The sequence below is a fragment of the Nocardia sp. NPDC057353 genome, from assembly GCF_042667085.1.
GTDB lineage: Bacteria > Actinomycetota > Actinomycetes > Mycobacteriales > Mycobacteriaceae > Nocardia.
In genome coordinates this window covers 56,820-110,148 of sequence record NZ_JBHVAK010000017.1, presented here as the reverse complement: position 1 = coordinate 110,148, position 53,329 = coordinate 56,820, and the positions used below count along the sequence as shown (strand labels likewise).

At 70.6% G+C, this 53,329-nt stretch carries 57 protein-coding genes and 2 pseudogenes (1 of these 59 running past the window's edge); 30 read left to right on the top strand and 29 right to left on the bottom strand.

The window, feature by feature from the left end; genetic code table 11:
• Positions 1 to 306 (top strand): annotated as a pseudogene (locus tag ACFUUZ_RS11750) (carbohydrate kinase); the annotation flags it as partial.
• Here the strand turns inward: ACFUUZ_RS11750 and ACFUUZ_RS11745 are convergent.
• Genes ACFUUZ_RS11745 through ACFUUZ_RS11730 form a run of 4 tightly spaced genes read right to left on the bottom strand, consistent with a single transcriptional unit; the run spans position 275 to position 2,796 of the window.
• Positions 275 to 1,228, bottom strand: a complete 954-nt coding sequence (locus ACFUUZ_RS11745; RefSeq protein WP_378695136.1) for a nucleotidyl transferase AbiEii/AbiGii toxin family protein — start codon at positions 1,226 to 1,228, stop codon at positions 275 to 277. The pseudogene ACFUUZ_RS11750 and the gene ACFUUZ_RS11745 overlap by 32 nt on opposite strands.
• A gap of 26 nt (positions 1,229 to 1,254) precedes the next feature.
• Entirely contained in the window at positions 1,255 to 1,947 is a 693-nt protein-coding gene (locus ACFUUZ_RS11740; RefSeq protein ID WP_378695134.1) for a type IV toxin-antitoxin system AbiEi family antitoxin domain-containing protein, read from the bottom strand.
• Positions 1,948 to 1,978: 31 nt separating this feature from the next.
• Positions 1,979 to 2,497, bottom strand: a complete 519-nt coding sequence (locus ACFUUZ_RS11735) for a DUF4254 domain-containing protein (protein ID WP_378695132.1) — start codon at positions 2,495 to 2,497, stop codon at positions 1,979 to 1,981.
• Positions 2,498 to 2,505: 8 nt separating this feature from the next.
• Positions 2,506 to 2,796, bottom strand: coding sequence for a hypothetical protein (locus ACFUUZ_RS11730; protein WP_378695130.1), 291 nt, complete (start codon positions 2,794 to 2,796; stop codon positions 2,506 to 2,508).
• Positions 2,797 to 2,959: 163 nt separating this feature from the next.
• Here ACFUUZ_RS11730 and ACFUUZ_RS11725 point away from each other — a divergent pair, with 163 nt between their 5' ends.
• The gene (locus ACFUUZ_RS11725) at positions 2,960 to 3,844 is read left to right on the top strand and encodes a helix-turn-helix domain-containing protein (protein WP_378695128.1); all 885 of its coding nucleotides are present in this window, start codon (positions 2,960 to 2,962) and stop codon (positions 3,842 to 3,844) included.
• Positions 3,841 to 4,023 (top strand): DUF397 domain-containing protein, encoded by a 183-nt coding sequence (locus tag ACFUUZ_RS11720; RefSeq protein WP_378695126.1) that lies wholly within the window; start codon positions 3,841 to 3,843, stop codon positions 4,021 to 4,023. The genes ACFUUZ_RS11725 and ACFUUZ_RS11720 overlap by 4 nt, the downstream gene beginning before the upstream one ends.
• On the opposite strand, the gene ACFUUZ_RS11715 is transcribed toward ACFUUZ_RS11720, so the two are convergent.
• On the bottom strand, positions 3,989 to 4,543 hold the full coding sequence (locus tag ACFUUZ_RS11715) for a DUF4254 domain-containing protein (protein WP_378695124.1): 555 nt from the start codon (positions 4,541 to 4,543) through the stop codon (positions 3,989 to 3,991). The genes ACFUUZ_RS11720 and ACFUUZ_RS11715 overlap by 35 nt on opposite strands.
• 51 nt (positions 4,544 to 4,594) lie before the next feature.
• Here ACFUUZ_RS11715 and ACFUUZ_RS11710 point away from each other — a divergent pair, with 51 nt between their 5' ends.
• Complete coding sequence (locus ACFUUZ_RS11710) at positions 4,595 to 5,383, top strand: GntR family transcriptional regulator (RefSeq protein ID WP_378695122.1); 789 nt, start codon at positions 4,595 to 4,597, stop codon at positions 5,381 to 5,383.
• On the top strand, positions 5,380 to 5,889 hold the full coding sequence (locus ACFUUZ_RS11705; protein ID WP_378695120.1) for a GNAT family N-acetyltransferase: 510 nt from the start codon (positions 5,380 to 5,382) through the stop codon (positions 5,887 to 5,889). The genes ACFUUZ_RS11710 and ACFUUZ_RS11705 overlap by 4 nt, the downstream gene beginning before the upstream one ends.
• An 87-nt stretch (positions 5,890 to 5,976) precedes the next feature.
• Here the strand turns inward: ACFUUZ_RS11705 and ACFUUZ_RS11700 are convergent, their stop codons facing one another.
• The 4 genes from ACFUUZ_RS11700 to ACFUUZ_RS11685 form a co-directional block, all read right to left on the bottom strand.
• Positions 5,977 to 6,354 carry a DUF3349 domain-containing protein gene (locus ACFUUZ_RS11700; RefSeq protein WP_378695118.1) on the bottom strand — a complete coding sequence of 126 codons (378 nt, stop codon included), beginning with the start codon at positions 6,352 to 6,354 and terminating at the stop codon, positions 5,977 to 5,979.
• Between the two features lie 11 nt (positions 6,355 to 6,365).
• Positions 6,366 to 6,611, bottom strand: coding sequence for a hypothetical protein (locus ACFUUZ_RS11695; protein ID WP_378695116.1), 246 nt, complete (start codon positions 6,609 to 6,611; stop codon positions 6,366 to 6,368).
• Entirely contained in the window at positions 6,608 to 7,774 is a 1,167-nt protein-coding gene (locus ACFUUZ_RS11690; RefSeq protein ID WP_378695114.1) for an anion permease, read from the bottom strand. The genes ACFUUZ_RS11695 and ACFUUZ_RS11690 overlap by 4 nt, the downstream gene beginning before the upstream one ends.
• 68 nt (positions 7,775 to 7,842) lie before the next feature.
• The gene (locus ACFUUZ_RS11685) at positions 7,843 to 9,423 is read right to left on the bottom strand and encodes an ATP-dependent DNA ligase (RefSeq protein WP_378695112.1); all 1,581 of its coding nucleotides are present in this window, start codon (positions 9,421 to 9,423) and stop codon (positions 7,843 to 7,845) included.
• Between the two features lie 105 nt (positions 9,424 to 9,528).
• Here ACFUUZ_RS11685 and ramB point away from each other — a divergent pair, with 105 nt between their 5' ends.
• The gene (gene ramB / locus ACFUUZ_RS11680) at positions 9,529 to 10,935 is read left to right on the top strand and encodes an acetate metabolism transcriptional regulator RamB (protein ID WP_378695110.1); all 1,407 of its coding nucleotides are present in this window, start codon (positions 9,529 to 9,531) and stop codon (positions 10,933 to 10,935) included.
• A gap of 3 nt (positions 10,936 to 10,938) precedes the next feature.
• On the opposite strand, the gene ACFUUZ_RS11675 is transcribed toward ramB, so the two are convergent.
• A complete protein-coding gene (locus ACFUUZ_RS11675; RefSeq protein ID WP_378695108.1) occupies positions 10,939 to 12,765 on the bottom strand; it encodes an acyl-CoA dehydrogenase in 1,827 nt (608 codons plus the stop codon).
• A gap of 271 nt (positions 12,766 to 13,036) precedes the next feature.
• On the opposite strand from ACFUUZ_RS11675, the gene urtA reads away from it, so the two are divergent.
• The 6 genes and pseudogenes from urtA (at position 13,037) to ACFUUZ_RS11645 (ending at position 18,729) form a co-directional block, all read left to right on the top strand.
• Positions 13,037 to 14,299 carry an urea ABC transporter substrate-binding protein gene (urtA, locus tag ACFUUZ_RS11670; RefSeq protein WP_378695107.1) on the top strand — a complete coding sequence of 421 codons (1,263 nt, stop codon included), beginning with the start codon at positions 13,037 to 13,039 and terminating at the stop codon, positions 14,297 to 14,299.
• A gap of 69 nt (positions 14,300 to 14,368) precedes the next feature.
• On the top strand, positions 14,369 to 15,253 hold the full coding sequence (gene urtB / locus ACFUUZ_RS11665; RefSeq protein ID WP_378695104.1) for an urea ABC transporter permease subunit UrtB: 885 nt from the start codon (positions 14,369 to 14,371) through the stop codon (positions 15,251 to 15,253).
• Complete coding sequence (gene urtC / locus ACFUUZ_RS11660; protein WP_378695103.1) at positions 15,250 to 16,377, top strand: urea ABC transporter permease subunit UrtC; 1,128 nt, start codon at positions 15,250 to 15,252, stop codon at positions 16,375 to 16,377. Before urtB ends, urtC begins: the two co-directional genes overlap by 4 nt.
• Positions 16,374 to 17,214 (top strand): annotated as a pseudogene (gene urtD / locus ACFUUZ_RS11655) (urea ABC transporter ATP-binding protein UrtD). The gene urtC and the pseudogene urtD overlap by 4 nt, the downstream one beginning before the upstream one ends.
• Positions 17,198 to 17,890, top strand: a complete 693-nt coding sequence (urtE, locus tag ACFUUZ_RS11650) for an urea ABC transporter ATP-binding subunit UrtE (RefSeq protein WP_378695101.1) — start codon at positions 17,198 to 17,200, stop codon at positions 17,888 to 17,890. The pseudogene urtD and the gene urtE overlap by 17 nt, the downstream one beginning before the upstream one ends.
• An 8-nt stretch (positions 17,891 to 17,898) precedes the next feature.
• Positions 17,899 to 18,729, top strand: a complete 831-nt coding sequence (locus tag ACFUUZ_RS11645; protein ID WP_378695099.1) for a GntR family transcriptional regulator — start codon at positions 17,899 to 17,901, stop codon at positions 18,727 to 18,729.
• Between the two features lie 3 nt (positions 18,730 to 18,732).
• Here the strand turns inward: ACFUUZ_RS11645 and ACFUUZ_RS11640 are convergent, their stop codons facing one another.
• From ACFUUZ_RS11640 to ACFUUZ_RS11630, 3 genes are read right to left on the bottom strand one after another with little or no spacing between them, the layout of a single operon-like run.
• Complete coding sequence (locus ACFUUZ_RS11640) at positions 18,733 to 19,626, bottom strand: NERD domain-containing protein (RefSeq protein WP_378695097.1); 894 nt, start codon at positions 19,624 to 19,626, stop codon at positions 18,733 to 18,735.
• A gap of 20 nt (positions 19,627 to 19,646) precedes the next feature.
• A complete protein-coding gene (locus tag ACFUUZ_RS11635) occupies positions 19,647 to 20,198 on the bottom strand; it encodes a carboxymuconolactone decarboxylase family protein (RefSeq protein ID WP_378695095.1) in 552 nt (183 codons plus the stop codon).
• A gap of 21 nt (positions 20,199 to 20,219) precedes the next feature.
• A complete protein-coding gene (locus tag ACFUUZ_RS11630; protein ID WP_378695086.1) occupies positions 20,220 to 20,972 on the bottom strand; it encodes a TetR/AcrR family transcriptional regulator in 753 nt (250 codons plus the stop codon).
• 57 nt (positions 20,973 to 21,029) lie between these two features.
• On the opposite strand from ACFUUZ_RS11630, the gene ACFUUZ_RS11625 reads away from it, so the two are divergent.
• The gene (locus tag ACFUUZ_RS11625) at positions 21,030 to 21,434 is read left to right on the top strand and encodes a VOC family protein (RefSeq protein WP_378695083.1); all 405 of its coding nucleotides are present in this window, start codon (positions 21,030 to 21,032) and stop codon (positions 21,432 to 21,434) included.
• Here ACFUUZ_RS11625 and ACFUUZ_RS11620 read toward each other — a convergent pair.
• Positions 21,361 to 22,284, bottom strand: coding sequence for an NmrA family NAD(P)-binding protein (locus ACFUUZ_RS11620; RefSeq protein WP_378695081.1), 924 nt, complete (start codon positions 22,282 to 22,284; stop codon positions 21,361 to 21,363). The two genes, ACFUUZ_RS11625 and ACFUUZ_RS11620, sit on opposite strands and share 74 nt — an antisense overlap.
• A gap of 79 nt (positions 22,285 to 22,363) precedes the next feature.
• Between ACFUUZ_RS11620 and ACFUUZ_RS11615 the strand changes: the two genes are divergently transcribed.
• From ACFUUZ_RS11615 to ACFUUZ_RS11600, 4 genes are read left to right on the top strand one after another with little or no spacing between them, the layout of a single operon-like run.
• Positions 22,364 to 22,735, top strand: coding sequence for a winged helix-turn-helix transcriptional regulator (locus tag ACFUUZ_RS11615; RefSeq protein WP_378695079.1), 372 nt, complete (start codon positions 22,364 to 22,366; stop codon positions 22,733 to 22,735).
• Between the two features lie 28 nt (positions 22,736 to 22,763).
• Positions 22,764 to 23,183, top strand: a complete 420-nt coding sequence (locus ACFUUZ_RS11610; protein ID WP_378695078.1) for a PPOX class F420-dependent oxidoreductase — start codon at positions 22,764 to 22,766, stop codon at positions 23,181 to 23,183.
• Positions 23,184 to 23,223: 40 nt separating this feature from the next.
• A complete protein-coding gene (locus ACFUUZ_RS11605) occupies positions 23,224 to 23,691 on the top strand; it encodes a hypothetical protein (RefSeq protein WP_378695076.1) in 468 nt (155 codons plus the stop codon).
• The gene (locus ACFUUZ_RS11600; protein ID WP_378695074.1) at positions 23,684 to 24,046 is read left to right on the top strand and encodes a hypothetical protein; all 363 of its coding nucleotides are present in this window, start codon (positions 23,684 to 23,686) and stop codon (positions 24,044 to 24,046) included. The genes ACFUUZ_RS11605 and ACFUUZ_RS11600 overlap by 8 nt, the downstream gene beginning before the upstream one ends.
• 3 nt (positions 24,047 to 24,049) lie before the next feature.
• On the opposite strand, the gene ACFUUZ_RS11595 is transcribed toward ACFUUZ_RS11600, so the two are convergent.
• Both ACFUUZ_RS11595 and lpdA read right to left on the bottom strand, forming a co-directional pair.
• The gene (locus ACFUUZ_RS11595; protein ID WP_378695073.1) at positions 24,050 to 24,700 is read right to left on the bottom strand and encodes a polysaccharide deacetylase family protein; all 651 of its coding nucleotides are present in this window, start codon (positions 24,698 to 24,700) and stop codon (positions 24,050 to 24,052) included.
• An 83-nt stretch (positions 24,701 to 24,783) separates the two neighbouring features.
• Positions 24,784 to 26,187 (bottom strand): dihydrolipoyl dehydrogenase, encoded by a 1,404-nt coding sequence (gene lpdA, locus ACFUUZ_RS11590; RefSeq protein WP_378695071.1) that lies wholly within the window; start codon positions 26,185 to 26,187, stop codon positions 24,784 to 24,786.
• 101 nt (positions 26,188 to 26,288) lie between these two features.
• Between lpdA and ACFUUZ_RS11585 the strand changes: the two genes are divergently transcribed.
• Positions 26,289 to 28,361 carry a prolyl oligopeptidase family protein gene (locus tag ACFUUZ_RS11585; RefSeq protein ID WP_378695070.1) on the top strand — a complete coding sequence of 691 codons (2,073 nt, stop codon included), beginning with the start codon at positions 26,289 to 26,291 and terminating at the stop codon, positions 28,359 to 28,361.
• A 1-nt stretch (position 28,362) separates the two neighbouring features.
• On the opposite strand, the gene ACFUUZ_RS11580 is transcribed toward ACFUUZ_RS11585, so the two are convergent.
• The gene (locus ACFUUZ_RS11580; protein WP_378695068.1) at positions 28,363 to 29,226 is read right to left on the bottom strand and encodes an alpha/beta fold hydrolase; all 864 of its coding nucleotides are present in this window, start codon (positions 29,224 to 29,226) and stop codon (positions 28,363 to 28,365) included.
• A 21-nt stretch (positions 29,227 to 29,247) separates the two neighbouring features.
• Complete coding sequence (locus ACFUUZ_RS11575; protein WP_378695066.1) at positions 29,248 to 29,853, bottom strand: TetR/AcrR family transcriptional regulator; 606 nt, start codon at positions 29,851 to 29,853, stop codon at positions 29,248 to 29,250.
• A gap of 329 nt (positions 29,854 to 30,182) precedes the next feature.
• Here ACFUUZ_RS11575 and ACFUUZ_RS11570 point away from each other — a divergent pair, with 329 nt between their 5' ends.
• Complete coding sequence (locus tag ACFUUZ_RS11570) at positions 30,183 to 30,872, top strand: ZIP family metal transporter (RefSeq protein ID WP_378695064.1); 690 nt, start codon at positions 30,183 to 30,185, stop codon at positions 30,870 to 30,872.
• Positions 30,873 to 30,917: 45 nt separating this feature from the next.
• Here ACFUUZ_RS11570 and ACFUUZ_RS11565 read toward each other — a convergent pair whose 3' ends face one another.
• Both ACFUUZ_RS11565 and ACFUUZ_RS11560 read right to left on the bottom strand, forming a co-directional pair.
• Positions 30,918 to 31,835: a phosphotransferase gene (locus tag ACFUUZ_RS11565; RefSeq protein ID WP_378695062.1), complete on the bottom strand. Its 918-nt coding sequence runs from the start codon at positions 31,833 to 31,835 to the stop codon at positions 30,918 to 30,920.
• A complete protein-coding gene (locus ACFUUZ_RS11560; RefSeq protein WP_378695060.1) occupies positions 31,832 to 33,145 on the bottom strand; it encodes a multiprotein-bridging factor 1 family protein in 1,314 nt (437 codons plus the stop codon). Before ACFUUZ_RS11560 ends, ACFUUZ_RS11565 begins: the two co-directional genes overlap by 4 nt.
• Positions 33,146 to 33,270: 125 nt before the next feature.
• On the opposite strand from ACFUUZ_RS11560, the gene ACFUUZ_RS11555 reads away from it, so the two are divergent.
• The 5 genes from ACFUUZ_RS11555 to galE are packed head-to-tail and all read left to right on the top strand — an operon-like array spanning position 33,271 to position 37,565.
• Complete coding sequence (locus ACFUUZ_RS11555) at positions 33,271 to 33,738, top strand: DNA-directed RNA polymerase subunit beta (protein ID WP_378695058.1); 468 nt, start codon at positions 33,271 to 33,273, stop codon at positions 33,736 to 33,738.
• Between the two features lie 7 nt (positions 33,739 to 33,745).
• A complete protein-coding gene (locus tag ACFUUZ_RS11550; RefSeq protein ID WP_378695056.1) occupies positions 33,746 to 34,180 on the top strand; it encodes a DUF4254 domain-containing protein in 435 nt (144 codons plus the stop codon).
• 49 nt (positions 34,181 to 34,229) lie between these two features.
• Complete coding sequence (locus ACFUUZ_RS11545; protein ID WP_378695054.1) at positions 34,230 to 35,540, top strand: phosphomethylpyrimidine synthase ThiC; 1,311 nt, start codon at positions 34,230 to 34,232, stop codon at positions 35,538 to 35,540.
• 4 nt (positions 35,541 to 35,544) lie between these two features.
• On the top strand, positions 35,545 to 36,588 hold the full coding sequence (locus ACFUUZ_RS11540) for a hypothetical protein (protein WP_378695052.1): 1,044 nt from the start codon (positions 35,545 to 35,547) through the stop codon (positions 36,586 to 36,588).
• Positions 36,585 to 37,565, top strand: a complete 981-nt coding sequence (gene galE, locus ACFUUZ_RS11535; RefSeq protein ID WP_378695050.1) for a UDP-glucose 4-epimerase GalE — start codon at positions 36,585 to 36,587, stop codon at positions 37,563 to 37,565. Before ACFUUZ_RS11540 ends, galE begins: the two co-directional genes overlap by 4 nt.
• 87 nt (positions 37,566 to 37,652) lie before the next feature.
• Here the strand turns inward: galE and groL are convergent, their stop codons facing one another.
• Positions 37,653 to 39,278, bottom strand: coding sequence for a chaperonin GroEL (gene groL, locus ACFUUZ_RS11530; protein ID WP_378695048.1), 1,626 nt, complete (start codon positions 39,276 to 39,278; stop codon positions 37,653 to 37,655).
• A 207-nt stretch (positions 39,279 to 39,485) separates the two neighbouring features.
• A complete protein-coding gene (locus ACFUUZ_RS11525; protein ID WP_378695046.1) occupies positions 39,486 to 39,800 on the bottom strand; it encodes a hypothetical protein in 315 nt (104 codons plus the stop codon).
• 83 nt (positions 39,801 to 39,883) lie between these two features.
• Here ACFUUZ_RS11525 and ACFUUZ_RS11520 point away from each other — a divergent pair, with 83 nt between their 5' ends.
• Together ACFUUZ_RS11520 and ACFUUZ_RS11515 are read left to right on the top strand one after the other, a co-directional pair.
• Positions 39,884 to 40,516 carry a suppressor of fused domain protein gene (locus ACFUUZ_RS11520; RefSeq protein ID WP_378695044.1) on the top strand — a complete coding sequence of 211 codons (633 nt, stop codon included), beginning with the start codon at positions 39,884 to 39,886 and terminating at the stop codon, positions 40,514 to 40,516.
• Between the two features lie 23 nt (positions 40,517 to 40,539).
• On the top strand, positions 40,540 to 42,591 hold the full coding sequence (locus ACFUUZ_RS11515) for an NAD(+) synthase (RefSeq protein WP_378695042.1): 2,052 nt from the start codon (positions 40,540 to 40,542) through the stop codon (positions 42,589 to 42,591).
• On the opposite strand, the gene ACFUUZ_RS11510 is transcribed toward ACFUUZ_RS11515, so the two are convergent.
• The 6 genes from ACFUUZ_RS11510 to ACFUUZ_RS11485 all read right to left on the bottom strand — a co-directional run bounded on the left by ACFUUZ_RS11510 (position 42,588) and on the right by ACFUUZ_RS11485 (position 47,500).
• A complete protein-coding gene (locus tag ACFUUZ_RS11510) occupies positions 42,588 to 43,295 on the bottom strand; it encodes a Clp protease N-terminal domain-containing protein (protein WP_378695040.1) in 708 nt (235 codons plus the stop codon). The two genes, ACFUUZ_RS11515 and ACFUUZ_RS11510, sit on opposite strands and share 4 nt — an antisense overlap.
• A 49-nt stretch (positions 43,296 to 43,344) precedes the next feature.
• On the bottom strand, positions 43,345 to 44,442 hold the full coding sequence (locus ACFUUZ_RS11505) for an NAD(P)/FAD-dependent oxidoreductase (RefSeq protein WP_378695038.1): 1,098 nt from the start codon (positions 44,440 to 44,442) through the stop codon (positions 43,345 to 43,347).
• Positions 44,443 to 44,586: 144 nt separating this feature from the next.
• Positions 44,587 to 45,468 (bottom strand): RNA polymerase sigma-70 factor, encoded by an 882-nt coding sequence (locus ACFUUZ_RS11500; RefSeq protein ID WP_378695036.1) that lies wholly within the window; start codon positions 45,466 to 45,468, stop codon positions 44,587 to 44,589.
• 3 nt (positions 45,469 to 45,471) lie between these two features.
• Positions 45,472 to 46,299, bottom strand: coding sequence for a CDP-alcohol phosphatidyltransferase family protein (locus ACFUUZ_RS11495; RefSeq protein WP_378695142.1), 828 nt, complete (start codon positions 46,297 to 46,299; stop codon positions 45,472 to 45,474).
• Between the two features lie 59 nt (positions 46,300 to 46,358).
• Positions 46,359 to 47,072 carry a phosphatidylserine decarboxylase gene (locus ACFUUZ_RS11490; RefSeq protein WP_378695034.1) on the bottom strand — a complete coding sequence of 238 codons (714 nt, stop codon included), beginning with the start codon at positions 47,070 to 47,072 and terminating at the stop codon, positions 46,359 to 46,361.
• 155 nt (positions 47,073 to 47,227) lie between these two features.
• Complete coding sequence (locus tag ACFUUZ_RS11485) at positions 47,228 to 47,500, bottom strand: GlsB/YeaQ/YmgE family stress response membrane protein (RefSeq protein WP_378695032.1); 273 nt, start codon at positions 47,498 to 47,500, stop codon at positions 47,228 to 47,230.
• Between the two features lie 213 nt (positions 47,501 to 47,713).
• Between ACFUUZ_RS11485 and ACFUUZ_RS11480 the strand changes: the two genes are divergently transcribed.
• Positions 47,714 to 48,742 (top strand): beta-ketoacyl-ACP synthase III, encoded by a 1,029-nt coding sequence (locus ACFUUZ_RS11480; protein WP_378695030.1) that lies wholly within the window; start codon positions 47,714 to 47,716, stop codon positions 48,740 to 48,742.
• A 42-nt stretch (positions 48,743 to 48,784) separates the two neighbouring features.
• Here the strand turns inward: ACFUUZ_RS11480 and ACFUUZ_RS11475 are convergent, their stop codons facing one another.
• Positions 48,785 to 49,240, bottom strand: coding sequence for an SRPBCC family protein (locus ACFUUZ_RS11475; RefSeq protein ID WP_378695028.1), 456 nt, complete (start codon positions 49,238 to 49,240; stop codon positions 48,785 to 48,787).
• 116 nt (positions 49,241 to 49,356) lie between these two features.
• On the opposite strand from ACFUUZ_RS11475, the gene ACFUUZ_RS11470 reads away from it, so the two are divergent.
• The 3 genes in view from ACFUUZ_RS11470 to ACFUUZ_RS11460 are tightly spaced (at most 36 nt apart) and all read left to right on the top strand, a layout consistent with a single transcriptional unit that may run on beyond the window.
• Positions 49,357 to 51,024, top strand: a complete 1,668-nt coding sequence (locus ACFUUZ_RS11470; RefSeq protein ID WP_378695026.1) for an FAD-dependent oxidoreductase — start codon at positions 49,357 to 49,359, stop codon at positions 51,022 to 51,024.
• Positions 51,025 to 51,036: 12 nt separating this feature from the next.
• The gene (locus ACFUUZ_RS11465) at positions 51,037 to 52,473 is read left to right on the top strand and encodes a sensor histidine kinase (RefSeq protein WP_378695024.1); all 1,437 of its coding nucleotides are present in this window, start codon (positions 51,037 to 51,039) and stop codon (positions 52,471 to 52,473) included.
• A 36-nt stretch (positions 52,474 to 52,509) separates the two neighbouring features.
• Positions 52,510 to 53,329, top strand: partial view of a wax ester/triacylglycerol synthase family O-acyltransferase gene (locus ACFUUZ_RS11460; protein WP_378695022.1) — the 5' portion only. Its footprint extends 587 nt past the window's final position; the window shows 820 of its 1,407 coding nt (coding positions 1-820); it begins with the start codon at positions 52,510 to 52,512; its stop codon lies beyond the right edge, outside the window.

Here is a 53,329-nt window from a genome sequence, read left to right as displayed (position 1 = left end):
GCCGTCGTCGCCGTCCGCGGCCCCGCCGACCTGGTTGCCCGCACCCCCGACGGATGCTGGTGGGCCCGACTCCCCGACCCTCCCGCGGGCAACCCGACCGGTGCCGGCGACGCCGCCACCGCCGCCGTCATCGCCGCCCTCTCGCACACCCCTCCCCCCACCTGGCCCACCCTGCTCGCCGACGCCGTCGCCACGTCCGCCGCCGCGGTCGTGGTTCCGGCGGCCGGGGAGATCGATCGGGGGTTGCGGGAGCGGGTGCTCGCCGAGGTCGTCGTCACCGCGGCGGAGCCGTCGCCGCTGCCGTGAGCGCCGGGTCGGCGGGCTCCCACGCACCGCGCTCCGGATTCCAGGTGCCCGTGGTCACCGAGCCGTCGAGCAGCGGATTCAGGCACCGGCCCAGGTGCTCCAGAGCGGCGGTGAGGGTGTGCAGCTCGGGCGGGAGCATCGTGCGCCGGGCAAGGTTGCGGTAGCCCTGCTCCCACGCCGGTGCGGGCGGACGCACGGCGTCGGGCAGGTCGAGGTCTGGCCTGCGAGCGGGTTGCTGGGCCAGGACGGCCCGAGTGGTCGCGGCGTCGAAGGGAAAGCGGCGGATGAGCAGGACGAGGTCGACGAGGTCTCGCCAGCGCGTCGACGGCTCGCGGCGGATGCCGTGGTACTCGTACATGGCGGCCAATTTGTCGGCAATCTGGTCGGCGAGCGGATAGCAGGCGAAGGGCGGCGGTGCGACGACATCGGGAATCTCGATCACCGGCACCGGTTCAATGCGATCGATCACCCCGACCGGGACCGTTCCGGCGGTGAGGTCGATCGGAAAGTGCTGCAGCGGGGCCGCACCCAGGTACGGAGTCGCCCGCAGTTTCCACACTTCGGAGCTGCCCTCTCGTGCTCTGCGCTGACCGACCTCGAGCCGGAAGGTGATCCGGTCCAGCGAACTCGCGACGGAGACCACGGCACGTAGTTCCTCGAAGGCCAGCGCCAGGTCGACGCGCGGATGGAGTAGGTCGACATCCTCGCTGCTGCGTGCTCCCGGCAGCCGGACCAGCAGTCCCGCGCCGCCTTTCAAGATCCACGGCGCGGACGGATCGGCGAAGACTCGGGCCAGCATGCGCTGCATGAAGAACTCTCGGCGCAACTCCGCCGGAGTGCGGGTGACCGCACGGGCACGCGCTTGAATTCGATGGTTCAGGGCTGCGCGGAAACCGTTGTCGGACAGATATTTCCGGGTCACCGCGCATGGTCGCTTTCGTTCGATCGCTAGGGGGGATCAGGCATCTCGAGCAGGTCGCTGGCACCGGCGGGGACTCCGGCGACGCGGATGAAGGAATCGACGAGCAGGCGCCCCGCGCCCAGGGGAGCGCCGTAATGATGCGCGAAGGGGCGCAGGTGTTCTTCCAGCTCGGCGCGGGTGGTGTCGCCGCCGAGGATGGCGTCGCGCACGATCAGGGCCAGGTGCCCGCCGTCGACGCGCGCTTCGGCCAGATCGACGACCGTGCGCAGCGGCCGGGTGACCGGCAGCCCGTTCGCCAGCCGCCAGTCCTCCGGGCGCAGCTCGGCCACGTGCAACCCGACCTCGCGGCTCCTGGTCCCGCGCCTGCGCGGCACGGTGAACTCGGACAAGTCGGCGTCGAGGTCACCGAGTTCCTGCAGGCGGGCGGCGGATCGGTGGGAAACCACCCCGAGCGGTACCTCGTCCGCGATCCGGTCCCCCGCGGTCCGGGCGGGCTCGAATGCCAGCCATTCGGCGCGTAGCGGGTCGTCCGGCGATGCCGGGCTGCCCGCGATCCGGTACACGCCGTGCCGCAGCCGCTCGAGCAACCCGCCGTCGGCGAGCCGCTTCAACTGCTGGACGGACACCCCGACACCGCCCGCTTGCGCGGCGGTGAGCAGCCCCCACTGTGTGGCGGCGAGGTCCGCCAGGGCGAGAATCCATCCACGATCGATTCGCATGCACCAATAGTAAGAGTGCCGACATCGAAAATTACGCGCTAAGTGTAATTATTGATGCATTCCGGTGGCTTCCCACCACGAAAAACCGTCGGTTGTGGCGGCGGAGACCGGGACGAAAGGCGTGCTCGAAGTCGGTCGTGGCGAGGTCCGGGAGGCGGCGGGCGCCTGCGGCGAGGTCGATGGCGAGGTCTTCGTAGCCGAGGGAGAGTTCGGCGAGACGTTCCCACGCCTCGTGCACCTGCCTCTTCGGGGCCAAGAGGAGGGCGGCGTGGGCGAAGGCGGAGTGCCGGGCCAGGCGGTCGAGAACGGATCCGAGGGTTTCGGTGTGCATGTGCGCACCGCCGCGCGGGGTGGGGAACTGGGTGGCGACCCAGTGGTCGATGGTGTGCATGAGCCGCGCTCGACCGATGGCGATGTCGTCGACCGCCGGGTCGGCGCGGAGGTCCCGCTCGTGCAGCCCGGCCAGCAGGTGGATGCAGCGCAGGAGGGGGTGGTCCTCGCGCGGTTCGGCTCGGCAGGCGTGCAGCAGCAGTTCCTTGGTTGGCAGCACGGGACGGTTCACCTCGCCGCCCCCTGCAGCGAACGGGCGGCCGATGACCAGCCGAAGCGGCGCCCGGGTTCGCCGAGCCGCCCCTTCTCCCATGGCGATTCGTTGATGGCGAGCGTGACCGCCTCCAGCGTCGTGAGCCCGAGCACGGAGGTGAGTCCGTGCAGCGTCGCGAGTTCCTCGACGGCGCGCATGGCGGCCGTCGCCTGTTCGGTGGTGAGCGTGCGGCCGCGCAGGTAAGAGACGACCCAGCCGTCCTCGGCCACGCGCCTGGCCTGATGTCTGCTCCGGTCGGTCACCATCCAGTGACCATCGATGACAACTACGGACATATCCCCTGACCCCTCTGTTCCCCCGGTCGCCGACGGTGGCGAGACCGTGTGACAGCGACCACGCTACTGTCGTAAACTATACAAGTCAACCTACGATAAGAAGTCCCTCGGCAGGCGGCAGTAGGATCCCGCCATGCCCTTGTCACCCGCGGTCGCGCGTTGGGAGCTGGCACGGCGCTTGCGGCAGCGGCGCCTCGAGCTCGGTATCGGCGCCGCGGCAATCACCAGGCAGCTCGACGTTTCGGCCGCTTACTGGTCGCACATCGAGAACGAGCGGAATCTGGTGCCCGAGGACAAACTCGAACAGCTTCTCGACATCCTGGAGATCGACGAGAGCGAACAGCACGAACTACTGGCCCTGCGCGACGCCGCCCGACTGCGCGGCTGGTGGGCCGCGCACCCAGGGCTCTTCGACGAGGAGCTGACCCGGTACTACGGCATGGAGTGGGGCGCGCACACCATCCGCAGCTACGAGAGCGTCATGATGCCCGGGCTGCTCCAGGGCGAGGAATTCATTCGCGCGCTGATGAATTCGCGCAGCGCGACCGTGGCGCCGGTCGAGGCGGAGGAGCGGGTGCGAGCACGGCTCACCCGGCAGGGCAGGCTCACCGACCCGGACGACCCGCTGCACCTCAGCGTGGTGCTCGGCGAAGCGGTGCTGCACCAGCAGCTCGGCGGGCCCGAGGTGCTCGGCAGGCAGCTGCGACACCTGGTCGCGGTGGCGGAGCGGTACCCGGAGACGGTCGACATCCGTGTGATCCCCTTCGCCGACGCGGGTTTCGTGCCCGCGGGCTCCACCTTCCACCTGCTCGACTTCGACCGACCCCGGCTGCCCACGCTCGCCTGGTACGAGTCGGCGGTCTTCGGCGAGACCGTCGTGGACGACCCGGCGCGCAACCAGACCCGGGTCCGCGACCTCACCTACCTCTTCGAGCGCATGCACCGCGAGGCGCTCGGCCGCGCCGAATCGCTGGCCCTGATCCGGGACCGGGCCGCAGCGCTGGAGGGTGCGCGGTGAGCGAGTGGTTCGTCTCCTCGTACTCGAGTGACCGGCAGACCTGTGTCGAGGTACGGTTCCGGGCCGGGCGGGTGGATGTGCGCGACAGCAAATCGCCGTCCGGGCAGCCGATCCTGAGCTGGTCGGCAAGCGAATGGGCGGCATTCACCGCAGCCATTCGGGCAGGCGAGCTTCGCTGACCGGATCAGCGGCGTTGGGTAGTCGCACCGCTCGGCGGTCGAAGGCCGCGACGAGGTCGGTGTAGCCGTCTGCCAGCTCGGCCAGCCGATGCCAGGCCGCGTGTACCCGAGGTGCCGCGAGATCGTCGGCGGTCATGAGCAGGCGGTAGGCATGGACCTGTGTGAAGGCGATGCGGTCGATGACGGCACCGAAGGACTCGACAGCGGGACGGGCGTCCGGGCGGGGCGCGGGCAGGTGGTGTATCGCCCAACTGTCGACGGAAGCCACGAGCCGGTCCCGGCGGCAGCAGAATTCGAGCTCTTGATACAGCGAACCGAATTCGATCGCGAGCCGGGCCACCGGGTGCGCAGCCACGTGGTGCCCTCTGATCGAAGCGCACAGTTCGTCCACCGAGGGCAGGAGCTGGAACGGCCGCTCACCGCCGATTGATCGCGGCACCTGACCACCATGCTCGGCCCCATCGAAAACTCCTGGATGCACGCTGCCCCCTCCATCAACTGGCTTGAGCCAGTAGAGCATCACGTCTCCCCGCTCGTCAACAGGTGGCTTGAGCCAGTATCCTCGGATCGTATGAGCGACGTCGACCCTGCGGCGCGAGCGGTACCCGCGAGCAGGCGCCTCGCGGAAGAACTGCGCCGCGCCATCGCCACCGGCGAACTCGGCCCCGGTGCGCGACTCCCGTCCGAGCGGGCACTCGCGGAAACTCACGGGGTGGCACGCAATACCGCCCGAGAAGCAGTGCGGCTCCTTTCCGACGAAGGCCTGGTTACGGCGGTACATGGCAAGGGTGTCTTCGTGCGGGAGCCACAACGGCTCCTTCGATTCGGGAGCAGCCGGTACTCCAATCGGTTACGGGAGCGGACCGGGCTTTCGCCGTACCGCGCAGAAGTCGCGCAGCAGGGCAGAACGGCGCGCGTCGACTGCACCTCGATCACCAGGGTGGCGCCGCCGCCGCACGTAGCGAATCGGCTGGAACTCGATCCGGAGACCGAGACCGTTGTCCGCCGCGAGAACTGGTACTACGCCGATGACGAGCCCGTGCAGATCGGCGTGACCTTCATCCCGTGGGCAATTGCGGAGGGCTCGGTCCTGGCGAGTTCGGCGCAGCTGGGCACGGGAAGTCTGTACGCGCGCTTCGAGGAACGCGGCCACCGGATCACCCGGGTCAGGGAGGAGGTGTCGGCCCGGATGCCGACACCGGACGAGGTGCGCGGGCTGTCGATCCCGGACGGAGTTCCGGTTCTCGAGGTGCTGCACACCGGAATCGACGAGGCCGACCTGCCGTTCGAGGTGACGCTCTTCGTGATGCGCGCCGATCTCAACGGCCTCGACTACAGCATGCCCGTGGAGGATCGATGACCGTCACCGTGCGCCCGCGGGCAGGGTCCGATCTCGACGCCTGCGCCCGGCTGCTCACCGAGGTACATCGAACCGACGGATATCCGGTGGAAGGCGTCGCCGACCCGATCGCCTGGCTGACCCCGGCCACCGCCACCGGGGCTTGGGTCGGTGCATTCGACCGAGTCGTGGTCGGGCACGCCTTGGTCTGCACAGCCACCGATTCCGATGACGCCGCGCGGCTCTGGATAGAGCGGACTGCGGAACCGCTCACGCGGGTGCTGGTCTTCGGCCGCCTCTTCGTCGGCGCGGAGGGCCGGAAGCGCGGTGTCGGCGAGCGGCTCGTGCGTACGGCGATGACCTACGCGGCCGAGCGGAATCGACGGCTCGTCCTCGATGTCATGGACAAGGACGCGGCCGCCATCCGGCTGTACGAGCGGCTCGGCTGGCAGCACATCGGCGCCGTGACGCATCATTTCGGCGCGGGTCGGGAAACCGGTGCACAGTGTTACGCGGCTCCCAGCTGATTCACAGGGCAATGCCCGGTTTCTCGGAGTAACGCCGAGCATGATGAACATGTCGTCCTCGGACGGCGGAAACACCGCCGGAGCGGATCAACTGCCCTGATCGTCCGGCGCGACGGCCGGTGGCGCCGCCCCCTCGCAGGCGGCACCGGCCGCTTTCCGCTCCGGGGCGAAGGGCGGGGGTGCCTCGCCCGCGGCGGCGAGACGGGCGGCGACGCGCGCGATGTCGTCCGGGCCCGCCTTCTCCTTGGCCAGGTCGGCGATGGCGGCGGCGATGGCGGTGGCGGTGATGTCGGTGCGGCCGCGGCTGCGCGCCAGTTCCTCGGTGACCAGGGCGATCTCGGTTTCGGTGAGGTCGCGGTGCAGGACGGCGAAGAGCGCGACGTGGTCCGACTGCGGGACACCCTGCGGGTATCCGGCGCGCAGCCAGTCGACGATGCGGTGCAGCAATCCGGCGCGGTCGCTCATGAAAGGACTCCTCAGGCGCCGAAGAGGTGCACGCCGAGCTTCGCCGCCAGGAACGCCTTCGCGATCCACAGCACCCCGCAGAGCACGGCGACCAGGACGACGCCGAAGCAGGCGTAACCGCCCGCCCGCGCCGGGCCGCTCGCGCTCGCGTGGAGCCGCACCCCGAAGGCGAAGACGACCGGCAGCCCGGCGCCGAAGGCGATGCCGACGAGCACCACCTCGAGCAGCGCGTTCAGGTTGGTGAGGACGGTGTTCACGCGGACTCCCGGTCGGCGGCGGGCAGCCGGTCGCCCGGCCACTCGTTGACATTGGCGTCGGTGACCGGCGCACGCCGGGAACGCAGGTACATGAGCGTGGCGAGCGCGATCAGCACGGTGCAGACCACCAGCACGCCGGGCAGCCCGCCGACGAAGTGCGCCACCGCCCAGCACGCCGCGCCGACCAGCCCGGCCATCGGCAGGGTGAGCAGCCAGGCCACCACCATGTGCCCCATGACCCGCCAGCGCACCTCGGCGCCCTTGCCGAGCCCGGTGCCGAGGATCGAGCCGGTGGCGGTCTGGGTGGTGGAGAGCGGCAGCCCGAAGTGCGCGGAGGTGAGGATGATGGCGGCGGCGGAGCTCTCCGCGGCGAACCCCTGGGGCGAGTCGATCTCGACCAACCCCCTGCCCAGGGTGCGGATGATTCGCCAGCCGCCCAGGTAGGTGCCGACCGCAATGGCGACGGCACACGCGGCCATCACCCATAGCGGCATCTCATCGTTAGCTGAGAGTGTGCCGTGGGCGACCAGTGCGAGGAAGATCACGCCCATGGTCTTCTGCGCGTCATTGGTGCCGTGCGCCAGCGAGACCAGCGAGGCGGAGCCGATCTGGCCCCAGCGGAAGCCGGTCCGCACCGAGTCCGGGTCGGCGCCGCGGGTGATCCGGTAGACGGCGCGGGTGCCGAGCGCGGCGACCAGCGCGGCGACCACGGGGGCGAGCAGCGCGGGCACGACGATCTTGGCGAGCACCCCATCGGTGCCCGCCTGCCAGATCACGCCGCTCCAACCCAGCGCGGCGAGGGTTGCGCCGATCAGCCCGCCGAAGAGTGCGTGTGACGAGCTCGACGGCAGGCCGAATAGCCAGGTCAGCAGGTTCCACAGGATGCCGCCGACGAGTCCGGCGAAGACGATTATGAGCAGCTCCTGCCCGCCGACGGCGTTCAACCGGACGATGCCCTTGGCAACCGTCGCGGCCACCGCGACGGAGAGGAACGCGCCGATCAGATTCAGCACGGCGGAGAGCGCCACCGCCACCTTGGGCCGCAGCGCCCCGGTCGCGATGGAGGTCGCCATCGCGTTGGCGGTGTCGTGGAACCCGTTGGTGAAGTCGAAGGCGAGCGCCGTGATCACAACGATCACGAGAACGAGGAGTTCTGCCGACACCTCCTCAGTGTGGCGTGTTCACCTCTCATTCACCAACAGTTTGCCCTTCGTCGCGGATGGGTAACGGGTCACAGCAGCAGCGCCCGGACGGCATCGATGGTGTCGGCCTCGGCGGGCGTCTTGTCCGGCCGGTACCTGACCACCCTGGCGAAGCGCAGCGCTACCCCGCCGGGGTAGCGGGTGCTGGACTGCACCCCGTCCAGCGCGATCTCCACGACCAGCGCCGGGCGGAGCAGCACGGTGTGCTCGTCCCTGGCGCGCTCGTGCCGCGGGAACTCCGCGGTCTGCCACTGCAGCAGCGCGTCGGTGAGGCCCTTGAAGGTCTTGCCGACCATCACCGGGTCGCCGCCGTCGGGGTCGCGCGCGCCGAGGTGCAGGTTGGACAGGTACCCAGTGCGCCTGCCGTACCCCCACTCGGCGCCGAGCACCACCAGGTCGAGGGTGTGCGTCGGTTTGATCTTCTGCCAGGCGCGGCCGCGCCTGCCCGCGGCGTACGGCGCGGTCAGCGATTTGACCATGACGCCCTCGTGCCCGGCGGCGAGCGCGCCGTCGAAGTACTCGGCGGCGGTCTCGGCGTCGGGGCGCAGCAGCGCGGGGATGCAGTGCTCGGCGGCGACCTGCTCCAGCGCCTGCCTGCGCTCGGCGAGCGGGGCGTCGAGCAGGTCGCGGCCGTCCAGGTGCAGGCAGTCGAAGAAGTACGGGTGCAGCAGGAGTTCGCGGGTGGAGGCGACCGGGCGGACGGCGGGGTCGTCGCTGCCCGCGGGGACCGGCCTGGCGGCGCCGTCCACCGGTTCCAGGATGGCGAAGCGGCTCATGGTCTCCTGGAACGGGCGCGGGCGGCCCGCGTCGGTGAGCGCGAGGGTCTCGCCGTCGAGCACCACCGCGGTGCACGGCAGCTCGCGGACCAGGCGAACCAGCTCGGGCACGCCCGCGGTGATGTCGCGCAGGGTGCGGGTGTAGACGCGGACGTCGTCGCCGTCGCGGTGCACCTGGATGCGGGCGCCGTCGAGCTTGTGCTCCATGCTGACCTCGCCGTCGAACTCGCCGAGCGCCTCCTCCAGGCTGGCGCCGGGGGCGGCGAGCATGGGCTGCACCGGGCGCCCGACCTCCAGCCGGAACTCGGCCAGCGCGGCGGCGCCGCCGCGGCGCGCGGTGACGGCGGTGAGCGGGAGTTCGCCGCAGAGCATGTGCGCGCGGCGGACCGCGGCGACCGGGATGCCCTCGGCCTTGGCGACCGCCTCGGCGACCAGCGCGGTGAGCGCGCCCTGGCGGAGTTCGCCGGTGAGCAGCCGGATCAGGAACTCGCGCTCGGCGGCGGTCGCGCTGCCGAACAACGTGGTGAGCAGGTCTTTGCGCCGGGCTGCCGAGCCGGTGCCGGAGATGCCGCCCAGTTCGGTGAAGACCGCATCGACCTCGGCCACCGTGAGCCGGGGTTCCGCGGCCGTGGCCACGTCCAGCCCGGAGAGCGTGCGCCACCCGGTCCCGATCCGGCCCTGGCGCAACTCGCCGGAGAGCCAGGCGGTCACCGCCGCGAGTTCGGCATCGTCGCCCGCGGCGCGCAACACCTCGGCGAGCGCCTCGGTCTTCGTTTTCCGTGATCGGGTGGCCCGTACGCTCTCCGAGACCCGCACGACATCGGCGAACAGCACGTCTGGAATCTAGCCGCAGCCACCGACAGCAAACCCGCACCGCTGTGACCAGCATTGCTAATTCCGCCATGGTTCGGCTGCTAATCAGCTCATACACTCGATCGCATGGCCAAGACTTACGTCGGCGCGCGGCTCCGCCAGCTGCGCACCGAACGGGGGCTGAGCCAGGTCTCGCTCGCGCAGAAGCTGGAGATCTCGGCGAGCTACCTCAACCAGATCGAGCACGATGTACGCCCGCTGACCGTACCGGTGCTGCTCAAGATCAGCGAACTCTTCGGCGTCGACGCCACCTTCTTCTCCTCGCAGGACGACACCAGGCTGATCGCCGAGCTGCAGGAGGTCGTGCTCGACCAGGAGCTGGGCATCGAGGCCGACACCAAGGAGATCGCGGACATCGTCTCGGCGCACCCGAGCATGGCCCGCGCCCTGGTCGCCATGCACAACCGGTACCGCAACACCTCCGCCCAGCTGGCCGCGGCCACCGAGGACCGGTTCGCCGACGGGTCGGGCAGCGGGGCCATCAGCAAGCCGCACGAGGAGGTCCGCGACTACTTCTACCAGCGGCAGAACTACATCCACGAGCTGGACACCGCCGCCGAGGAGCTGACCACCCGGGTCCGCTTCCACGGCGGCGACGTGAATACCGAGGTCGCCAAGATGCTGCGCGGCCACGGCGTCCGGATCGCCGAGCGGATCGACCTGGGCGAGGGCGTGCTGCACCGCTACGACCCGGAGCAGAAGCTGCTGGAGATCGCGCCGCACCTCTCCGGTGGGCAGCGCAGCTTCAAGCTCGCCGCCGAGCTGGCCTACTTCGAGTGCGGCGGGCTGCTGCAGAAGCTGGTCGACGAGGGCAACTTCGCCTCCGACGACGCGCGCAGGCTGGCCCTGCTCGGGCTGGCGAACTACTACGCCGCCGCCATCGTGCTGCCGTACACGCACTTCCTCGAGGTCGCCGAGGACTTCCGGTACGACATCGAGCGGCTCTCCGCCTTCTTCACGCAGAGCTACGAGACGGTCTGTCACCGGCTCTCCACGCTGCAGCGGCCGGAGCTGCGCGGGGTTCCGTTCTCCTTCGTCCGGGTGGACCGGGCGGGCAATATGTCGAAGCGGCAGTCCGCGACCGGCTTCCACTTCTCCTCCAGCGGCGGCACCTGCCCGCTCTGGAACGTCTACGAGACCTTCGCCTACCCGGGCAAGATCATGACCCAGATCGCGCAGATGCCGGACGGCCGCAAGTACCTGTGGGTGGCGCGCACGGTGGAGCGCAGGGCGACGCGCTACGGCCAGCCCAGCAAGACCTTCGCCATCGGCCTCGGCTGCGAGCTGCGGCACGCGGCCCGGGTGGTCTACGCCGACGGCATCGACCTGCCCGAGGTGCAGCCAACCCCGATCGGGGCGGGCTGCCGGGTCTGCGAGCGGGCCAACTGCCCGCAACGCGCCTTCCCACCGCTCGGCAAGAAGCTGGACATCAGCGAGCACCGCAGCTCGGTCTCGCCGTACGTCCTGCAGTAGCCGTCAGAAGGCGGCTTCGTCCAGCTCCATGATGTCGGTGTCCAGCTCGGCGATGACCGTGCGGACGGCGGTCAGCTGAGGCAGCACATTGCGCGCGAAGAACTGGGCCGCGGCGACCTTGCCGGTGTAGAAGTCGCGGTCCGCGGCGGCGGGCTCGGTGGCCAGCGCGGCGGCCGCGGTCTCCGCCTGGACCAGCAGCCGCCAGGCGATGAGCAGGTCGCCGACGGCGAGCAGGAAGCGCACCGAGCCGAGCCCGATCTTGTACAGCTCGGCGGAGTCCTGCTGGGCGGCGCCGAGGTAGCCGGTGAGGATGCCCGCCATGGCCTGCACGTCGGCGAGCGCCGTCGCGAGCAGCGCGCGCTCGCGGCTCAGCCGCCCGGTCTCCACCTCCAGGAACGCCTGGATCTGCCCCGCGACGTGGCCGAGCGCGACCCCGCGGTCCCGGATGATCTTGCGGAAGAAGAAGTCCTGCGCCTGGATCGCCGTGGTCCCCTCGTACAGGGAATCGATCTTGGCGTCCCGGATGTACTGCTCGATCGGGTAGTCCTGCAGGTACCCGGAGCCGCCGAGGGTCTGCAGCGATTCGGTCAGGTACTCGTAGGCGCGCTCCGAGCCGACGCCCTTGACGATCGGCAGCAGCAGGTCGTTCACCCTGGCGGCGGTGTCGGCGTCGGCGCCGGAGACCAGCTGCGCGACGTCGTCGTTTTGGTGCGCGGCCGTGTACAGGTAGACCGCGCGCAGCCCCTCGGCGTACGCCTTCTGCATGGCCAGGCTGCGCCGGACGTCGGGGTGGTGGGTGATGGTGACCCGCGGTGCGGACTTGTCCGCCATCTTGGTCAGGTCGGCGCCCTGCACCCGCTGCTTGGCGTAGTCGAGCGCGTTCAGGTAGCCGGTGGAGAGCGTGCCGGTCGACTTGACCCCGACCATCATGCGCGCGTTCTCGATCACTTGGAACATCTGCGCGATGCCATCGTGCACCTCGCCGACCAGCCAGCCGACCGCGGGCACGGCGCCGCCGAAGGTGAGCTCGCAGGTGGGCGAGGACTTGAGCCCCATCTTGTGCTCGACGCCGGTGACGAAGACGCCGTTGCGCTCGCCGAGCTCCAGCGTCTCCGGGTCGAAGTGGAACTTGGGGACGTAGAAGAGCGACAGCCCCTTGGTGCCCGGCCGCGCGCCCTCGGGCCGGGCCAGGACCAGGTGGAAGATGTTCTCGGTGAGGTCGCCGAGATCGGCGCCGGAGATGAAGCGCTTGACGCCCTCGATGTGCCAGGTGCCGTCGGGCTGCTGCACCGCCTTGGTGCGGCCGGAGCCGACGTCGGAGCCGGCGTCCGGCTCGGTGAGCACCATGGTGCCCTGCCAGCCGCGGGCGAAGCCCTCGCGCGCCCAGTGCTGCTGCCGCTCGGTGCCGACGGTGTAGAGCACCTTGGCCATGACCGCGCCCATGGTGAAGAAGGCGGCCGAGGAGTTGGCGCAGGTGATCATCTCGTTCACCGCCCAGGCGAGCACGGCGGGCGCCGGGGTGCCGCCCATGCCCTCGGGCAGCGCGAGCGCGCCCCAGCCCGCGTCGTAGACCGCGCGCACCGAGCGGGCGAGCGGCTCCGGCACCGCCACCTCGCCGGTGGCGGGGTCGAAGCTGACCGGGTCGCGGTCGGCGGCGGCGAAGGACTCCGCCACCGGGCCCTCGGCCAGCCTGCGCACCTCGTCCAGGATCGCCCGCGCGGTCTCCGAGTCGAGGTCGCCGTAGGCGCCGGTGTCGAGCAGTTTGTCCAGTTCGAACACCTCGAACAGGTTGAACTCGATGTCCCGCAGATTCGCTCTGTAGTGGCCCACCGCTCCTCCTGACCCGACCGCGATTGATATTTTCCGCAGCCTGCCGCAGGCCGTTCGGGCTACGCAACCGTAGGCGTGCGGCCCCACCTCACCGCAGGCCGAAACCCGGCCTCGGCAAGGTTTCACACGGGTGAAACATCGGCAACGAATTCGTCACCGACAGATATTCCTCGGCAACAACAGCGGCCTACCTTTTATCGCGGATACGGCCTCTGTATACATCCTGACGTGGGCGTATTCCGTTTGTTCGATGAGGAGAAGGGTTCGCCCCATGTCAGATTCCCGCTCGCGAAAATTGCTGCGCGTAGTCGCCGTCCCGACGGCCATCGCGCTCGCCGGGCTCCTGGTCACCGCCTGCGGCGCCAAGGACGACGCAACGGGAGGCGGCTCGGACGCCGCGTCCTGCGTCGACACCTCGCAGCCCACCATCAAGGTCGGCTCGCTGCACTCGCTCTCCGGCACCATGGCGATCTCCGAGGTCACCGTGGCGAACTCGACCAAGCTGGCGGTGGACCAGATCAACGCGGCGGGCGGCGTGCTCGGCAAGCAGATCCAGCTCGTCCTGGAGGACGGCGCGTCGGACCCGAAGACCTTCGCGGAGAAGGCCGAGAAGCTGATCAGCTCGGACTGCGTGGCCGCGGTCTTCGGCGGCTGGACCTCGTCGAGCCGCAAGGCCATGAAGCCCAAGTTCGAGAGCCTGAACTCGCTGCTCTACTACCCCGTGCAGTACGAGGGGCTGGAGGACAGCAAGAACATCTTCTACACCGGCGCCACCACCAACCAGCAGATCGTGCCCGCGCTGGACTACCTGAAGCAGAAGGGCGTGAAGTCGCTCTACCTGGTCGGCTCGGACTACGTCTTCCCGCAGACCGCGAACCGCGAGATCAAGGCGTACGCGGCGGCGAACGGCATCGAGATCAAGGGTGAGGACTACACCCCGCTCGGCTCCACCGACTTCTCCACCATCGTCAACAAGGTGCGCACCGCCGACGCGGACGCCGTCTTCAACACCCTGAACGGCGACTCCAACGTCGCCTTCTTCCGCGAGTACACCAATGCCGGGCTGAAGGCCGCCGACATGCCGGTGGTCTCGGTGTCGATCGCCGAGGAGGAGGTCGCGGGCATCGGCGCGCAGAACATCGCGGGCCAGCTGACCGCCTGGAACTACTACCAGACCGTCGACTCCCCGGAGAACAAGAAGTTCGTGGCCGACTACAAGGCCGCCTTCGGCGCGGACAAGCCCACCTCGGACCCGATGGAGGCGGCCTACGCCTCGGTCTACCTGTGGAAGAACACCGTGGAGAAGGCGAACTCGTTCGCGGTCGCCGACGTCCAGGGCGCGGCCGACGGCGTCAGCTTCGCGGCGCCCGAGGGGCTGGTGACCATCGACGGCAACACCCACCACATCACCAAGACCGCCAGGATCGGCGAGATCCGCCCCGACGGCCTGATCTACACGGTCTGGGATTCGGGCAGCCCGATCAAGCCGGACCCGTACCTCGAGTCGTACCCCTGGGCCGACGGCCTGCGGTAACTCCCCGACACCGGTGCGGGGCGGCGCTGCCGCCCCGCACCGGCTCGATCCCGAAGGGGGTACTCCTCGATGGACGTCATGATCGGCCAGCTCTTCACCGGGCTGAGCCTCGGATCGATTCTCCTGCTCGCCGCGCTCGGGCTCTCGCTGACCTTCGGTCAGATGGGCGTCATCAACATGGCGCACGGCGAATTCATCATGGCAGGCTGCTACACCACCTACGTCGTGCAGACGGTGGTCTCCTCGGCCGGTGTCTCGCTGCTCATCTCGCTGGTGATCGGCTTCCTGGTCGGCGGGGCGCTCGGCGCCGCGCTGGAGATGGGGCTCATCCGCTGGATGTACGACCGCCCGCTGGACACCCTGCTGGTGACCTTCGGCGTCGGGCTCGTGCTGCAGCAGCTGGCCCGCGACATCTTCGGCGCCCCGGCCAAGAACGTGCTGGTGCCGGAGTTCCTGAGCGGCGGCGTCACGATCCTCGGCGCGGTGGTGCCGAAGACCCGCATCTTCATCCTGGTGCTGGCGATCCTCGCGGTGACGGCGCTGGCCGTCGCGCTGAAGACCACCCCGCTCGGCAGGCGGATCCGGGCCGTTGTGCAGAACCGCAGCCTCGCCGAGACCAGCGGCGTCTCCAGCCGGTTCACCGACGTCAGCACCTTCTTCATCGGGTCGGGGCTGGCCGGTGTGGCGGGCGTCGCGCTCACCCTGATCGGCTCCACCAGCCCGACCATCGGGCAGAGCTACCTGATCGACGCCTTCCTCGTGGTGGTGATCGGCGGGCTCGGGCAGATCAAGGGGACGGTGATCGCCGCCTTCGCGCTCGGGCTGCTCAACTCCTTCATCGAGTACTCCACCACGGCCTCGATCGCCAAGGTGATCGTCTTCGTGATCATCGTGATCTTCCTGCAGGTCCGGCCGCAGGGGCTCTTCACCGTCCGGACAAGGAGTCTGGCATGACCACGCTCATCCAACGGTGGCGCGCGAACTCCTCGGCCACCGCGCTCGCGGGCTTCGCGGTGGCCGCGGTGCTGCTCTTCGCGGTGGCGCCCGCGGTGCTCAGCGACTTCCGGCTGAACCTGCTCGCCAAGTTCCTCTGCTTCGCCATCGTGGCGGCCGGGATCGGGCTGGCCTGGGGGCGGGGCGGCATGCTCACCCTCGGCCAGGGCGTGTTCTTCGGGCTCGGCGCCTACATCATGGCCATGCACCTGCAGCTGGCCGACGCCGCGCGGCTCGGCAACGACGTGCCCGAGTTCATGGACATCGCCGGGATCAGGGAGCTGCCCGCGTTCTGGGTGCCGTTCGCCTCGGCCCCGGTGGCGCTGCTCGCGATACTGATCGTGCCCGCGCTGGTCGCGGCGGTGCTCGGCTACGGCGTGTTCAAGCGCCGGGTGAAGGGCGCGTACTTCGCGATCCTGAGCCAGGCGCTCGCCGCCGCGCTGGCGATCCTGCTCACCGGGCAGCAGGCGCTCGGCGGCTTCACCGGGCTCTCCGACTTCCGCGCCTTCTTCGGGTTCAAGCTCTCCGACCCGGCCAACCGGCAGATGCTCTTCTTCATCGCCGCCGGCACGCTGCTCGTGGTGGTGGCGATCGTGCGGCAGCTCATGCGGAGCCGCTACGGCGAGCTGCTGGTCGCGGTGCGCGACCAGGAGGAGCGGGTGCGCTTCCTCGGCTACGACCCGGCCAATATCAAGATCGTGGCGTACGTGGTCGCGGCGTTCTTCGCCGGGATCGCGGGGGCGCTGTTCACGCCGATCGTCGGGATCATCTCGCCCGCGGACATCGGCGTCGTCCCCTCCATCGCCTTCCTGATCGGGGTCGCGATCGGCGGCCGCACCACGCTGCTCGGGCCGGTGCTCGGCGCGATCGGCGTCGCCTGGGCGCAGACCTCGCTCTCCGAGCAGTTCCCGTCCGGCTGGACCTACCTGCAGGGCGTGCTGTTCATCGTGGTGGTCGGCTTCATCCCGGCCGGGCTGGCGGGGATCTGGCCGATGCTCAAGGGCCGCGTCGACTTCGGGCGCTTCCGGCGCAAACCGGAGCCGGAGCCCGCGGCCCCCGAACGAGAGAAGGTGGCGGCGCCATGAGTGCACCGGCCAAGGCGGGGATGTCCGCCGAGTACCTGGAGGTGCGCGGCCTCTCGGTGAGCTTCGACGGCTTCAAGGCCGTCACCGAGGTCGACCTCACCGTGCTGCAGGGCGACCTGCGCTTCCTGATCGGGCCGAACGGCGCGGGCAAGACCACCCTGATCGACGCCATCACCGGCCTGGTCCCCGCCACCGGGTCGGTGCAGAAGACCGGGGTCGAGCTGCTCGGCAAGAAGGTGCACCAGATCGCGCGCGCCGGGATCGGGCGGACCTTTCCAGACCGCGAGCGTCTTCGAGCAGCTCACCGTCCTGCAGAACCTGGACATCGCGGCGGGCGCGGGCCGCTCGGCGCTGACGCTGCTGCGCACCCGCAAGGGGGTGCTGCCCGCCATCGAGGAGGCGCTGGAGACCACCGGCCTCGCCGCGCTGCGGGACAAGCCGGCGGGCGTGCTCGCGCACGGGCAGAAGCAGTGGCTGGAGATCGGCATGCTGCTGGTGCAGAACGCCTCCGTGCTGCTGCTGGACGAGCCGGTCGCGGGCATGAGCGCCGAGGAGCGCGAGGAGACCGGGAACCTGCTGCGCCGGATCGGCAGCGAGCGGGTGGTCGTCGTGGTCGAGCACGACATGGACTTCATGCGCTCGTTCGCCACCTCGGTGACGGTGCTCGCGGGCGGCAAGCTGCTCAGCGAGGGCAGCGTCGAGCAGGTGCAGGCCGACCCGAAGGTGCAGGAGGTGTACCTCGGCACGGCGGCCGAGATCGACAGCACCGGCGCCGATCTCAGCGATGTCACCACTATCGCCGTGGAAGAGGAGACCGACGATGCTCGAGCTCGATGACGTGCGCTCCGGCTACGGCCGCACCGAGGTGATCCACGGCGCCACGCTGACCGTGCCGGACGACAGCGTGGTCGCGGTGATGGGGCACAACGGCGCGGGCAAGACCACCCTGCTGCGCACCGCGGTCGGGCTGATCGGGGTGAAGTCGGGGCGGATCGCCTTCGACGGCGAGACCATCACCAAGCTCGCCCCTTCCAAGCGGGTGCGCCGCGGCATCGCCTACGTGCCGCAGGGGCAGCAGAGCTTCGGCCAGCTCAGCACCATGGAGAACCTGCAGGTGGTGGCGGACGGGCGCAAGCGCGGCAAGGCACTGATCGACGAGGCGCTCGACCTCTTCCCCGCGCTGCGCGAGCTGCTGCCGCGCAAGGCCGGGCTGCTCTCCGGCGGCCAGCGCCAGCAGCTGGCCATCGCGCGGGCGCTGATCACCGAGCCCAAGCTGCTCATCCTGGACGAGCCGACCGAGGGCATCCAGCCCTCCGTCGTCGCCGAGATCGAGCGCACCATCATCGATCTCACCCGGCGCGGCGGGCTGAGCGTGCTGTTGGTGGAGCAGCACATCGGCTTCGCGCTGCAGGCGGCGCAGCACTACTACGTGCTGCAGTCCGGGCGGATCGCCTCCAGCGGGGAGGGTGGGGCGGGCGCGGAGACCGCGGTGCGCTCCGCCATGGCGATCTGAGCCCTGCGATGGCGCGGATTCCGCTGCGCGAACAGGTCTACGACGCGCTGCGCCGTGATCTCGCGGGCGGGGCGCTGCCCGCCACCGAGCGGCTGCGCGAGGAGCGGCTGGCCGCCGGGTACGGCGTCTCCCGCACCCCCGTGCGGGAGGCGCTGGCCCGGCTGCTCGCCGACGGGTTGGTGCAGCGGCAGGCCGACGGGTTGTACCCGTTCCGGCCCCGGCTGGACGAGCTGGACAACCTCTACGAGCTGCGCTTGGTGCTCGAGGCGCGCGGGTTGCAGCGGGCGCTGCCTGCGTCCGCCGCAGCCGGTCTCGCTACGGGGCACGCGGCCTCGGCCGGGGCTGCCACCGGGCACGGGGCCGGTATCGCGGCGGGAGCCGGAGCCGCCTCCGGACCATGGACGGCCGCCGCCGGTGAGCGGCGGGGCGATGGCGCGCGGACCCTGCCGGTGCACGATCTCGAACCGGTGCGAGCGGAGCTCGCGGTGTGGCTGGCGCTGCGGGACGACCCGCCCGAGCCGGGCCCGGCGCTGGTCGCCGCGGACGAGCGGTTCCACTCGACCCTGCTGCGCGCCGCGGGCAACCCGGCGCTGGCCGACGCGCTGCACGCGGTCTACGAGCGGGTGCGGCCGGTGCGCACCATGGATCTCCCCGGCCCCGAGCGGATCGCGGTGATGACCGCCGAGCACATCGCGGTTGCCGAGCACGTGCTCGCCGGCGAGCTGGACGCCGCGCTGCGTGCGCTCGTCATCCACATCGATACCTCGCGGGCACACGTCCGGCTGCGTGCCGAGCAGGCGCTGGAGTTCACGAAACTGGCCCGCGCCGTTCGTGATTGAGGCTCAGCAGTCGGGCTGCAGCGGGAAGCAGGCGGGCGGCCTGGTACTGGAGGCGGGCGCCGGGGTGCTGGTCGCGCTGGGCGCGGCGGGCTCCCCGGTATCACCGTCGTCGCGGATCAGCGCGGTCGCGACCACGCCGAACACCACGAAGAGCCCGAGCAGCGCCACCAGCACGATCGCCCAGGTCGCGCCGCGGTGGTGCCGGTGCGGCTCGCGCGGGGTCGGCGCCACCCGCGGCACCACCGGCGGCGGGATCACCGAGGGCCGCTGCTGCTCCGGCGCCTGGTCGAACCCGGCGGCGAGCAGCTCGGCGCGCGGCGGCACCGCATCGCCCGCGCCGAGTTCCCGGCACGCCCCGAGGACGCCGTCGGCGGTCCAGGTCCGCGGCCCCTTGGCGAAGTTCTCCAGGTAGATGCGGAGTTCGGTGGCGTCGGCGGCATTGCCGACCACCACGTCCAGCCCCGGCCGCAGCGTGGTGCGGGCCGGGCGCACCACCACCCCGCGGAACGGGACGAGCACCGCCGCCCCGCAGACGTGGCCGGGGTCGCGCAGCCCGCGCTCCAGCGCCGTCCGCACCGCGTAGACGCCGTGCTCCACCCGGTCCGCGAGGTCGCCCGCGCCCTCCTCCTCCAGGTCGAGCGGGGAATCGCTGATCGCCCACGGCTTTCCGGGCGTCGCGGTGAGGATTCCGCTCTGCCTGCGCCGGAAGCCGAAGACCTCGAGCACGGTGAGCCCGGTCGGGGTGAAGAGCACCGCGCCGACCCGGCGCGTGCCGCCGCTCTCCGCGATCGGCACGTCGAGCAGCGCCAGCCCGGTACTCGGCATGGTGCCGAGGCATTCCGCGAATTCCCGTTCGGCGCCGGAGAGTTCCGCCCCGGGCCGTACCCGCACCAGCATGAGGTTGTCCCCCCGACGATCTAGTTCTTCAGTGCAGGCAAAGTATCCCGCCGAATGCGGAGGGTCGTGATGGTTGCGGCCAAACCGTCGTACTGATTGATCAGCAGGACGATCTCGATGAGCTCGCGCTCGTCGTAGTGCGCGGCCAGCGCCTGCCAGGTGGCGTCGTCCAGGTCGCGCTCGGTGACCTGCTGCTCCACCGCGGCGAGCAGCGCGCGCTGCCGCTCCGACCAGCCGTCGGCGCCCGACCCGGCGCGCAGCCGCTCCACGATCTCGGCGGTGACCCCGGCGCGGCGGCCCAGCCGCACGTGGTGGTCGTATTCGTAGTCGCACCCGCGCAATTGGGCCACCCGCAGGATCACCAGCTCGGCCTCGTGCCTGGAGAGCCGCCCGCCCGGCATGAGCTTGCCCGAGTAGTGCAGCCAGCCGCGGAACAGCCCGCGGGTGCGGCCGAGCGTGCTGAACAGCTGCGCGTCCCGCGTGCCCGCGGCACGGGAGAGCGCCTGCCAGACGAGCCAGTTGATCGGGCCGAGTTCGCTCAACCGTCCGGGGGCGATCCGCGGTGTGCTCATGAGTGCGGAGTTTAGTGCGGGTCAGCCCTCGATGAGATCGGCCAATCCCGCCAACACCAGGGTCAGCCCGAACTCGTAGGCGTGCACGGCGCTGTAGGCGGCGTCGTGCGCCTGGCCGGCGGCGGCGCCGACCCTGGTGCCGAGGGGGTAGCGCGCCGGGTCGACGACCCGCTCCAGGACCGGGCCGACCCGGGCCCACCACTGCGCGTCGTCCATGCCGGTCGCGGCGGCGTTGCGGGCCAGGTCGATGCCGATCCTGGCGGTGGCGGCGACGAAGCCGAGCAGGTGGGTGAGGGCGGCGTCCATGGTGACGTCGTCCAGGCCGAGGCCGTCGAAGGCGCCGAGTTCGTGCTCGTACTTGGCGAGCTGCCCGGGGCCGAGCGGGGGGCGGGTGGCGGGCAGGTCGGTGACCCAGGGGTGGCGGGCGAGCAGGGCGCGGTTGCCCGCGGCGACCGCGCGGACCCGGTCGCGCCAGGGCAGGCCGGTGAGGTCGGCGCGCTCCATCTCGGCGTAGACGGCGTCCAGCATGAGGTCGAGCAGCTCGGCCTTGCCTGGCACATAGGTGTAGGTGGCCATCGTGGTGAGGCCGAGGCGGTCGGCCACCGCGCGCATGGTCAGCGCGGTGAGCCCGTCGGCGTCGGCCAGCGCGATCGCGGCGGCCACCACCTCGTCCACGCTGCGGCGCTGCTTCGGGCCGCGGGCGCGCGGGCGCTCGCCCGGCTCGCGCCAGAGCAGCTCCAGCGTGCGGGCCGGATCGTTCTTCTCGCTTGCCATCCGCCGATCGTACATGTACAAAGTACAGAGTACTTAGTACGGAGTTTGGGAGGTCTCGTGAACATCACCGCTTCGTGCATTTCGCTCAATGTCCCCGACCCGCGCGCCTCGGCCGACTTCGCCATCAGGCACCTCGGCTTCACCGAGCACAACGCCGCTGCCGGGTTCATCGCGCTGAGCAGGGCGGACGCGGGCTTCGACCTCGTCTACCTGCAGACCGGGCTGAGCACCTTCAAGCCCGCAAGGATCGCGGGCAGCGCGGGCGAGGGGCTGCTGGTGGCGTTCGTGGTGGACGACATCGACGCCGAGTACGCCCGGCTGCGCGCGGAGGGTGCGCCGATCGAGACCCCGATCGAGACCGAGGAGTGGGGTGAGCGCTACTTCCAGCTCACCGACCCGAACGGCGTCGTGCTGCAGCTGGTGCAATGGGTCTCCGGCCCGGAGTCCGGGCCGGAGCACTGATCCACAGCGCCGCGCGGAAGACCGACTCGGCGGTGGCCGCCGGGCGGCCGATCAGCTGCACCAGGTCGCCGGAGGTCACGTCGAGCGCGCCGGATTCGATCCCGGCGTCGGAGTCGGCGAAGACCTCGGCCACCGAAGCCGGAAGCCCGGACTCGACCAGCGCCGCGGTGTAGCCTGCGCGGCCGAGGCTCTCGTATCGGACGGGGATGCCGAGCGCGGCGGCCATGGCGTCGGCCAGTTCGGCGTGCGTGAGCGGCCGGTCGCCGCCGAGCTCGTAGACCCGGCCGCCCTGGTCGTCGGCGGAGGTGAGCACGGCGGCGGCCGCCTCCGCGTAGTCGGCCCTGGCCGCGCCCGCGATCCGGCCGCCCGCCGCGGCGCCCGTGAACGCGCCGGTGGCCCTGGCCTGCTGCAGGCTGCCGAGGTAGTTCTCCCAGTACCAGCCGTTGCGCAGCAGGACGAGCGGGACCGCGCCCGCGCGCAGGACCTGCTCGGTGGCGCGGTGCTCGGCGGCCAGGACCAGCGGGGTGTGGTCGGCGTCCGGGATGCTGGTGTAGGCGAGCAGCTCGACGCCCGCCCGCTCGGCGGCGCGCAGCACGGCCGTGTGCTGGGCCACCCGCTGCCCGAACTCGGTGCCGGAGACCAGCAGCAGCCGGGTCACCCCGCGGAGCGCGGCGTCCAGGTCGTCGGGGTTGTCGTACGCCGCCCGGCGCACCTCGATACCGCGGTCGGCGAGGTCGGCGATCTTCTCCGGGGTGCGGGCGATGGCGATCGGGGCGACCCCTCTGCGCGCCAGCGCCTCGACGACGAGGCGGCCGAGGTGTCCGCTTGCTCCGGTGACGGCGACGGTCATGGGTCTCCTCCTGGATTTCGACTGGTCCAGAAGCACTAACTTTTCGTAAGCGCTAATCATTCCTGGGTACCCTCGGGGCATGGAGCACGATCCGCAGCTCGAGGCGGATGTCTTCGCCCGCGGCTGCACCTCGAGGCCGGTGCTGCAGAACGTCGCCGGGCGCTGGGGCATCCTCGCCCTAGTCGCGCTGCGCGCGGGTCCGCACCGGTTCGGCGCGCTGCGCCGCCGGGTGGACGGGGTCAGCGAGCGCATGCTCGCCCAGACCCTCCGGGCGCTCGAACGCGACGGCATGGTGCACCGCGAGGTGCTGGAGAGCATCCCGCCGCGCGTCGAGTACACCCTCACCGAGCTCGGCGCGGAACTCGCCGAGCAGCTGGAGACGCTGGTCCAGCTGGTCGAGCGGAACATGCCGCGGGTGCGCGCGGCCCAAGCCGCCTACGACCGGGACTGACCGGCGCCCCGCCGCGGTTGTTCCTGCCATGGAACTCGACCGCGCCCTCGAATTCGCCCGCTCCACCACCCGATCGGTGCTCACCACGCTGCGCCGCGACGGCCGCCCGCAGCTCTCCAACGTGCTGCACGTGACCGGTGACGACGGGCTGATCCGCATCTCCATCACCGCCGACCGCGCCAAGTACCCCAACCTGCGCAGGCAGCCGTGGGCCGCCCTGCACGTCACCGACGCCGCGTTCGGCTCCTACGCCGTCCTCGAAGCCGACGTCGAACTGACCGCCGTCGCCGCCGCCCCCGACGACCCGGCCGTCGACGCCCTCGTCGCCTACTACCGGGCCGGCTCCGGTGAGCACCCGGACTGGGACGACTACCGCCGGGTCATGGTCGCCGACCGCCGCGTCCTCGTCACCCTCACCCCGACCAGGGCGTACGGGCTGCTGCGTTGACGTTCACTGAACTAATTCAGTAAACGGCTACACTGGGCGCATGGCTACGCGCACGTTCCCGTTCTCCACGCTCATCAACAAGCAGACGAGTGTGTTCCCGGCACTGGCCGATGCCGACGTGGTGCTGGAGCGGCGGGACGCGGAGAACCTGGTGCTCATGCGCTCCGAGCGGTTCCAGGCGATGCTGGTCGGGCTGAGCATGGCGGCGCGTTCGCTGGCGATCGTGGCGCGAGCGAACCGGACCCTGGCGGAGGAGACGTTCGCCGAGGAGCTGCCCTGGCTGGTCTGGCTCCCGGCGGAGGCACGCGCCGAATGCGTCCGCGAGCTGCTCGACCACCTCTTGGCCGGTGCCGACACCGGCCTGCTGCTTCCGTTCGCGCGGGCGCTGCGCGAGTGGCAAGCGACGGCGGAGATCCACTCCGACCCGGAGCTCGCGCAGCGCCTACGCGGCCCCTTCGACACGAGCGAGTCCACCCCCGTGACCCGCCCGGGTGCGGACGGTGCCTGACAAGCTGCGGCGCGGAGACGAGGCGCCCCGGCCGACGGGGTGGACGGTCCGGCTGGTCGATCGGCAGGCTGCGCACGGGTGGACGTGCCTGCTGAATCAGGCCGCTGAGAGCTTGGACCGGGCGTGGGTCGCCATCACCGGCGACCCACGTTCCCGCACCGACCCGAGTCGGCAACATCCGCTGAAGTTCGACCTCCGCGAGGTTCAGGTCGACGGGGTGCTGCTGGAGCAGTGGCAGTACGAGGTCACCGGCGGCGGCCGGATCTGGTACGCCATCGACGACGCGCGCCGGACGCTGTGGATCACGCAGGCGGGCACCGGCCACCCGAAAGCGACGGACAAGCGGCGCCGCTGACAGCTACCCGCCCAGCTCCGACACCCGCACGAACCGATACCCCTGCCCCCGCAACTCCCCGACGATCCGCGGAATCGCGGCCAACGCCTCCCCCGACCCGTACATGACGTGCAGCAGCACGATCGACCCCGGCCGCACCTCCCGAACCGCCTCCGCCGCGATATCGGCGGCCGCCGCCGCCTTCGGCTCCACATCCCACATGACTGTGGTCCGGTCGTGCTCGGCCAGGTACCGCGGCAGCGCCAGGAACTTCTTGCCGTACGGCGGCCGGAAGGTGATCTCCCCGGTGTACCCGGTGGCGCGGATGGCGGCGTCGGTGCGCTCGACCTCGTCGCGCACGGTCCCCGGCGTCACGAAGACCATGCGGCGGTGGCTGTAGGTGTGGTTCCCGACCTCGTGCCCGGCGGCGACGATGGCGCGGCCGAGCTCGGGGCGGGCGTCGAGGTCGCGGCCGTTGAGGTAGAAGGTGGCGGGGACACCGAGGTCGGCGAGAACGCGGAGTACCTCGGGGGCGCGCTCGCTGGGTCCGTCGTCCAGGGTCAGCGCGACGACCTTCTCGGTGGTCTCGACCCGGTCGACCAGCTCCCCGCCGAGCTGGAACGAGCGTGCGTTGATCAGCCGGTAGAAGCCGAAGCCGAGCAGCAGGACACACACAAGGACACCCGCGATCCACCGCACCCGCCCATCCAAACAGCGACGCCCCGGCCGCGAAAGCCGGGGCGCCGAAGAAAAGCGGATCAGAAGTTGATCATGTGCCCCGCGAGCCCGTGGAACGCCTCCTGCAGCGCCTCGCTGAGCGTCGGGTGGGTGTGCACATTGCGGGTGAGCTCGTTGACCGTGAGGTCCCACTTCTGCGCCAGCGTCAGCTCGGGCAGCAGCTCGGAGACGTCGTGGCCGATGAGGTGCCCGCCGATGAGCTCGCCGTACTTCTTGTCCGAGATCAGCTTGACGAAGCCGGTCGGGTCGCCGAGGCCGTGCGCTTTGCCGTTCGCGGTGAGCGGGAAGGTGGCGACCTGCACGTCGTACCCCTCGTCGCGGGCCTGCGCCTCGGTGAGCCCGAAGCTGGCGACCTGCGGCTGACAGAAGGTGGCGCGCGGCATCATCCGGTAGTCGCCGAGCGGCAGGGTCGGCGCGCCCGCGATGGTCTCCGCGGCGACCACGCCCTGCGCCTCCGCGACGTGCGCCAGCTGCAGCTTGGCGGTGACGTCGCCGATGGCGTAGATGTGCGGCACGTTGGTGCGCATGACGTCGTCGATGGCGATGGCGCCGCGCTCGGTCAGCTCGACGCCGGTGTTCTCCAGGCCGTAACCCTCGACCCGGGGCGCGAAGCCGACGGCCTGCAGCACCTTGTCCACGGTGACGGTCTCCGTCGAGCCGCTCTTGTTGTCCTTGATCGTGACGGTGACCTTGGCGCCGTCGTCGTCGATGGACTGCACGGCGGCACCGGTGCTGATGGTGATGCCGAGCTTCTTGTACGCCTTGGTGATCTCCTTGGAGACGTCGGCGTCCTCGTTCGGCAGCGCGCGGTCCAGGAACTCCACGATGCGCACGTCCACGCCGTAGTTCTTGAGGACGTAGCCGAACTCCATGCCGATCGCGCCCGCACCCACGATGAGGATCGAGCCCGGCAGCTCCTTGGTGAGGATCTGCTCCTCGTAGGTCACCACGTTCTCGCTCAGCGAGGTGCCCGGCAGCAGCTTGGTGACGGTGCCGGTGGAGATGATGGCGTTGTCGAACGTGACCGTCTCGGTGCCGCCCTTCGACAGCTCCACCGAGATCGTGTTCGCGTCGGTGAAGGTGCCCTTCCCGTCGAACTCGTCGATCTTGTTCTTCTTCATCAGGAAGTGGACGCCCTTGACCCGGCCGTCCGCGACCTTGCGGCTGCGGTCGAACGCCGCGCCGAAGTCGAACGAGACATCCCCCGAGATGCCGAAGGTCTTCGCTTCCTTGGTGAAGATGTGGGCGAGTTCGGCGTTGCGCAGCAGCGCCTTCGACGGGATGCACCCGACGTTCAGGCACACACCGCCCCAGTATTTCTGCTCGACGATCGCTGTTCGCAGGCCGAGTTGAGCTGCGCGGATCGCGGCGACGTAACCGCCGGGACCAGCGCCGAGCACGACGACATCGTAGTGGGAAGTCACGGTATCGAGCCTAGTCCTGTCTGCGCGGTCCGGCCCAGCCACCCGGGAGCGAACGCCGCGCCGCCAGGCCCCGCGCCCGCCCCGTCCGCCACAATGTGGGGATGACCGGCAGCGTTGACCCCAGTGCAAGCGACCCCCACCTGTGGCTGGAGGAGGTCACCGACGAGGCCGTGCTGGACTGGGCGCGCGCCCGCAACGAGGTCACCGCCGAGCGTTTCGCCTCCTCGGACCGGTTCCACGGGCTGCAGCGCCGGATCCTGGACATGCTCGACACCGACGCCAAGATCGCCTTCCCGACCCGCCGCGGCCGCTGGCTCTACAACTTCTGGCGCGACGCCGCGCACCCGCGCGGGCTCTGGCGGCGCACCACCTTCGACGAGTACGCGGGCGGTTCGCCGGACTGGGAGGTGCTGATCGACCTGGACGCGGTCGCCGCCGCCGAGGACGAGAACTGGGTGTGGGCGGGCGCTGCAGTGCTGCGCCCGGAGCAGCACCGCGCGCTGATCAGCCTCTCCCGCGGCGGCGCCGACGCCAAGGTGGTGCGCGAGTTCGACATCACGGCCGGGCGCTTCGTCGCCCCGGCGGACGGCGGCTTCGCGCTGCCCGAGGCGAAGTCCAGGGTGAGCTGGATCGACCTGGACACCGTCTACGTCGGCACCGACTTCGGCCCCGGCTCGCTCACCGACTCCGGCTACCCGCGGGTCGTGAAGCGCTGGCACCGCGGCACGCCGCTGGACGCCGCGGTCACCGTCTTCGAGGGGGAGCCAGCCGACGTCTCGGTCGCGGCCGCGTACGACCGCACCCCCGGCTTCGAGCGGCACTACGTCGCCAGGGCCACCGACTTCTACAACGAGGAGGTGTCGCTGCTCGCGCCGGACGGCACTCGCACCCGGCTCGAGGTCCCCACCGACGCCGACGTCTCCTGGTACCGGGACTGGCTGCTGGTGCGGCTCAAGTCGCCGTGGCGGCCCGGCGCCACCGCGTTCCCGGCGGGCGCGCTGCTGGTCGCCGACTTCCCCGCCTTCCTGGCCGGCGGCCGCGAGTTCGAGGTGCTCTTCGACCCCGACCCGCACACCGCGCTGCACAACTACGGCTGGACCGAGAACCACCTGCTGCTGGTGACGCTGCACGACGTGCGCACCGAGCTGCACCTGCTCACGCCTGGCCCCGACGGCTGGCAGCGCAGCCCGCTGGCCGACACCCCGCCCATGTCGACCACCACCGTCATGAACCTGGACCGGCTGGAGTCCGGTGACGACTTCATGCTCGCCACCAGCAGCTTCACTACGCCGCCGACGCTGCTGGCCAGCTCGGTGGGGGGCGCGACCGTCGAGCTCGCCCGCGAGCCCGCGTTCTACGACGCCACCGGCATCGAGACCGAGCAGTTCTTCGCCACCTCGGAGGACGGCACCGCGGTGCCCTACTTCGTGATCCGCCACGTCGACCGGCGCGGCACCCCCGGCCCGACCGTGATGTACGGCTACGGCGGCTTCGAGAACTCCTACACCCCCGCCTACGCCGCCAGCGCGGGCGTCGGCTGGCTGGAGCGGGGCGGCACCTGGGTGGTCACCAATATCCGCGGCGGCGGCGAGTACGGCCCGGAGTGGCACACCTCGGTCCTCAAGGAGAACCGGCACCGGGTGTACGAGGACTTCGCCGCCATCGCCATGGACCTGGTCGCTCGCGGCATCACCACCGCCGACCAGCTCGGCGCGGTCGGCGGTAGCAACGGCGGGCTGCTGATGGGTGTCATGCTCACCCGCTACCCGGAGCTGTTCGGCGCCATCGTCTGCCGGGTGCCGCTGCTCGACATGAAGCGCTACCACCTGCTGCTCGCGGGCGCCTCCTGGGTGGCCGAGTACGGCGACCCGGACAAGCCGGAGGAGTGGGCGTACCTGAGCCGCTACTCGCCCTACCAGAACACCGACCCGGGGCGCGCCTACCCGCCGATCCTGCTCACCTCGTCCACCAGGGACGACCGGGTGCACCCGGGCCACGCGCGCAAGATGGCCGCGCTGCTCGAGGCGCAGGGCCACCCGGTCTGGTACCACGAGAACATCGAGGGCGGGCACGGCGGCGCGGCCGACAACAAGCAGTCGGCGTTCCAGGCGGCGCTCATGTACGAGTTCTTCGGCAGCATGCTGCGCGACGGCGAGAGCCCCGGTCGGGGCTGAGTCACCGGTCGCGCAGCCACTTCTCGACCCGGTCGACGGTGCTGCCGCACTCCTGAATCCAGCCGTTGTGGCCGAGCCGCTCCGGCTGGACCCAGGTCGTCACCTCGGCCGCGGGCAGCTTGCGCAGCAGGTGCGCGGCGGAGCCGGCCGGGGTGAGCTCGTCGCCGGTCATGGTGATGGAGAGGACCGGGAGCTTGAGCCTGCCGATCCGCTCCTCGTAGTCGATGTCCGCGCCCATCGGCACGAAGCGGCCGGTGCGGGCGAGCCGGGCCCAGTCCGAGATCAGCACCTTCGACTGCCTGCCGAACGCGGCCGCGCCGCCGAGCCGATCGCCGGGCCAGTACCCGGCGACGCCCGCGGTGAGCGCGACCGCCGCGGTGCCGAGCAGCATCCCGGGGCCGGAGAGGCCGCGGAAGCCGCGGTGGTACGGGGTGCCGGAGGCGACCAGGACCAGCCCGCCGAGCCTGCCCCTGACCCTGGCCGCGTAGAGCACCGCGAGCTGGCCGCCCATGCTGTGCCCGAGCAGGTACGGGGTGCTCTGCGGGAACCGGTTGCGGACCACCTGCAGGATCGCCGGGAAATCCACCGAGACCAGTTCGTGGTAGCCGTAGGCGCTGTCCGCGCTCGGCTCGGGGCGGCTGTCGCCGTTGCCGCGCAATTCGCCGATGGCGGTGTCGAATCCGCGCGCGGCGAGGTCGCGGGCGACGGCCGCGTAGTAGCCGCCGGGCACGCCGAGGCCGGGCACGATCACCACCACGGGGCGCGGCGCGTCCGGCGTCACCGGGTGCCGGTGCGCGCCGGAGGCGCCGAGCAGCCGCACCGGGACGGTGGACCCGTCGGGCATCTGGATCGGAACGGTCTCCATGCGCGCACGCTACCGCGCTGCTCAGGCGCGGACGGCCCCGAGGATAACCCGGCTCAGCACCGCGATGACGTCGTCCAGCGGGGGGCGCGGGTCGGCGCCGCTCCAGGCGTCGACCACGTAGTTGACCGCGCCGATCACCGCCAGCACCCGCATGTCGTAGTCCCCGGCGGGCACCTCGCCGCTGCCCGCCGCCGACTCCACCGCCTCGGCCAGCATGGCGCCCCAGACCCGGCGCAGCTCCAGCCGGAACTTCTCCACCTTCGGCCCGGCACCGACCACCTCGACCAGCGCCACCCTGGCCCGGCGCGGGTCGGTGCCGATCGACTCGATGTAGGCGCGGGTGGCGGCGTCGATGCGCACGATCGCGCCCGCATCACCGGTCACCGCAAGGGCTTTGGCGACCGCGTCCCTGCACTCGCGGTCGATTTGTTCATAAAGTTCCAACAGCAGTGACTCGCGACCGCTGAACTCCTCGTAGAACTGCCGCGAGGAGAGCCCGGCGTCCTTACAGATCGCCCCCACCGAACTGTTGGCGTACCCGTCCCTGGCGAATACCGTCAGGCCCGATTCCAGAAAACGCGCGCGCCGTTGCCGTTGCCGGTCCTCGACGGGCTGTCCGGCATACATACGCCCAGTATTCGCATCCTGTGACATCGCCGCAGACAATACAGAAGGGCCCGATCCCCTCGTCATGGATCAGGCCCTTCCCCCGAACCTCCGGCGAACCGCGCGTTAGCCGGAAGTTGGCAGTGTGACAGCTAATCCATGTGCCTCCCGAACAGCGTGGGTCCCTGCCGTTTGCTGCTCAGAGGTTACGCAACCGGGCGGAATTTCGGGGCGGATTTTGACGGAGTTTCTTAGATTTTTTTCGGAAGGATGCGGGGGTAATGCCGGTGCGGTTCTTCCGGCGCGAATGCGAGCCCGGCGAAATAGGTCCGGCTCCCTAGGCTGAGCGGATGGGAACCGCACTGCTCTTCGGACTCGGCACCGCGGTGCCGTTGGTGCTCGGCGCATTCGTCGGGCTGCGCTGGTCGCTCCCGAAACAGGTACTCGCGACGCTCATGGCGTTCGGCGCCGGAACCATGATCGCCGCGGTCTCCGAAGAACTCTTCGGGCCCGCCTTCGCCCAGGCGGGGGTCGGCGTCGCCGGGCTCGCGCTCTTCGCGGGCGCCGGGCTGTACGTCGGGGCCAACCACCTGCTGGAGACGAAACTCGGGGCGAGCGCCGTCGGCTGGGCGCTCATGCTCGGCACCGTGCTGGACGGGGTTCCGGAGAACACCGCGCTCGGCGTCACGCTCGCCGAGTCCGGCGGGCTGGTGCTGCTCGTCGCCATCGCGGTCGGCAATGTCCCCGAGGCGATCAGCGGCTCCGCCCTGCTGCGCCGGGACAAGAACTTCCCGCCCCGCCGCGCCCTCCTGCTCTGGACCGCCACCGGCCTCGTCCTGGTCGCCGTCACCGTCGCCGGAAACCTGCTCTCCGACAGCCTCTCTCCCACCAGCATCAGCACCGTCCAGGCGTTCGCGGGCGGCGCCACCATCGCCGTCCTCGCCGACTCCCTCATGCCGGAGGCGTACCGCGAGGGCGGTTGGTGGGTCGGGCTCGCCACCGCCGCGGGCTTCCTGGTCGCCTTCGTGCTCGGGGGTTAGTTGCTCCTCGCAGACGACCGAGCTCGGTTATGAACATCCTTCGAGTCAGGTGTACTGGCTCCAGGACCCGGTCTCGTCCCCGCTGAGGATGCCTTCGACCCGCTGCCGAAGTCGTGCTGCGTGGTCCGGCGAGGCCGCCGCACGGCGAAGCGGGCCGCCGAGCTGCACCAAGTCTCGCATTCGCCGCAGAGCGTGGTATCCGCGCGGGAATTTTCGCAGGTCATAGCCGTACTCATGGATGAAACTCGCGATCCATTCCGCGTCGCGACCGTAGCGGATGGCGGCGTGCCAGGTCGGGATCAGGTCGACTTCGAGCGGACCGATGCTGGTCCAGTCCCAGTCGCCGAGAATGGGCACGCACTCGCCGGCAGCTGCGCGCCAGAGCAGGTTTCCCGCCCAGGCATCACCGTGCAGCAGGCCTGCACCGAGGGGCCAATCGATAGAGGTCATGTCGTGGCGCACCTCCTCGACCAGCTCCAGCAGTCGCTGCTGCTCGTCCTCGCGCAGGTGTTCGAAATCGAGGCAAGAATCGGTCAGCGCGGTGTGCAGCGACTCGAGCGGCACCCATCGCGGAAGTTGCACACCATCGGGCACCGGGGTGGCGTGTAGTCGGCGCAGCAATGTACCGAGTTCCCGTGAGGTCGGTGCCGGTTTTCCCGGCGGCTGCGGGTAGTAGGTCCAGAAGCTGACATCGTGCCCGTCGACGACGACCGGCGGTGCGCTCGGGAGCGGTGCAGTGGCCCCGAATCCGTTCCGGACCAGCGCCTCGGTGAGCGCGCGGGTGCGCAGTGCGCGGGGAAGGTTTGCTGCGCCGGTCGAAATTCTCGCGACAGCGTGCTGGTCGGGCAGAAAGAACACGGCGTTGCTGGAGTGGTGGATGAGCTGCGCTCCGGCTGCGGACAAGCCACGGATGGCACAAGCGGTGTGGAGCGTTTCGTGGAGGCCGGTGGGAGCGGTCGTCATCCGATCGGGACCATGGCCTCGGCGAACTGATGCTCGACCTGCCGCACAAGGTCTCGCTCGGCGTGCGGGGCGAGCCGGCGGCGCACGGTGTTGATGGCATCGAGTCCGCGGCTGCTGACGACCGCACTGGCCGCGGGCAGCGCGTCGATGAGGACCCGCGCCGCCTGATCGATGTCGGCTCGAGCGGGATCTACCATGTGCGAGCCGGCAAGCGTGGAGGCGGCGAGAACGCGTCGCCGGTCCATCTCGCCGGTTGCGCCGAGCACGAGCGGAGCGTGGTGCTGTACGCCACGCGCGTCGCCGCAATCGGCAGCGACATACATGGCTTCGGCGGCGAGCTGTTCGTGGGTGAAGAACCGTATCCAGGCCGGTTCATCGTCGGGGTGTGCATGGTCGAGTTGACGCTGGGCATCGGTGAGAGCCCGCGCGGCAGCGGCTGGGTCACCGGCCAGGGCGTGTGCGCGCGCGAGTAGTGCGCTGCTGCGCGCTGTGGTTGATGGTGAGCCGGATCGTCGTGCCGTTCCGACGGCGGTTTCGGCGAGGGTGATCGCGTCGGCTCGGCGGCCGGTGTGATGCGCCTGCATGGCCATGTCGGCGAGGATATGTGCACCGAGAGCGTGGTTGCCTGCCGCCTTGGCCAGCGCGAGGGCGGCCCGGTACCACGAGAACGCGGCGGACTGCCTGGCCGTATCGAACGACATGAAGCCGGCCAGATCAGCCAGCCGCGCGCTGACGGTGTGCAGCTCGCCACCGATCGCGGCGTCGTAGGTGCCGTGCAGGGCCGGCGCGACGGTACTGGCAAGGAACTCGGTGAGGGCGTCGCGGGCGTAGCCACCCCCGAGCCTGCGGTCGGCGGCGGTGAGCGTGTCGCACATCGACCACATGATCACGATGTCGGCGCTGCCGACGCGGCGCCGGGTATTTCCGGTCTGGCTGATCGTAGGAACTTCGCCACTTCGCCACTCATGAAGCAGATCGGGCAGGGCCAGGGCGCCCCAAGGATTGTCCGGAAGCAGCACCTCGGCCTCGGCGGCGGTATCGGCGCCGGCGTTCGCCGCGGACTGCTCCATTCGCCGCCACATGCGTTCCAGCGCACCGCCGGTGTCGAGCGCGCTATCGAACCGCTGGGCAAGTTCGAGGTGGGCCGCGCGTTCGGCCTTCTCGATTTTACCGATGAGCGAGCCGCTATCGGAGGTGAGCGCACCCAACGCGGCCTGGGACAGGCCGCGAAGGAGGCGCCAGTGCCGCAACTCGGCACCGAAGACCTGCTGCGGTGTCTCGACAGAAAGCTCACGCATTTGTTGCGGCATCTCCTGTCCCCCTTGTGATTCAGAGTCTGATGCGGACAGATTTCTGTCCGCATCCAAGCTCTTCGTCAAGCGTAAGCCGCCGCGCAGACTCAACCGTAGTGAGTCGACAGAAGTAGGGGGCTGCGATGGAACGGGCAAAGGTCGAGGCGGCACTGCAAAGCACCCGGTTTTACCGGATGACCTGCGGTTTGCCCGCCTTGGTTCAGGCGATGTCCATCGACAGAATCGTGGTGAAGGCCGGGTCGATTATGGGGATCACGATGCCCGGTTCATTGGGCGAGGCGGTCGCACTCGATATGACTGCGGAGGCGCGCGCGGTCGGCGCGATCGTGGGCCACCACCGCTCCGGCCGGTGGACGTTCATCGTTCGCTCGGATCTGCCGACCGATGAATATGAGCGCCTGTTCCCGGAGCTTTTCCGGATGGATGTATGGCTGGTGCGCGACGGTGCCGAGATCGCCCTTCCGGTCTCGCCCACCGACGTATTCCGGTTCTGGGTCGGTACCGAGCCGCCACGCGACACCTTCCGTCCCGCCGCCTCGGTCGTTCTGGAGTCCGTTCATCGAGTTCGGAAGTCGAACCATGCGCGGTGATTCCACCGTGGACGTCCTTCCGACAGGGCACGAGCTCAGCGCCGCGATACTCGGCGGTCACCGTGTCGAACATCCGCTCATCAGCTTTGCCTGTGCATTGGCGAAGCTGCACCGGAAGCGCTGGCGCGGCACCGAACAGGTGGTGGCGGCACATCGCCGCCAGGCCGTGCTCGATGCGATCGACTTGTGGATGGCGACCAACGTCGGCAGCACCACTGCCCTTCAGGCGGGCTCGCTCATCGACGAGATGACTCGCGCCGGAGCGCGCGCTCGCTACCTGCTGGCCACCGCTGATCCTGCCAGCGAGACGGTGCACGCCGCGTGGACCGCGGCAGCAGCCCTGGCTGACCAGTGGTCGGAGCTTGCAGTGCACGTGACCGTCCCTTACGCCTGTTCGACGCGATGGCGCTCGGTCCAGCCGACGCACACCGGACCTCGATGATGTTCAGCCCCTCTCCCCGCATTCCCTCTCGATCGAAAGGTGTCTCATCATGCTCGATTCGGCCAACGACCAACAATTCATCGCTACCTGCAACCGCGAGGGAATCGGAGTCGACTTCGCCGCTGCCGCGGTCGCCAACGGCACGATGGTGTTCTTGCGGTCCAACGACTCGCGCGTCCAGGACGGCTACGTCCCCATCCTGGTCGGCGCGGGGACGCGCCGGAAGGTCACCGCGCTGATCGGCCTCGGCCCGCGCGAGACCAACCGAGCCGCCATCGTCGACAGCATGGCGGTGATCACCGCGGCGGGTCCCGACGCGGTGATCGACCTGACCACGAATCCCGAGGGGATCGCGCTGCGGCGTGAACTCAAGGAAGTCGTCGGCGTTCCACTTGGATGCTGCTTGACCTACGACCTCTTCGCCCAGCCCCGCAGAAGGCTCGGCCGGGCGGAGTTCCTGGAGCGCTTCGAACTCGGCTTGGACTCAGGGGTCGACTTCGTGCTGATCCACGCCGGAATCAACCCTGAGTTGGCGCGGCTGAGCGAACAGTCGAACCGCATCATGCCCACGACCTCGCGTGGGGGTGGCCTGATTGCCCGCTATATGCGATTGCACAACACGGAATCACCTCTGCACGAATACTTCGACGGCATCCTCGAGATCTGCCGCCGCCGCGGCGTCGTGCTCGACCTGGGTGACATCTTCCGGCCCGGCGCCACCGCCGACGCCGGAGACGACCTGAAATGGCGCGAGATCGAGCTGCTCGCCGTCCTGCGCCGTCAGGCCCTCGACGCCGGTGTTCAGGTGTTGTGCGAGGCGGGCGGCCACATTCCGCTGCACCGTATCGCTGAGCTCATCCCCGCCTACAAGGAAGCGCTGGGAGGTGCTCCGCTGTGGCTGGCCGGCCCCATGGTCGTGGACAACGCGGTCACCTTGGATTCGATCGTCAACACCATCGGCGTGGCGACCGCCGGTGCCCATGGCGGCGACATGTTCGCCAGCATCACCCAGGTGGAGCACTACCTGATGCCCACCGGCGTCGACACTGCCGAAGCGATCCGGAACGTGAAGGTAGCGATAACCGCGCTGGAACTGGGGCGAGGGAACGCCGACGAGGCCGCGCGCCAGCGCGCCATCTCGGTGGCTCGGCGGGCCAACGACTGGGAGGTCCAGGCCACCCACGCGATGTATCCCGGTTTGGCGAGTAACGCGTTCATCGCTGCGGGCCTGAAACCCGGCGCCCCGTGCACGATCTGCGGATCGTTGTGCCCGCACCTGACCGCGAAGAAGGACCGGGAGGAAGCCCCGGTCCCAGCGGCTGAAACCGTTTCGCTGCCGCTCACCATTTCGGATCGCTGAGCCCATGACCACCGACAGCGTCGCAGCCCTTACGGACACGATCACCCGCCGACTTCCCGACGCCGCCTGCCTCTCCGCCACCGCGAGCGAGGTCGCTGGCAACCTGCTCGCCATCGGGCGCTGTATTCCCGAGAGCGATTGGCTGATCCTGGGCGGATCCATGGCCCGCGGCGAGCCGACCTGGATCCACCACCACGGCAGCCGACTTCTCATCAGCGACCTCGACCTGCTCTACGTCCACTCCGGTCCCGCGCCCAGCTTGCCGATCGGACAGCTGCGGATCATGGCCGAAAGGCGCTTCTCCACCGTCGACATCATGGTGCTGTCGCTGGACCAGTACCGGATTCTGGGCACCTCCCTCGGCTACGATTTCAAGAACCTCGGTATCGACCTTTCGGGCAGCGGGCTGCCCAGCCACGCCCCCGTCCGACTCGACGATCGCGACGCCTACGAGATCCTGCTGTACTACGTACAGGCCTACTACTGGCATGGGCTCAACGAGAAGTGGCAGGCCGGGCTCGACACCACCCAATTTCATCTTCTGGTCAACCGCATGTGCATGAAGGTCTTGCGTGCTACCGGAATGCTCGACGGCGCCTACGCCCACCACGACCTCGCCACCATGGCCCCGCACCTCGCCGAGCAGATGCGCGATGAATTGCACTGGCGCGCCGTCCCCGCTCGGATGCCGATGAACCCCGGTCGGTTCTGGCACTACGTCCACCAAGCCTTCCGGCGCTTCGACTACGCCTTCGGTGGTTCCAGGCCCGACGCAGTGCGGCTGAGCCGGTACGCGGTGACCAGCAGCGGACAGGTGATCGCTCGCCATCACCGAGTCGCCAACGACCTCGCGCGAGAAGCCGCCGCGGCGTGGGTGTCCAATCCCTGTGTCGACGATCTCGCTACGGTGGAGCGAGCGATCTGGTCGCGCGTCACAGGCTGGACCGGGAGCAGTCTTTCACCCGGACCCGCCGCCTACTTTGCGAAGCACCGAAGCGACATCCATGACCACCTCCTCGCGATGAAAGTGCAGGCGACAGCCATATGAAAATCCTCGTCACCGGTGGCGCAGGCTATGTCGGCGCCACCGTGACCCGGCTTCTGCTCGACGCCGGGCACCACGTCGAGATCGTCGACGATCTCTCCCGCAACGACCACCGCCAGATTCCCACTGGTGCGACCTTCCACGAGTTGCGCGTTCAGGATGTCGCCCGGGTGCTCACCCCGGGATCGGGGTTCGACGCCGTCCTCCATTTCGCGGGGCTCATCGCGGCCGGTGAGTCCATGGCGCACCCCCACTGGCACTGGGACAACAACACTGCCGCCTCCCTCGTCCTGCTCGACGCCATTCGCGAGGCGGAGGTGCCACGCCTGGTGTTTTCTTCCACAGCCGCGGTGTATGGCGAGCCCGACGAAGTCCCTATCACCGAGACCGCTGCGACGAACCCGGTCAACACTTACGGCGACACCAAGTTGGCCGTCGACCGGGCAATCGCCTCGATCACCCGCGCCGGCGACACGCTGGGCGCGATCAGCCTGCGCTACTTCAACGTCGCGGGGGCGCATCGCTGCCTCGACGGGTCGATGATCGGCGAGCGACACTCCCCCGAGACCCACCTCATCCCGCTCGCGCTCCAGGCGGCCGCCGGGGAGCGGGAGAAATTCTCGCTGTTCGGCACGGACTACCCGACTCAGGACGGCACCTGCGTTCGCGACTACATTCACGTCACCGACCTGGCGCAAGCCCATCTCCTGGCCCTCGCTGCAATCGAGTTGGGCGAGCACCGAATCTACAATCTTGGCAACGGCCGCGGTTTCTCCAATCGGCAGGTCGTCGACGCTGTCCGCGAGGTCACCGGTCTCGACTTCGAGATCGAGGTGGCTCCCCGACGCCCCGGCGACCCCGCCGTCCTCTTCGCCTCATCCGAACTCGCACAACGCGAACTCGGGTGGAAGCCCGAGCACGTCGATATCGCCGAGATCGTCGCCGACGCATGGGCGTTTCTGCAACAGCAGCCCTGCTGACAACTGGTCCGCGTTCGACCGGCCACGAAAATGCCGGAAGCCGGCCCACCCGAGGGTGGACCGGCTTCCGGTGTGAGACAGGCGGACTCAGAAGTCCATGCCGCCCATGCCACCGGTCGGGTCGCCAGCGGGAGCCGCGGCCTTCTCCGGCTTGTCGGCGACGACGGCCTCGGTGGTGAGGAACAGCGCCGCGATGGACGCCGCGTTCTGCAGCGCCGAGCGGGTGACCTTGACCGGGTCGGCGACGCCTGCGGCCAGCAGGTCCTCGTACTCGCCCGAGTCGGCGTTCAGGCCGTGGCCCGCGGAGAGGTTCGAGACCTTCTCCGCGACGACGCCGGGCTCGAGGCCCGCGTTGAAGGCGATCTGCTTCAGCGGGGCCGAGAGCGCGACGCGGACGATGTTCGCGCCGGTGGCCTCGTCACCGGTCAGGGACAGCGCCTCCAGCGCGGGGGCGGCCTGCAGCAGGGCGACGCCGCCACCGGCGACGATGCCCTCCTCGACGGCGGCCTTCGCGTTGCGGACGGCATCCTCGATGCGGTGCTTGCGCTCCTTGAGCTCGACCTCGGTGGCCGCGCCCGCCTTGATCACCGCGACGCCACCGGCCAGCTTGGCCAGCCGCTCCTGCAGCTTCTCGCGGTCGTAGTCGGAGTCCGAGTTCTCGATCTCGGTGCGGATCTGCGCGACCCGGCCCTTGATCGCCTCGGCGTCACCGGCGCCCTCGACGATGGTGGTCTCGTCCTTGGTCACCACGACCTTGCGGGCCTGGCCGAGCAGCTCGATGCCGGCGGTCTCCAGGGAGAGCCCGACCTCTTCGCTGATGACCTCGCCACCGGTCAGGATGGCGATGTCGGCGAGCTGCGCCTTGCGGCGGTCGCCGAAGCCGGGGGCCTTCACGGCGACCGACTTGAAGGTGCCGCGGATCTTGTTCACGACCAGGGTCGACAGGGCCTCGCCCTCGACGTCCTCGGCGATGATCAGCAGCGGCTTGCCGGCCTGGATGACCTTCTCCAGCAGCGGAAGCAGATCCTTCACGGTGGAGATCTTGGAGCCGACCAGCAGCAGGTACGGGTCCTCGAGGACCGCTTCCTGACGCTCCGGGTCGGTCACGAAGTAACCGGAGATGTAGCCCTTGTCGAAGCGCATGCCCTCGGTCAGCTCCAGCTGGAGCCCGAAGGTGTTGCTCTCCTCGACGGTGATGACGCCTTCCTTGCCGACCTTGTCCATGGCCTCGGCGATCAGCTCACCGATGGACGCGTCGCCCGCCGAGATACCGGCGGTGGCGGCGATCTGCTCCTTGGTCTCGACCTCCTTGGCGGTGTCGAGCAGCTTGGCGGTGACGGCCTCGACGGCCTTCTCGATGCCGCGCTTCAGGCCCAGCGGGTTCGCGCCGGCCGCGACGTTGCGCAGGCCCTCGCGCACCAGCGCCTGAGCCAGGACGGTGGCGGTGGTGGTGCCGTCGCCCGCGACGTCGTCCGTCTTCTTGGCGACTTCCTTGACCAGCTCGGCGCCGATCTTCTCGTACGGGTCCTCGAGCTCGATCTCCTTGGCGATGGAGACACCATCGTTGGTGATCGTGGGGGCGCCCCACTTCTTCTCCAGGACGACGTTGCGGCCCTTGGGGCCCAGCGTCACCTTGACCGCGTCGGCGAGGCTGTTGAGGCCACGCTCGAGACCGCGACGGGCCTCTTCGTCGTACGCAATTGTCTTGGCCATTGCGTTGAGATCCTCCATGTGGATGGCTGACACACAGGACGATCCCATGTCGGGTCGCCCCATTTACGCTGGCCAGGTTCGGTGCCCGCGACGGACGACCGAGGGTGTCGAGGTACCCGGTCTCACCGTCCCGACCTGGCACTCGCCTGTGGTGAGTGCCAACGCCATTTCTAGCACTCGAGCATGCCGAGTGCAAGGTTACCGGGTTCAGCCGGGGTAGCCGGGGATCCACTGCCGGTCGTCGATACGCAGCAGCAGCGCCACGAAGGCGTCCACCCGGCGCTGCTCCGGGTCGCGCGGCTCCTCGTTCTCCGTGGTGACCAGCTCGGCGTCGTGCAGCAGCAGCTCGGCCTCCACCCGCATGATCGCCCGGATGAAGGGCGGGGCGACCTCCGGCGGCAGGTCACCGTTGACGATGTACTCGCCGTCGGGGCCGGATTCGGTCGACACATAGGTCAGCGCGCGGACCAGATCCGCTCGCCGCTCCCCCGCCACCAGGTCGGAATCCGGTTCATCCGCCATTGCTATATCTTATCCGGACCCGACCGGAATGCCCGTTCGCCCGCGCGGCGGCCGGTACCCGGCGTCCCGCCTACAGTGGCGAGGTGAGTGAAACACCCGGCCGCGCCGATGTCACCGGGGCACTGACGCGGCTCTACGCGGACGCCGTTCCGGTGTACTGGGCGGGCGATAACCCCTGGTCAGCAGGGGGTACCGAGCCGCTGGACGGCATCTCCGCGTACCGCCGCAGCGCCCCGATGCCGCACTGGCACTACGTGACGCACGGCCTCTCCGGGCTCTTCGAGCACGGGCAGCGCTTCGAGTTCACCATGCGGACGCTGAGTAGCCCGGAGGCGACCGAGCCGCCGCAGTGGCCGGTGGACTTCCTGCAGAACCTGAGCCATTTCGTATTCCAGTCCGGGGAGTGGTTCGAGCCGGGCGACGCGGTGAAGTCGGCGGTGCCGCTCGGCGGGGCGGGGTCCGCGCTGCGCGCCGCTGGCTTCGTGAACGACCCCGAGCTCGGCACCGTCGGCGGGCTGATGTTCCTGCAGATCGTCGGGTTGACCACCGCCGAGTACCGCACCGCGCGCGGCCGCGACCTGCTCGACCTGCTGGCGAAGCTGGAGCCGCGGCTGCCGCTCTACGTCACCGACGTGGCCAGGGATTCGCTGGTGCCGGAGCCGCCGCCCGCGGCGCGCTGGCCGCGCTGGGGCGGGGGCCTGGCGGGCAGGCCGTGACGGCGCCGGGAAAGATGATCTCCATGACGCTGCCGTTCGACTCGCTGTACCGGCACGGTTTCGCGCGGGTGGCCGTCGCGGTGCCGACCCTGCGGGTGGCCGACCCCGCCTTCAATGCCGCACGCACGATCGAGCTGGCCCGCGCCGCCGCGGCCGACGGCACGGTGCTCACCGTCTTCCCCGAGCTCGGCCTCTCCAGCTACACCGCCGACGACCTGTTCCACCAGGACGCGCTCGACCTGGCGGTGCGGCAGGCGCTGGCCGACATCGTCGAGGCCAGCCGCGAGATCGCCACGGTGCTGGTGGTCGGCGCCCCGGTGCGCGCCCAGGGCAGGCTGTTCAACTGCGGGATCGTGATCGCGGACGGCGCGGTGCTCGGCGCGGTGCCGAAGAGCTACCTGCCGAACTACCGCGAGTTCTACGAGAAGCGGCAGTTCGCGGCGGCCCGCGAGGTGCTCGCCGACACCGTCGAGATCGCCGGGCAGGAGGTCCCCTTCGGCGCCGACCTGCTCTTCCCGACGAACGTCGACGGCTTCACCTTCCACCTGGAGATCTGCGAGGACGGCTGGGTGCCGCTGCCGCCGAGCGGCTTCGCCGCGCTGGCCGGTGCCACCGTGCTGGTCAACCTCTCGGCCAGCAATATCGTCGTCGGCAAGGCCGACTACCGGCGCGCGCTCTGCACCGGGCACTCGGCCCGCTACCTCGCCGCCTACCTGTACTCGGCGGCGGGCACCGGCGAGTCCACCACCGACATGGCCTGGGACGGGCAGGCGCTGGTCTGCGAGAACGGCGACCTGCTCGCCGAGGGCGAGCGCTTCGCCGACCACCCCCGGCTGGTCACCGCCGACCTGGACCTGCAGCGGCTGGCCGCGGACCGGGTGCGCACGACCAGCTTCGCGGACAATGTGCACGACCACCGGGAGCGGCTGAGCCGGTTCCGGAAGGTGCCGGTCGCCCTACCGGTTCCCGAGGCGGCCGTGCAGCTGCGCCGGGAGATCCCGCGCTTCCCGTACGTCCCCGCCGACCCGGCGGCGCGCAACGAGCGCTGCGCCGAGGTGCACCACATCCAGGTCGAGGGGTTGAGCACCCGGCTGCGCGCGGCGGGCGCGCAGCGGCTGGTGATCGGCGTCTCCGGCGGGCTCGACTCCACCCAGGCGCTGATCGTCGCGGCCAAGACCATGGACCGACTCGGGCTGCCGCGCACCAATGTGCTGGCCTACACCATGCCCGGCTTCGCCACCAGCACCAGGACCAAGACCGACGCGCACCGGCTGATGGCCGCGCTCGGCGTCACCGCGCACGAGATCGATATCCGGCCGTCGGCCGAGCAGATGCTGCGCGACCTGGGCCACCCCGCCGCGGACGGGGCGCCGCAGTACGACGTCACCTACGAGAACGTGCAGGCGGGCGAGCGCACCTCGCACCTGTTCCGGCTGGCGAACATGCACGACGCGCTGGTGGTCGGCACCGGCGACCTGAGCGAGCTGGCCCAGGGCTGGTGCACGTTCGGCGTCGGCGACCACATGGCGCACTACAGCGTGAACGCCTCGGTGCCCAAGACGCTGATCCGCTACCTCATCGCCTGGGCCGCCGAGACCGGGCAGTTCGGGGCCGAGGCGAACGCGGCGCTGATCTCCATCCTGGCCACCGAGATCTCCCCCGAGCTGGTGCCGTCGGCCGACGGGGACGAGGCGCCCGGCCAGAGCTCCGAGGCCACCGTCGGTCCCTACGAACTCCAGGATCTGCACCTCTACCAGCTACTCCGGTTCGGCTACCGGCCCAGCCGGATCGCCTATCTCGCGCACGCGGCCTGGTCGGACCGGGCCAGGGGGCGCTGGCCCGACCTCATCCCGGAGGACCAGCGCAACGAGTACGACCTGGCCACGATCAAGCACTGGCTCCGGCTCTTCCTGCGCCGCTTCGTGCAGACCAGCCAGTTCAAGCGCTCCACGCTGCCGAACGCGCCGAAGGTCGGCTCCGGCGGCTCGCTCTCGCCGCGCGGCGACTGGCGGGCGCCGAGCGACGCGGTGGCGACGGCCTGGCTGGACGAGCTGGAGCGCAACGTCCCGGATTAGCCGCCGAGCCCGGCCAGGATCTCGACCAGGTGCGCCTCCACCCGCGCCTTCTCCAACCCGAGCCCGCTGAGCACGCCGGTGCCGTTCTCCTGCTCCAGCAGCGCGAGCAGCAGGTGCTCGGTGCCGACGTAGTTGTGGCCGAGCCGGACCGCCTCGCGGAAGGTCAGCTCCAGCGCCTTCTTGGCGTCGGGGTCGAAGGGGATGAGCGGCGGAACCTCCGCGCCGGAGGGTGCGGGGAGCGCGGCCGCCGCGGCGGCGGCGACGGCGTCCAGGGTGACGCCCTGGGTCTCGATCTCCTTCGCGGCGAGCGCGTCCGGCTCGGTGAGCAGCCCGAGCACCAGGTGCGGCGGGCCGATCAGGGTGTGGCCGGAGTTGCGCGCCGCCTCCTGCGAGGCGGCGACGGCGCTGCGGGCGCGCGGGGTGAAGCGGGCGAAGCCCGCGGCCGGGTCGAGCCCCGCGTCCTCCGGGCCCTTGGGCACGAACCGCTTCTGCGCGGCCTGCTTGCTGACGCCCATGCTGGCGCCGATATCGGTCCACGAGGCACCGGAGCGCCTGGCCTGGTCGACGAAGTGGCCGATCAGGTGATCGGCCACCTCGCCGAGCGTCCCCGCAGTGACCACCGCGTCGGAGAGCTGGTCGAGGACATTGTCGGGACGGGCCTTCTTGATGCCGTCGATCAGGTCGTCGAGTCGTACGTTCGTCATGCGTCAACCATAGGTTGACGCAGCGCGCACGTCAACCGTCGGTTGACGATCAGAGCCCGGCGGGCAGCCCCGCCTGCCTGGCGGCGAACCGCACGATCCGCTCCTTGAGCCAGGCCCCCGGCCTGCCGGTGACCACGATCCGGGCGGGCGAGTCATCGGCGTGCACCCGGTGCAGCAGGCCGTCGCCGCGGCCCAGGCTGTAGCACTGCACCTGGTAGCGGAAGCGGAACTCGCGCGGCTCGGCGCCGCGGGCCCGCGCGCCGATGGCGGTGGCGGCGTAGGCGCCCTGCGGCAGCGCGGTGGCGCAGGCCATGCGGAGCTGCCTGCCGTCCGGGCCCGCGGTGGCGGCGGCGTCGCCGATGGCGTAGACGTCGGGGTGCGAGAGCGAGCGCAGGGTGGCGTCGGTGCGCACCCGGCCGAAGCCGTCCACCGCGAGCCCGGCCGCCGCGGCCAGCGGCGGCACCCGGAAACCGGTGGTCCAGAGCACGGCGTCGCCCGCGACCTCGGTGCCGTCGGCCAGCCGGACCCCGGCGGCGGTCACCGCGGTGACCTTGGCATCGGTGCGCACCTCGACACCGAGCCGGTCCAGCACCTTGCGCACGTGCGCGCGGGCCTTCGGCGAGAGCGGGGCCAGCGGCTCGTCCGCGCCGAGCAGCAGCACCCGCAGGTCGGGGCGGGTCTCGGCGAGCTCGGTGGCCAGCTCGACGCCGGTCGCGCCCGCGCCGATCACCAGGGCCAGGCCGGTCGGCGGGGCGGCGTCGGCGAGATCCTCCGGGGTGGCGACGGCCAGCGCGTGCTCGGCCGCGCCCGGCACGTCCGCGGTGCCCGCCGCCGAGCCGAGCGCGTAGACGAGGGTGTCGTAGGGCAGCGCGGTGCCGTCGGTCAGCCGGACCTCGTGCGCCTCGAGATCGATGGCGGCGGCGGTCCCGTGCACGAAGCGGATCTTCCTGCGGCCGAGCACCTCGGCGAGGTCCCACTCCGGGATGGCCTGCCCGGCGGCGCGCTGGTGCAGCCGGACCCGCTCGACGAAGCGGGCGCGGGCGTCGAGCACGGTGATCTCCGCGCCGGGGACGGTGCGGACCAGCTTGTTGGCGGCGACGAGTCCGGCGTAGCCCGCGCCGAGCACGAGGATGCGGCGAGTGGTCATGATGTGGCTCCTTCGGCAGAGCTGCGGGATACCCCGCACCCCGGGCCGGTCGCGCGGTGCGGCACCGCGGCGGCCGCTCCGGGCCTGACACCCTTCAGACCGGGTAGCCGCCGCCGAGCTGACAGTTCCCGGCTGTGAAGCCGGTCACCGGAAGCGGGTGAGCTTCGCCGGGTTCAGCACGAAGGAGAGCGCGACCAGCCGCGGGCCGTCCGGGAAGTCGCCGAACTCCGGCACGACGACCACGTAGACCGCGCCGTCCACCCTGGCCAGCAGCCCGGCCGAGCCATTGACCTCCGCGGCCTCCAGGGAGAAGCCCGCGGGAGCGCGCCGGACCAGCCCGAGCAGGAACGCCGAGACCTTGTCCACGCCGGTGACCGGGCGTCGGGCCGCGCTGACCACGCCGCCGCCGTCCGAGGTGGCGACCACGTCGGCGGCGAGCAGCGCGCGCAAGCCCGCCACGTCACCATCGCCCGCCGCGGCCAGGAAACGCTCCAGCAGCTCCCTGGCGCGCTCCACCGAGACCTCGAAGCGGCCGCGGCCCTCGCGCACCCGGACGCTCGCGCGCGAGTAGATCTGCTGCGAGTTCGCCTCGGAGAGCTCGAGCATGGCGGCGATCTCGCGGTGCGGGTAGCCGAAGGCCTCGCGCAGCACGAAGACCGCGCGCTCCACCGGGTTCAGCCGCTCCAGCGCGGCGAGCAGGGCCAGCGAGACCAGCTCGCGCTGCTGCGCCGTCTCCAGCGGGCCGAGGTCGGTGTCCGGGGTCGGGACCGGCTCGGGGAGCCACGGGCCGACGTAGCTCTCCCGCCTGGCCCGCGCCGAGACCAACCAGGAGCGGCAGAGGTTCACCGTGACCGTGGTGAGCCAGGCCTCGGCGTTGCGGATCTCGGCGGTCTCGGCCGCGGCCCAGCGCAGGTAGGTCTCCTGCACCGCGTCCTCGGCCTCGCTCACGCTGCCGAGCATCCGGTAGGCGAGCGCGAAGAGCCGCGGCCGCTGTCGCAGGAAATCGTCCAGCGCCGGCTCCGGCACGGGTCAGCGCTGCCGCTGGTCGTTGCCGCCGGGCCTGCGCAGCCGCAGCCTGGCGCTGGAGATGCCGGGGCGCGGCAGGCTCGGCCTGCGCCGGGCCGCGCGGCGCTGCGCCCTGCGCTCGGCGGGCTTGTCCTGCCAGGTCTCCGGCCGCGCCGCGACCCAGCGCTGCGAGCGCCAGGCGAACGGGATGTGCACCAGGTAGAGCCCGATCAGCACCAGCAGCAGCACGATCGGGAAGGTGACCAGGGCGGCCGCCGCGATCGCCACCAGCACCAGCAGCGCCGCCGCGGCCTGCGGCGCCACCCGCACCGACTTCATGGCCAGCGTCGGGATGGTGCTCACGCAGAGCAGCGCGGAGAACACGGTCCAGGCCGCGACCTCGTAGAACCCGACCCACCAGCCGTCACCGAACTGCTCGAGCAGCGCGATCGGGGTGAGCGCGATGAGCGCGCCCGCGGGCGCGGGAACGCCGACGAAGTACTCCCGCGACCACTCCGGCCTGGTGTCGTCGTCCATCAGGGTGTTGAACCGGGCCAGCCGCAGCACGATGCTCACCGCGAAGAGCAGCGCCACGATCCAGCCCGCGCTGTACTCGTCGAGCAGCGCCACGTAGAGCACCAGCGCGGGGGCGACGCCGAAGGAGATGGCGTCGGAGAGCGAGTCCAGCTCGGCGCCGATCTTGGTGGTGGCGTCGAGCATCCGCGCCAGCCTGCCGTCCAGGGTGTCGAAGACCGCGGCGGCGCCGACCATGGCCAGCGCCGTCGACAGCTCGCCGTCCAGCCCGAACTTGACCGCCGAGAGCCCGGAGCAGAGCGCCAGGATGGTGACCATGCTCGGCAGCAGCCGGACGCTGCGCCTGCGGCGGCCCTCGGTGGGGTGCGCCTGCGCGATCACGACAGGACGGCGAGGACGGTCTCGCCGCCGATGGTGCGCTGGCCGGGCAGCACCAGCAGGTCGGTGCCCGCGGGGAAGTAGGTGTCGACCCGGGAGCCGAAGCGGATCAGGCCGTAGGTGTCGCCGATGGTCAGCACGTCGCCCGCGCGGGCCTCGTTGACGATCCGGCGGGCGATCAGCCCGGCGATCTGCACCACGACGACGGTCCTGCCGTCGGTGGTCTCCAGCACCATGCCGGTGCGCTCGTTCACCGAGCTGGCCTCGGGCAGGTCGGCGGAGCGGAACTGGCCCGGCTGGTGCACGACGGTGCGAACGGTGCCGGAGACCGGAACGCGCTGCACGTGCACGTCGAGCACCGAGAGGAAGATGCTGACCCGGGGCAGCGGGGCGTCGCCGAGGCCGAGCTCCGGCGGCGGGACGGCGGAGTCGACCAGCGCGACCTCGCCGTCGGCGGCGGCGACGACCGCGCCCCTGATGTTCGGCGGCACCCGGTACGGGTGCCGGAAGAAGCCCGCGCAGGCCGCGGCCGTCAGCAGCCCGGCCCGGCGCACCCAGCGCCGCTTGCGGCCGAGCGCCGCCACCGCGAGCGGGGCCGCGACGAAGGGCAGCCCGGCGGGGTGTAGCGGGGGGATCGAGGACCGGATCAGGTCGGCGATGTGGCCGGGTCCGGTGGTCTCGGGGGTGCCGGACGGGGTCGGGCGGCGTGCCACGGGCTCCTCTTTCGGTTTCGGGTACGGGCACCACACCTTACGCCGACGCGACCCCGCGATCGTGGCCGGTGCCGGGCATATCCCCGGCAAACGGGCGGGCAGGCGAGATCGGCGCCGCCCCGAGCGCGGGCGGCGCCGATCGGTTCGGGCCTCGATCAGCCGACGCGGCGGCGACCGGTGACCGTGGTGACCAGGAACAGCAGGATGACCGCGCCGCCGAGGCAGGTCAGGAAGCTGAAGATGAGGCCGCCGCCCTCGACGTCGACCCCGAACAGCTTCAGCAGGAAGCCGCCGATGAGGCCGCCGATGACACCGACGACGATATTGAGCAGGATCCCCTGCTGCGCGTCCGTCTTCATGAACTTGCTGGCGATCCAGCCGGCCAGGCCGCCGATGATGATCCAGCCGATGATCCCGAGACCGAGCATTGTGTCCTCGCTTGCTAGTGGGGGGCGCGCCGCTCCGAGCCATCGACGCGCTGCTCATCGGATACCCCCGGTCGAGGGGAATACGCACGCGTGTCACAGGGGCGGGATAATATGAGGAAGCCTCATGTCCACCGTGCCGGACAACACCCGGCAACGCTGGACGGCAACCACCGACGCCACCCGCCGGCTCGGCCGTGGGGACAGGAGACGCACATGGTCGCTCGAATCGCACAGACGACCGGAGTGGAGCACACCGCCATCCTCGGGCTCGGGGTGTACCGGCCCGCGCGCATCGTCACGAACGACGAGGTCGCGGGGCCGATCGACTCCAGCGACGAATGGATCCGCACCCGCTCCGGCATCCGCACCCGCCGCTTCGCCGACGCCTCGGAGACCGTGCAGAGCATGAGCGTCGCGGCCGCGAAGGGCGCGCTGGAATCGGCGGGGGTCGCCGTCGACCAGGTGGACACCGTCATCGTGGCGACCTCGACGCACCTGCTGCTCACCCCGGCCGCGGCCCCGCAGATAGCCACCGAGCTGGGGATGAACGGCGCCGCGGCCTTCGACATCTCGGCGGGCTGCGCCGGCTTCTGTCACGCGCTCGCGCTCGCCTCGGACCTGGTGCGGGCGGGCACCGCGGGGCACGTGCTCGTGGTCGGGGTGGAGAAGCTGACCGACACCATCAACATGAAGGACCGCTCCACCGCGTTCCTCTTCGCCGACGGTGCGGGCGCGGTGGTGGTCGGCCCGGCCGAGGAGCAGGGCATCGGCCCGACCGTGTGGGGCTCGGACGGCACCCAGAGCCACGCCATCCGGCAGGACAAGGACTGGCTGGAGTTCTTCGCCGAGATCGAGGAGAAGGGGCTCGACGCGGTACGCCCCTACCTGACCATGGAGGGGACGGCGGTCTTCCGCTGGGCCGCGCACTCGCTGGAGAAGGTCTGCCGGGACGCCATCGACCGCGCCGGGCTCGCCACCGACGACCTCGACGCCATGATCCCGCACCAGGCCAACGGCCGGATCATCGAGATCATGGCGCGGGTGCTCAAGCTGCCGGAGAACTGCGCGCTGGCCAACGACATCGAGGAGACCGGGAACACCTCGGCCGCCTCGATCCCGCTCGCCATGGAGCAGCTGCTGCGCACCGGGCAGTCGAAGCCGGGCGACACCGCGCTGCTCATCGCCTTCGGCGCCGGGCTGTCCTACGCCGCCCAGGTGGTCACGCTGCCGAACTGGGGCTGACGCGCACGCGGCCCGAGCCGAGCGCCCGGGCCGCGGTGCGGGTCAGGCCAGGGTCTCGACGGCCGCTTTGATCCCGGCCAGCGTGTGCTTCATCCCCTCTTCCAGCTTGACCTCGAACGACTCCTCGCCGCCGAGCACCGCCTTGATGGCGTTGCGGGAGAAGGCCGTGGTGCCGTCGGACATGTCCCTGGTCTGCGTGAGCCGGGTGCCGGTGGCGGTGGGCTCCAGGGTGAAACGCCAGGTGCTGCGGTTCTCGGTGACCTTGAAGGCGAACTCGCGGTTCGGCTCGAAGGCCACGATGCGCGAGGTGGTCGGCCAGTACTTCCAGCCGTCCCGGTTCAGGTTGACGGTCCAGGTGCCCGGCTTCAGCGCGCCGAGCGGCTGCATCCGCACGCACTGCGGGCTGAACTCCGGGATCCGCTTGGGATCGGCCACGACGGCCCAGACGCGCTCCGGCGGGGCGATGATGTCGACGGTCGCTTCCAGATTCTTCGGCAACGCTGCCTCCTGTTCGCGGTACTGACGGGTACAGCAATTCTAGTCGGGCGCCGCGGGGCTGTTCGCCCTGGGCAGAGCAATGCGACAGGTCGGTTCGCTGCGCGCATACTCGTCTGGTGACTTCCCCCGCCGCCGATAAGCCGCTCATTCTCAGCGTCGACGACGATCCCGGCGTCTCCCGCGCGGTCGTGCGCGACCTGCGCCGCCGCTACGGCGCCGACTACCGGATCCTGCGGGCCGAGTCCGGGCCGTCCGCGCTGGAGGCGCTCACCGAGGTGAAGCTGCGCGGACAGCAGGTGGCGGTGCTGATCGCCGACTTCCGGATGCCGGGCATGGACGGCATCGAGTTCCTGGAACGAGCCATGGACCTGCACCCCTTCGCCCGCCGGGTGCTGCTCACCGCCTACGCCGACACCAACGCGGCGATCGACGCCATCAACGTCGTCGACCTGGATCACTACCTGCTCAAGCCGTGGGACCCGCCGGAGGAGAAGCTCTACCCGGTGCTGGACGGCCTGCTGGAGGCCTGGCGCAGCAGCGACCAGCGCCCGGTGCACGGCACCAAGGTGATCGGCACCCGCTGGTCGCCGCGGTGCTCGCAGGTGCGCGAGTTCCTGGCCCGCAACCAGCTGCCGTACCGCTGGTACCCGGCGGACGAGCCGGAGGGGGCGAAGCTGCTCACCGCCGCGGGCATGGACCTCGCCAGCTGCCCGGTGGTGATCACCGCCGACGGCGAGCCGCTGGTGCAGCCGACCGACAGCGAGTTGGCCGAGCGGGTCGGGCTGACGGTGACGCCGACCGGCGAGTTCTACGACCTGATCGTGGTCGGCGGCGGCCCGGCCGGGCTCGGCGCCGCGGTCTACGGCGCCTCCGAGGGGCTGCGCACGGTGCTGGTCGAGCGCACCGCCACCGGCGGCCAGGCCGGGCAGAGCTCGCGGATCGAGAACTACCTCGGCTTCCCGGACGGCCTCTCCGGCGGGCAGCTCGCCGACCGGGCGCGCCGGCAGGCGGGCAAGTTCGGCGCCGAGCTGGTGACCACTCGCGAGGTGGTGGCGCTCGAGGTGAACGGCTCGGCGCGCACCGTGCGCTTCGCCGACGGCGGCAGCCTCTGCGCGCACACCGTGATCATCGCGACCGGCGTCGACTACCGCAGGCACCCGGCGCCGGGGGTGGACGAGTTCACCGGCCGCGGCGTCTACTACGGCTCGGCCATGACCGAGGCCGCGGAGTGCGCCGACCACGAGGTCTACATCGTCGGCGGCGCCAACTCGGCCGGGCAGGCGGCGGTCTTCCTCTCCCGCAATGCCGCGCGGGTACACCTGGTGGTGCGCGCCGACTCGCTGGACAAGTCCATGTCGCACTACCTGGTGCAGCAGATCGCGGGCATCGCGAACATCGAGGTGCACACCTGCACCGAGGTGATCGCGGCCGACGGCGACGACCACCTGCGCGGCATCGTGCTGCGGAACAACGAGACCGGGCGCGAGGAGAAGGCCGAGACCGAGCGGCTCTTCCTCTTCATCGGCGCCGCGCCGCAGACCGACTGGCTGGACGGCACCGTCGCCCGGGACCAGGCCGGGTACGTGCTCGCCGGGCCCGACCTCACCCCCGACGGCGGCAGGCCTGCGGGCTGGGAGCTGTCCCGCGCCCCGCACCACCTGGAGACCAACGTGCCCGGCGTCTTCGTCGCGGGCGACGTGCACGCGGAGTCGGCCAAGCGGGTGGCCTCCGCCGTCGGCGAGGGCGCCATGGCCGTCATGTTCGTGCACCGCTACCTCGCTTAGAAGGGATCAATCGTGAGCGAGCTTGTCTGCGATCCGGCGGAGCTGCGTGAGCTCTTCCTCTTCGAGAAGCTGACCGACGCGCAGCTGGCCTGGCTGTGCCGGGACGGGCGGGTCGAGCTGCTGGAGCCCGGCCTCGCCTTCCGCGAGGGCGAGCCCGCCACCTGCTTCTACGTCCTGTTCGACGGCGAGCTGCGGCTCACCAAGCTCTCCGCGGGCACCGAGATCGAGCTGACCCGCACCGACCACCGCGGCTCCTACGTCGGCGCCTGGACCGCCTACCTGGGCGACCGCGCCGACCAGCACTACACCGCGACCATGTACATCACCCGGCCGTCGCGCTTCTTCGTGTTGAACGCCGAGACCTTCGCCGCCATGATGCGCGAGTGGTTCCCGATGGCGGTGCACCTGCTGGAGGGCGCCTTCTTCGGCAACCGGGACAAGCACGAGCGGGTGGCCGAGCGGGAGCGGCTGCTCGCGCTCGGTTCGCTCTCCGCCGGGCTCACGCACGAGCTGAACAACCCCGCCGCGGCCGCCGTGCGCGCCACCTCCGGGCTGCGCGAGCGGGTCGCCGGGATGCGGCACAAGCTCGGCATGATGGCGCAGGGCAAGTTCACCCCCGAGGTGCTGGTCACCCTGGTCCGGCTGCAGGAGGACGCCGCCGAGCTGGTTGCCAAGGCCCCCGAGCTCACCCCGCTGGAGGCCGCCGACCGGGAGGACGCGATCGGCGACTGGCTGGAGGAGCACGAGATCGCGGACGGCTGGAACCTGGCGCCCAACTTCGTCCAGGCGGGCATCGACGTGGACTGGCTGGAGCGGGTGGCGGGCACCCTGGAGGGCTGCACCGAGGTGGTCTTCGAGGGCGCGATCCGGTGGCTGAACTACACCATCGAGACCGAGCTGCTGATGAACGAGATCGCCGACTCGACCACCCGCATCTCCACCCTGGTCGGCGCCGCCAAGCAGTACTCGCAGATGGACCGGGCCCCGTTCCAGGTGGTCGACGTGCACGAGTTGCTCGACAGCACGCTGGTGATGCTGAACCGCAAGCTCGGCGACGGCATCGCGCTGGTCAAGGAGTACGACCGCAGCCTGCCGCCGATCCCCTGCTACGCGGCCGAGCTGAACCAGGTGTGGACCAACCTGATCGACAACGCGGTCTACGCCATGAACGGCTCCGGCACGCTCACCGTCCGCACCTACCGGGACGGCGTCTGCCTCGCGGTCGCGATCGGCGACACCGGCCCCGGCATCCCGGCCGACGTGCGGCGCCGCATCTTCGAGCCGTTCTTCACCACCAAGCCGGTGGGCGAGGGCACCGGGCTCGGCCTCGACATCAGCTTCCGGATCGTGGTGAACAAGCACCACGGCGACATCGAGGTGGCGTCCGAGCCGGGGTCGACGGTGTTCACCGTCCGCATCCCACTGGAGCGCCCGGCCGAGGCCGAATAGCCGATCCGCTGCAATGTGTTCCACTACACTCCCGACATGGAACGCCTCACCGGACTCGATGCCAGCTTCCTGTATCTGGAGACCGGGACGCAGCACCTGCACGTGTGCGCGCTTCTCCTGCTCGACCCCGGTGCCGACGGCGGCGAGTACTCCTTCGACACCTTCAAGACCGAGCTCGGGCGCAGGCTGGCCTTCGTGCCGCAGATGCGCCGCAAGCTGCGGGCGGTGCCGCTCGACCTGGACTACCCGTACTGGGTCGAGGCGGGCGACTACGACCTGGACTACCACGTCCGGCGGTACGGGCTGCCCGCGCCGGGCGGCCGCGCGGAGCTGGCCGCGCTGGTCGGCGATATCGCGAGCACGCCGATGGACCGCAACCACCCGCTCTGGCAGGTGCGGGTGGTCGAAGGCATCGACGGTGACAAGGTCGGGGTGATCCTCAAGTACCACCACGCCGCGGTGGACGGCGTCACCGGGTCCGAGCTGCTCATGGCGCTCTGCGACACCGAGCCGGGGCAGCACCGGGACGAAGAGCCGCCCGCCGCGCTCGGCCGGGAGCCGGAGCCGAGCGACCTGCGGCTGCTGGCCGAGGCGGCGCTGCGCTTCCCGACCAAGGCCGGGGTGGTGCGCATGGTGCCGAAGACCGTCGGCAAGCTGGCCGGGATGGTGCGCAGGCGGCAGGGCAACCGCTCCGGCATGGCGCTCCCGCTGACCGCGCCGCGCACCCCGTTCAACCGGACCATCACCCCGCACCGCGCGGTCGCCTGCACCGAGGTCGAGCTGGCCGAGGTGAAGCGGATCAAGAACGCCTTCGGGGTGAAGATCAACGACGTGGTGCTCACGGTGGTCGGCGGCG

Bases quoted from the DNA above. Each gene is read 5' to 3' on its own strand.
- ACFUUZ_RS11565 (WP_378695062.1), bottom strand. From the start codon at position 31,835: ATGACGACCGCTCCCACCGGCCTCCACGAAACGCTCCACACCGCTTGT.
- urtC (WP_378695103.1), top strand. From the start codon at position 15,250: ATGACCACGCTCATCCAACGGTGGCGCGCGAACTCCTCGGCCACCGCG.
- ACFUUZ_RS11615 (WP_378695079.1), top strand. From the start codon at position 22,364: ATGGAGCACGATCCGCAGCTCGAGGCGGATGTCTTCGCCCGCGGCTGC.
- ACFUUZ_RS11555 (WP_378695058.1), top strand. From the start codon at position 33,271: ATGGAACGGGCAAAGGTCGAGGCGGCACTGCAAAGCACCCGGTTTTAC.
- ACFUUZ_RS11620 (WP_378695081.1), bottom strand. From the start codon at position 22,284: ATGACCGTCGCCGTCACCGGAGCAAGCGGACACCTCGGCCGCCTCGTC.
- ACFUUZ_RS11700 (WP_378695118.1), bottom strand. From the start codon at position 6,354: ATGAGCGACCGCGCCGGATTGCTGCACCGCATCGTCGACTGGCTGCGC.
- ACFUUZ_RS11630 (WP_378695086.1), bottom strand. From the start codon at position 20,972: ATGGCAAGCGAGAAGAACGATCCGGCCCGCACGCTGGAGCTGCTCTGG.
- ACFUUZ_RS11560 (WP_378695060.1), bottom strand. From the start codon at position 33,145: ATGCCGCAACAAATGCGTGAGCTTTCTGTCGAGACACCGCAGCAGGTC.
- ACFUUZ_RS11645 (WP_378695099.1), top strand. From the start codon at position 17,899: ATGGCGCGGATTCCGCTGCGCGAACAGGTCTACGACGCGCTGCGCCGT.
- ACFUUZ_RS11515 (WP_378695042.1), top strand. From the start codon at position 40,540: ATGACGCTGCCGTTCGACTCGCTGTACCGGCACGGTTTCGCGCGGGTG.
- ACFUUZ_RS11715 (WP_378695124.1), bottom strand. From the start codon at position 4,543: ATGCTCTACTGGCTCAAGCCAGTTGATGGAGGGGGCAGCGTGCATCCA.
- ACFUUZ_RS11525 (WP_378695046.1), bottom strand. From the start codon at position 39,800: ATGGCGGATGAACCGGATTCCGACCTGGTGGCGGGGGAGCGGCGAGCG.
- ACFUUZ_RS11725 (WP_378695128.1), top strand. From the start codon at position 2,960: ATGCCCTTGTCACCCGCGGTCGCGCGTTGGGAGCTGGCACGGCGCTTG.
- ACFUUZ_RS11640 (WP_378695097.1), bottom strand. From the start codon at position 19,626: ATGCTGGTGCGGGTACGGCCCGGGGCGGAACTCTCCGGCGCCGAACGG.
- ACFUUZ_RS11505 (WP_378695038.1), bottom strand. From the start codon at position 44,442: ATGACCACTCGCCGCATCCTCGTGCTCGGCGCGGGCTACGCCGGACTC.
- ACFUUZ_RS11495 (WP_378695142.1), bottom strand. From the start codon at position 46,299: ATGGTCACCATCCTGGCGCTCTGCTCCGGGCTCTCGGCGGTCAAGTTC.
- ACFUUZ_RS11545 (WP_378695054.1), top strand. From the start codon at position 34,230: ATGCTCGATTCGGCCAACGACCAACAATTCATCGCTACCTGCAACCGC.
- ACFUUZ_RS11585 (WP_378695070.1), top strand. From the start codon at position 26,289: ATGACCGGCAGCGTTGACCCCAGTGCAAGCGACCCCCACCTGTGGCTG.
- ACFUUZ_RS11580 (WP_378695068.1), bottom strand. From the start codon at position 29,226: ATGGAGACCGTTCCGATCCAGATGCCCGACGGGTCCACCGTCCCGGTG.
- groL (WP_378695048.1), bottom strand. From the start codon at position 39,278: ATGGCCAAGACAATTGCGTACGACGAAGAGGCCCGTCGCGGTCTCGAG.
- galE (WP_378695050.1), top strand. From the start codon at position 36,585: ATGAAAATCCTCGTCACCGGTGGCGCAGGCTATGTCGGCGCCACCGTG.
- ACFUUZ_RS11485 (WP_378695032.1), bottom strand. From the start codon at position 47,500: ATGCTCGGTCTCGGGATCATCGGCTGGATCATCATCGGCGGCCTGGCC.
- ACFUUZ_RS11575 (WP_378695066.1), bottom strand. From the start codon at position 29,853: ATGTATGCCGGACAGCCCGTCGAGGACCGGCAACGGCAACGGCGCGCG.
- ACFUUZ_RS11570 (WP_378695064.1), top strand. From the start codon at position 30,183: ATGGGAACCGCACTGCTCTTCGGACTCGGCACCGCGGTGCCGTTGGTG.
- ACFUUZ_RS11705 (WP_378695120.1), top strand. From the start codon at position 5,380: ATGACCGTCACCGTGCGCCCGCGGGCAGGGTCCGATCTCGACGCCTGC.
- ACFUUZ_RS11605 (WP_378695076.1), top strand. From the start codon at position 23,224: ATGGCTACGCGCACGTTCCCGTTCTCCACGCTCATCAACAAGCAGACG.
- ACFUUZ_RS11710 (WP_378695122.1), top strand. From the start codon at position 4,595: ATGAGCGACGTCGACCCTGCGGCGCGAGCGGTACCCGCGAGCAGGCGC.
- urtB (WP_378695104.1), top strand. From the start codon at position 14,369: ATGGACGTCATGATCGGCCAGCTCTTCACCGGGCTGAGCCTCGGATCG.
- ACFUUZ_RS11610 (WP_378695078.1), top strand. From the start codon at position 22,764: ATGGAACTCGACCGCGCCCTCGAATTCGCCCGCTCCACCACCCGATCG.
- ACFUUZ_RS11510 (WP_378695040.1), bottom strand. From the start codon at position 43,295: ATGACGAACGTACGACTCGACGACCTGATCGACGGCATCAAGAAGGCC.
- ACFUUZ_RS11740 (WP_378695134.1), bottom strand. From the start codon at position 1,947: ATGCGAATCGATCGTGGATGGATTCTCGCCCTGGCGGACCTCGCCGCC.
- ACFUUZ_RS11730 (WP_378695130.1), bottom strand. From the start codon at position 2,796: ATGGTGACCGACCGGAGCAGACATCAGGCCAGGCGCGTGGCCGAGGAC.
- ACFUUZ_RS11635 (WP_378695095.1), bottom strand. From the start codon at position 20,198: ATGAGCACACCGCGGATCGCCCCCGGACGGTTGAGCGAACTCGGCCCG.
- ACFUUZ_RS11540 (WP_378695052.1), top strand. From the start codon at position 35,545: ATGACCACCGACAGCGTCGCAGCCCTTACGGACACGATCACCCGCCGA.
- urtE (WP_378695101.1), top strand. From the start codon at position 17,198: ATGCTCGAGCTCGATGACGTGCGCTCCGGCTACGGCCGCACCGAGGTG.
- ramB (WP_378695110.1), top strand. From the start codon at position 9,529: ATGGCCAAGACTTACGTCGGCGCGCGGCTCCGCCAGCTGCGCACCGAA.
- urtA (WP_378695107.1), top strand. From the start codon at position 13,037: ATGTCAGATTCCCGCTCGCGAAAATTGCTGCGCGTAGTCGCCGTCCCG.
- ACFUUZ_RS11480 (WP_378695030.1), top strand. From the start codon at position 47,714: ATGGTCGCTCGAATCGCACAGACGACCGGAGTGGAGCACACCGCCATC.